Genomic DNA, 57126 nt, shown 5'->3' with positions numbered 1-57126 from the left:
ACCGTGGAACGCGTCGCCGCCGCTGCCGGCAGGCATGGACTCGATCTCTGACCAGCGGTGCCGTTCGGGTGAGTCGGCCCGGGTGACCGAGGACTTCACCCGTCCAACGGGCAACGTGCTGGACGCGGTCGACGTCGTGATCGCCGGCGTCACGGCACGGGTCACCCCTGTCGACGGCGCGGATGCCGCCGCATGACACCGCTCGGCCGTCCGTGCGGCCGATGTGCCGACGACGGCCGTTGCAGGTCGGTACTCCCCGACTGTGGCAGGTCGATACTTCCGGACGCCCGAGCCGATCCGCCCCCCGTGTGACAACGGCTGCCGGTCCCGTCGGCGTGACAACAGGCGGGCGCTGCTGGAACGGGCCGGGCCGTCGGGCCGCGTCGATCCCGTCGGGGTGTTGTACCGCACCTGAACCTGTTTCCGAACCTGAGTGGCTTCTGGCGAGCGAGCGGATCTAGAGTCTGGCCGTTGGGACTGCTCGTTTGATCTGCTTTGCCAACCATTGCAGCCGTCGTAAGAGCGCCCTCAAGCAGCGGGATACCGACCCCGACCTCGACAGCCTGTGCTTGAGCCGGTGCCCGAGCGGAAACGGACTCACCGGCACGGCTGACTGGATCAACAGGCAGGAGAGCCACATGGCCGCGTCACAGGCGCCCCTGACCCGGGACAGCCTGCGGGTAAAGATTGTCGTGCAGAAGGTGCGACTGGCCCGTACGGAATACCGTGTGATCCGGCCGGCCCGACCATTGAAGAACGGGGCGCTCTACAAGGCCCGCAGTTCGTACGACATGTATGTGGACCGAACGGACGGCAGGCGCATCGGCACCCTGTGGCTGCTCGCAGCGCGGTCGCCGCGATCGTTGGTCTACCTGCCGATGCGTACCACTCCGACCGCACCTGGTATCGGCTGGGAAGGCGAACAGCCACTCGACCTCGTACTGGCTCCCCGCACAGTGCAGTTGCGTCCTTCCCGCTGGAAGCGGATCCGGGAGCATCTCAACGTGGCGAATGCTCCGCGTGAGATACGCACCGCGAGTGTGCCGGAGCGAGACTTGCCGGACCTTGAGGCTGACGGGATGATTCCGGGCAACCCGAAGGAGGCCAGCGAGATCCTGCTCCGCCAGGACGTCTACGCCGAGACATTGCTGCTGACGGGCGGGGCCGTGGCCTTCCGGGAAGGCGCGAAGGAGATATTTGCTGTCGCAAAAGATGGACCGCCCCATGCTGCGACCAGGCATCACATTCCCGGCGCTTGCAACTACCACGTCTGCCGATGCATGTACGACTGGGACGAACTGAGTACGTACAACTGGGAACAACTGCACGTGGAGTTCTGCCCACCATGGGCAAGGTGACGACGGTCAGGCCACGGCTCTCCGCCGCCGCGCTGTCGATCTGGCGGACGGGCGATGCTCTCCTTGCCTCTGTTGAGGCGGCGGTCATGAGTGGGCCTTTTCAACCGGGACTCTGATTGAAGGCGCTCCACGCGCCTGACCTGTCCATATGCTGTAACACGGTCACCCGATCGGTGGGCAGTCTGAAAAGGCTCCCTACGTTGTCCTGCGGGAGGCGGTGAGCCCTTCGTATGGTTCACCCACCCAGGGGCACCGGGTGTGGTTCAAGAGGCTCTGCCACAGGTGGCTTGCACTGATTGGCCGCCCGGCGCTTCACTACGACTCGGCTGCCAATTAAGAATTGCGAATGATCGCTGAGTAGGGAATCGACAGCGAGGTCGTCCGTGGCAGGAACCAGCAGTACACCGCACGGAGGCACCACATGGTCATGATCTGGGCCGGCATCGATGCAGGCAAGACGCATCACCATGGCGTCGCGATCGACAAGGGCGGCCGCCGGCTGCTCTCGCGCCGCGTCGCCAACGACGAGCCCGAACTACTTGAACTACTCGCCGACGTCCAGGCCCTGGGCGACGAGGTGGCCTGGGGCATCGACCTGGCCGACGGCTGAGCTGCCCTGGCCATCACGGTCCTCCTCAACCACGAGCAACTCGTGCACTGCATCTCCGGCCGGGCCATCCACCGCGCCTCCGAGAGCTACCGCGGCGAGGGCAAAACCGACGCCGAGGACGCCGCCGTCATCGCCGACCAGGTCCGCGTCCGCCCCGACCTGCACCCCTTCCAACGGCGGTCCACCCCTGCGACCCAAGTAGTCCCGCACTCGGGGCACTCGGCCCGGCCCGCACCATCCAGTTCCGCAGCCACCCGCTTGCGCAACCGCAGGTCACGACGCCACTGCCTGGCACGACACGCCGTAGAACAGAACCTCGCTCGAGGCGGAGCACTCGGCCTCTGCCGGCTCCCACACCCCTCACACGCACGCTCCACGGCCTGCCTGGCGTCCTCGGACACCCAGCCTGCCTAGGGCACAAAGACACTCAAAAACCGGGATCGGAAAGAGGCTCTCAGCCGGCAGGCCCTCCGAGCCCGCTGATCCAGCCGCGGATCGCCTGTGCCGTCGTGGGTGCGTGTTCCTCGGTCATGGTCCAGTGGTCGCCGGGGACGTCCACAGTGGCGGACACCTGCGGCCAGGAGGACCGCCAGTCGCGGCTGTGCCTCTCGCGGCCGCCGTGCGTGCGCATCTCCGGCAGCTGCTCGGTGGCTCGGACCAGGAGCGTGGGTACGTCTGTCGGCTCGGGGCGCCAGCCGCGCAGCATCCGGGTGTAGGCCCCCAGCGCGGCCATCGACATGTCCTCCACCACCGCGTCGAACCCCTCCCCCATGGCCAGGGCCCCGCGGGCGGGCAGGGCCAGCAGCCATGGCTCGGCCTCCCGCTCGGGGGTCACGTGGTAAGTGTCGACGAGTACCAGGCCGGCAGGCGGGGTGCCGGTCGCCGCCAGCCGCGCCGCGACCGCATGCGCCGGGCAGCCGCCCATCGACCAGCCCAGCAGAACGGGCCGGCGACCCGCCAACCGCTCCCGCAAGGTGGCCGCGTGCAGGTCCACCAGCGTCTGCCAGTCGCGGGGCGGTGCGTCGCCCGAGGTGACCGCGGGGTGCCGCATCTCCAGGACGTCCCGTTCGCCGTCGAAGCGGCGCGCGAGCGCGGTGTACCAGGGTCTGGCCGGGGCCGGGGAGAAGCCGGGGAAACACACCAGTGGCGGCAGATCGGCCGCTCCTGTGGCCAGTTGGAGCGGTGGCAGAGCGTGCGCGGCCGCGTCCTCGGGGCCGAAGCCGGGGACGGCCAGCGAGGCGGTCACGAGCAGGTGCATCGCCGAGACGACGTCACCGGTCGCACAGACGCGGCGGTAGAGGGAGGCGAGGGTCTGGGGAGAGCGGGGCGGTGCGGGACGTGGTGCGGGTGTCTCGTGGTGGGGCAGCGCCTCGTGCAGTTCGGTGAGCAGGTGGTCCGAAAGCCGTTCGGCGGTGGGCAGGTCGAAGATGAGCGTGGCCGGGAGTTCCAGGCCGGTGAGCAGACTCAGCCGGTTGCGCAGCAGAACGGCGGTGAGGGAGTCGAGGCCCAGCTCCGTGAGGGCGCTGTCGGCGCCGACGGCGGTCGCGCCGGGATGGCCGAGCACGTCGGCGACCGCCTGCCGGACCAGCGAGAGCAGCGCGGGGGCGCGGTCGTCGGCGGGCAGCCGCGCCAGCCGCTCTCGCCACGCTCCCGGTGAGTCGTGCGTCTGCCGGGCGATGCCGTCCGTGGGCCCCCCGCCACCGAGGTCCCCGTCCGGGCCGGCTGCCGGGCCGGGCGGGGGCAGCAGTCCATGGAGCGGCGGCGGAACCGTCCGTCCCGCCGCATTGCCCCTCGGGTCCAGGGGCAGCGGTGCGAGGATCGGTTCGCCCGCCCCCGCGGCGGCGTCGAAGAGTGCCAGGCCCTCGGCAGGGGTGACGGCGCGCAGCACGCCGTCCCCCGTCCGGCCGGTACGGGCCGCCATCCCCTCGGCTCCCGCCCACGGCCCCCACACCAGGGAGAGCGCGGGCAGTCCCCGGGCGACGCGGTGCAGTGCGAGGGCGTCCAGGAACGCGTTCGCGGCGGCGTAGCCCGCCTGGCCGGGATTGCCGAGCAGGCCCGCCGCCGAGGAGAAGAGCACGAACTGCGAAAGTGACAGGTCCTTTGTCAGCTCGTGGAGGTGCCAGGCCGCGTCGGCCTTCGGACGCAGGACGGCCGCGAGCCGCTCGGGCGTCTGCGCCTCCAGCACGCCGTCGTCGAGGACACCCGCCGCATGCACCACGGCGGTCAGGTCCGCGGCGTGCCGGTCGATCACCTCGGCGAGTGCGGTCCGGTCCGCGGCGTCACAGGCGATGATGTCCACCCGGCCACCGGCGCGCGCGATCTCCTCCCGCAGCCGCCGCGCCCCAGGCGACTTCGGGCCGCTGCGACTGGTGAGTACCAGTCGGCGAACACCATGACGCTCTGTCAAATGGCGGGCCAGCAGCGCGCCGAGAGCCCCTGTCCCGCCGGTGATCAGCACGGTGCCGCCTGGTGCGAACAGGGCCGGGCCCGCAGGTGTGAGGGCCGGCAGTTCCAGCCGGGGCACCAGCACCTGGCCGGCGTGCACGGCGAGTTGGTGTTCAGCCGTGGCCAGGGCGGCGGGCAGCCGGTGCAGCGACTCGGGGCTACCGTCGACGTCGACGACGGTGACACGGCCGGGGTACTCCGACTGAGCGCTGCGCACGAGCCCCCAGACCGCGGCGGCGGGCAGGTCCGGGTCCGGACCGGTGGCACCGCGGGTCACCAGGATCAGCCGCGATCCCGGAGCCAGGGTGGGCAGCCGGTGGTGCAGCAGGTCAAGTGCACGCGTGACGAGGTTGCGAGCGTCGGCGGCCGGCGTGGTGGAGGGGGCCGGCGAGGTCAAGGAGACGAGGAGGGCGGGGGCGGGGGCTTCGACGGAGCCGGCAGGGGGTGCCCCGGCTCCCACGCAGCCGGACAGCGCGGCCGCCAGATCGAGGTCGTCCGGCGAGGTCACCGTGATGGCCGGGGTGGTCGAGTGCGTCGGCGCGGCGGCGGCCCAGCGCGGGCGGTACAACGGCTCCGGCTGTGCGCGTCCGAGGGCGCCGGGGGTGCCCGGAACCGTACGGGTGGTCAGCGCCTCCACCCGGAGCACCGGCCTGCCGGCCGGGTCGGCGAGGTCCGCGGCCGTGTCCTGCCCGGTGGGCCGCAGCCGGACCCGCAGCGCGGTGACGCCTGCCGCGTGGCGACTGACGCCCCGCCACACGAACGGCAGGCGGGTCGGAACGGCCGGTCCGTCGTCTCCCGGATCCGCGGGAACGAGCAGCGCGGCGTGCAGAGCGGCATCGAGCAGCGCGGGATGGACGCCGTACCGCTGTGCCTCGGCCGCCGCTGCGTCGGGGAGTCGTACATCGGCGAGGAGGTCGTCGCCGTGGCGCCACATGGCCCGCACGCAACGGAAGCCCGGGCCGTAGGCGTAGCCTGCGCCGACCAGCCGGTCGTAGGCACCCGTCAGGTCGATCGGCACCGCGCCCGGGGGCGGCCAGGACCCTTGCGGGCCGGGGCTCGGGACGGGGTCCGCGGACGCCGGACCCAGCCGGCCGGTCGCGTGGTGGGTCCATGCGCCGACCGGGCCGGAATCCGATGGGCGCGCGTGAATGTCGACGCTCCGGCGGCCGGACGGGTCCGGTTCGCCGAGCGCCACCTGCACGTCGACGCCTCGGCCGGAGCCGGGCAGTTCCAGCGGCAGCAACAGCGTCAGCTCCTCCAGGACCTCAAGGCCGCAGGTGGTGCCGGTGTGCAGCGCCATCTCGGCGAGGGCGGCGCCGGGGAGCAGGGGACGGCCGCCGACGGCATGGTCACGCAGCCAGGGCTGATCCGCCTCCGAGAGGCGGCCGGTGCACAGCAGGCGGCCCGTGTCCGGAAGGCTCGTCGTCCAGGTGAGCACCGGATGGCCGGAGGCGGGCCGGGCGGCGGGCCGCGTGGTGCCACGGGGCTCGGCCAGCCAGTGGCGTTGCCGCTGGAAAGGATAGGTGGGCAGGTCCACCCGCCGGGCAGGCGTGCCGGTGTGTCCGTGGTGTACGGCCGCCCAGTCGAGCGCCGTGCCGTGCACGTGGAGGCGGGCCAGTGCCGCCAGGAGCGTGTCGGGCTCCGGGTGGCCGGCCCGTACCGTCGGGGTGAACACCAGGTCCCCGGGCGCCTCGACCGTGGTGATCGCGGCCGAGGTGAGCTGTGTCCCGGGGCCCACCTCGGCGAACGCGGTCACCGCCGCCTCGCCCGCCAGGTGACGTACGACGTCCGCGAACCGCACCGTTTCGCGGGCGTGGCGCACCCAGTAGGCCGCCGAGCGCAGGTCGTCTCCCGTGGCCTGACGCCCGGTCAGTGCCGAGAGGATCGGGATGCTGGGCTCACGGTAGGTCACCTGGGTCGCGGCCCGGCCGAACTCCGCGAGCGCCGGTTCGACCAGCGGCGAGTGGAAGGCATGGGTGGTGCGCAGCCGTTCGGTGCGACGCCCACGGGCCTCGAAGCGCTCGGCCACCGCTGTCACCGCCTGTTCCGCCCCGGAGACGACGACCGAGCGGGGACCGTTCACCGCCGCGACCGCCACCGGCCCGGCCGCAGCCGGCAGTTCCGCGAGCGCCGCCGTCGCCTCCTTTTCGCCGGCCTCCAGGGACACCATCGCGCCGCCTGACGGGAGTTGCCGCATCAACCGCCCCCGGGCGGCGACCAGTTCGACGGCGCCCCGTGTGGACAGGATCCCGGCGGCATGCGCGGCGGCCAGTTCGCCGACGGAGTGGCCGGCCAGGAAGTCAGGGCGCAGGCCCCATGACGCGAGGAGCCGGAAGAGCGCGACCTCGAACGCGAAAAGGCCGGCCTGGGCGAGGTCGGTTCCGATCGGCGGGCCTGCGGCCGCTGTGCCGGGCCCGTCCCAGAGTGCTTCGCGCAGGGGTCGGTCGCCCACGCCGACGGAGTCGAACCGGGCGCACAGGGCGTCGAAGGTGTCGGCGAAGGCGGGGTACGCGGTGTGCAACTCCCGGCCCATGCCCGTCCATCCGGAGCCCTGACCGGTGAAGAGCAGTGCCAGCCGTGAGCCCGCCCGGACTGGGGCCGTCCCTTCGGCCGAGAGCCGGTCCAGTTCGTTCAGCAGGACGGACCGGTCCTGGACGGGCACCGCCGCCCGGTATCGGAGCGCGGCACGCGACGTAGCCGCAGTGAACGCCACGTCCCCGAGCGGCAGTTCGGGACGTTCGCGCAGGAATGCCGCCGTACGCCGTGCCTGGGCGCACAGCGCTTCCGGGCTCGCGCCGGACAGCAGGAGTGGCGGCTCGGGGGCAGGCCGGGCGCTGTCGCGGTCGGGACCCTCCGGCTCCGGATCCGCTTCCTCCAGGATCACATGGGCATTGGTCCCGCCTATACCGAAGGCGGAGACCGCGGCGCGACGGGGGCTCCCCGGAGCGGGGTGCCACTGCTGCTCCCGCGTGAGCAGCCGCACGGCGCCCGAGGACCAGTCGACGCCCGAGGTCGGCTCATCGGCGTGCAGCGTGCGCGGGAGCAGGCCGTGCCGCATGGCCAGCACCGTCTTGATGACGCCGGCCACGCCGGCCGCGGCCTGGGTGTGTCCGATGTTGGACTTCAGCGATCCCAGCCACAGCGGGCGGTCGGCCGGACGGTCGTGCCCGTAGGCGGCCAGCAGGGCCCTGGCTTCGATGGGGTCGCCGAGCGGGGTGCCGGTCCCGTGGGCCTCGACGGCGTCGATGTCGGCCGGGGTGAGTCCGGCGGCCGCCAGGGCGTCACCGATCACCCGCTCCTGGGCGGGGCCGCTGGGCGCGGTCAGGCCGTTGGACGCGCCGTCGCCGTTGACGGCGGAGCCGCGCAGCACGGCGAGCACCGGATGGCCGTTGCGCCGGGCGTCGGAAAGCCGCTCCAGCAGGACCAGACCGACGCCCTCGCCCCAGGCCGTTCCGTCGGCGGCGGCCGAGAAGGGCTTGCACCGTCCGTCGGGCGACAGGCCGCGCAGCCTGCTGAACGCGACGAACGGCACCGGGCTGGCCATGACCGTGGCTCCGCCGGCCACGGCCAGCGAGCACTGGCCCGAGCGCAGCGCCCGCGCCGCCGAGTCCATCGCCACGAGCGACGAGGAGCAGGCCGTGTCCACCGTCACGGCGGGGCCCTCCAGACCCAGGGTGTAGGCGATGCGCCCGGAGGCGACGCTGCCCGCCGAGCCGAGCGCGAGGTGGGCCTCGTACTCGTGGCCTCCCCGGTGCAACAGACGGCCCGCGTAGTCGCTGTGCATCACGCCGACGAAGACCCCGGTGTCGCTGCCGCGCAGGGTGCCGGGGGCGATGCCCGCCCGTTCCACCGTCTCCCAGGCGGTCTCGAGCAGCAGCCTCTGCTGTGGGTCGGTGGCCAGCGCCTCCCGGGGTGACATGCCGAAGAACGCCGCGTCGAAGTCGGCGGCCCGGCGCAGGAAGCCGCCGCGGCGGGTGATCGAGGTACCCGGCCGGTCGGGGTCGGAGTCGGAGTCGGAGTCGGAGTCGGAGTCGGAGTCGAACAGCGTGGCCAGATCCCAGCCCCGGTCGGCGGGGAAACCGGAGGTGGCGTCCGTGCCGTCGACGATCAGCTGCCACAGCTCCTCCGGCGAGGAGACGTCGTCCACGAGCCCCGGGTAGCGGCAGGCCATGGCGACGATGGCCACCGGTTCGTCGGGCCGCGGCGGGGCACCGTCGCCGCGTTTGCCGGTCCGGGCCTCGCGCGCCGCCGGGGACGGGGACCCCAGCAGCCCCTCGTGCAGGAACTCGGCGACCGCGTCCGGAGTCGGGCGTTCGAACACCAGGGTCGCGGGCAGCTCCAGGCCGGTCGTCGCCGCGAGCCGGTCCCGCAGCAGTACACCCTGCAGGGAACTGATCCCCAGATCGGTGAAGGCCCGGCTCGGCTCCGGGTCGATGTCCTCCTCGCCGTACAGCTCGGCCGTGGCATCGATGACGAGTCGAAGTACGGCCCGGCGCCGCTCGGAGGCGGGAAGCGCCAGCAGCCGGGCCCGCAGCTCGGCGGAGGCGGCACCCCGCCCGGTGACGAGCCCTTGGGCCAACTGAGCGGCAAGGGCGGCGCGTTGGATCTTTCCGGAGGACGTACGGGGCACCGAGTCGCTCAGCCGGATCTCGTCCGGCACCTTGAACGCGGACAACCGCTCCCGGCAGGCGGTCCGCAGCCGCGCCAGGTCGACTCCGTCCGGCCCGGGGACGACGAACGCCACCGGGACCTCCCCCAGCACGTCGTGCGGTCTGCCGACGACCGCCGCGTCCGCGACACCGGGACAGGCCAGGAGCACCTGCTCCACCTCGACCGGATTGACGTTCTGCCCGCCGCGGATGATCAGGTCGCCCACCCGGCCCGTGACCCGCAGCCCACCACCCGGCTCACGGCGCCCGAGGTCACCGGTGCGGTACCAACCGTCCCGGAGGACCTGCGCCGTGCTGTCGGGGCGGTTGTGGTATCCGATCATCAGGCCGGGGCCGCGAACCCAGATCTCGCCCTCGCCACCGTCCGCGGCGGTGTCCCCGGACATCGGGTCGGCCACCCGCACCTCGACTCCGGGCAGTGGCTGCGGCACGCGCTCCTGCGCCGGTACGTCGAGCCGGTCGACCGCCACCTTGCCGCAGGTCTCGGTCGAGCCGTAGCCGTCCAGCAGCGGAGCGCCCAGCAACCCCTCGACCGAGGACCGCAGTTCGTCAGGGCACGGCGCGCCGGCAGTGACGCACAGGCGCAGTCCGCCCGGTACCCGCGGGGCTTCTCGCAGCGTGCTCACCAGCAGGTGATAGGTGGCCGGCACCCCCGCGAGCATCGTGAACGGCTCCTGCAGCGGCTGTCGTTCGAGTGTCTCCACGACGTCCACGCCCCGGTCCAGGAGGTAGGCGCTCGCGCCCGTGGCGACCACCCCGAGGATGCACAGCGAGTACGCGTAGGTGTGGTGCATCGGCAGCGGCCACAGCAGCCGGTCCGTCTCGGACATGCCGAAGAGCGGCGCGTAGGCGGCTGCCGTCGACCACAGGACTGCCCTCTGGCTCGCCACCACGCCTTTTCGCTCTCCGGTGGTGCCGGAGGTGTAAAGAATCCAGGCCGGCTCGTCCAGGCCGAGATCGTCGCGCGGCGATCGGTCCGCATCGGTCCCGGCGAGTTCCTCGTACGACACCGCGCCCGCGGGTACTTCGGTCGGCAGCGTCTTCTCGCCCACGACCACCACCCGCAGCGAGGGCTGCCCGGCCGCAACCCGGGCCACCCGCTCCAGCAGTGACGCCTCGATCACGAGGGCGACCGCGCCACTGTCGCCGAGCACATGGGCCAACTCACCCTCGACCGCGCCTGGATCCAGCGGTACGCCAACCGCCCCCGCACGCAGGGCCGCCAGCGAACTCTCCACCATTTCCGCGCGGTTGGACAGGCAGAAGACCACCCGGTCCCCGCGGCGCACGCCGAGCCGTGCCAGATGCCCCGCGATCCGCGCGGTCCGCTGATCCAGCTGCCCCCAGGTCACGCTCCGACGCGCGTCCCGAAAGGCGGTTCTCTCCCCGGCGCGGGACGCATGCGCCCGGACGACCTCGGCCAACGGACGGACCAGTTCCGCGCGAACCCCCGCCATTCCCACCCCACTTGTGCGCCTGGCCCCCGACGCCAACCGACTATAGGGTCACGAACCGCCCGGGACCGCCCGCGCTTTCGGCGCGCCGGAGCGGGGGCCGGTCCTCCGGTTCGGGGCGGCGCCGTACGAAGACGCTTCCGACGGGCTTGCCGTCGCCGTCGACGACCGGGAGACGCCGAACCGGGTGCTCGCGCATCGTCGGGGCGACCCGTGTGCAATCAGCGGGCGCCCTGCGGGGTCAGCCGGAAGCAGTTGCCTGAACGGAGAGGTCGTTGTCGACCGTGTAGTAAGGGCGCAGGACGATGCCGCCCAGGCTCGCGGCCGGGTAGACGAAAGACCGCTTGCGGTCGGCCACGTCGTCCAGAAGTCTGGCGAGGCGGATCGGGGCCGCGCCGGAAGCGGGGTGGACGAAGAGGTCCCAGACGCAGTTTCCGCTCGCGGCTTCGACGGCCAGTTCCTCGTGGTCGACGGTGAAGGCGAAGCCCCTGCGGTCTGCGTCGGCCTGCGGCCGCACACTTCGTTCCCTGCCGTTGCTCCCCCGCACCCGTAGCCGGACGGCGGCACCCTCTGCGAACGAGGCACCGTGCAGGCGCGCTCTGACCGTCGTCGAACGGGCGCCGACTTCGATCCTGCCTGCCTCCGCGTGGACGGTGCGCAGCCAGGCCCGCACGGCGAGGAAACCCTCTTTGGTCACATACGGAATCCGCACCGCCACCGGGGACGTCCGGTCCCTGACATGTCCGTCGACGAGCGCACGCAAGTCCCGCAGTCCGGGCCGCAGCCGTTCCGGCTCCGCTTCGGGGTCTCGCAGCAGATAGGCGTCCCAGCGGCCTTCTTCGAGGGCGGGCAGCGGTTCGAGGACGGAGCGCAGGCAGCCCTCGTCGGCTGCTTCGAGGGCGATGCGATGTCCAGTCGTCTCGGGCTCCCCTTTCTTGGGCCTCAGCCGCAGCAGGAGCTGGGGGTGCGTAGCCGCTGGGGGCGAGGGGAGTTCGAAGGTGATGCGCCCGTCGGGGTCCGCGACGCAGTGCATGTGGAGTCCGGCGCTGCTTTCCGTCGTCATCGCTTCCCCCTGCGCACAGTGTTCAGCACGCGTCCGGTGGCGGCGTGTGCGATGTCGCGAGCCGCGAAGCCGTGGCTCACCAGGCTTCGGTGCCCGTCCCGAGGCACTGGGGCCCCTCCACGTCCGGCCGTTCTTGCGGCAACCGCCTCGCTCAGCAGGCGCTCCGCGTGTGCCACCACGGTCCGCGGGGCGAAGCGCCGGGCGTTCTTGACGGCCGCCTGCCCCATGGTCCGGCGCAGCTCGTCGTCACGGACGAGGTCCAGCAGGGCCGAGCCCAGCCGGTCCCGGTCCCCGACCGGTACCAGCCGGCCGTCCACCCCGGCTTCGATGATTTCGCCGGGGCCGTAGGGGCAGTCGGTGCTCACGACGGGCAGCCCGCAGCGCATGGCCTCGACGATCGTCATGCCGAACGGTTCGAAGGAGGACGTGGCCACGCCGATGGACCCCTTGACCCATTCCGCTTCCATGGGCGTGGCCGGGCCCATCAGGAAGGCGTTGTTGCTGAGCCCCAGTTGCTCGATGAGTGCCCGCAGCCCGTCCCGCTGCTCGCCCGCGCCGTAGATGCGCAGCTGCCAGTCGGGGTGCTCGGCGGCGACCTGCGCGAAGGCGTGGATGAGCAGGTCGTAGCGTTTCACCGGGACGAGCCGCCCGGCTGCGACGATGATCCTCGCGCGGCTGTCCGCGGGCGGCAGCACGGGGTCGGGCACGCTGTTCGGCAGGGCTTCGACGCGGACACCGGGCAGATGCATCTTGCGCCGGTAGGCGCGGGCATCGGCTTCCGTGACCGTGGTGAGCACGTCGAGGCGCCGATAGGCCCGACGCAGTGCGGTGCGCAGCCGTGCCGGATGGTTGTCCAGCGTGAGGTGTTCCTGCCCGACGCGCAGCACCCGCTCCGGGGCCTGGAGGGCGAGGTGCACATTGAGCCCCGGCCGGGTGCCGATCACCACGTCGGCGTCGGTCGTCTCCAGGCACTGGGCGATCCGCTCGTCCGTCAGCCGGCTGTACTGGTGGTAGCGGTACTCGGCGGAGGGAAACACCTTCGCCGGTGTCCGGTGCAGCTCGTGGTCCTTCTCCCGCCGCAGGTCGACCAGGTGCCGCAGCCTCACCCGTGGATCGGGAGTGAGGTGGGGGCGTTTGCGGTGCCGTAACACGGAGACGATCTCCACGTCGTGCCGCTCGGCCAGTGCCTGGGCCAGGTTGAACGTCGTGGTGATCGTCCCCCCGATTCCATAGGCGTTGTGGAGCAGGAAAGAGATCTTCATGCCGGTGCAGACTTCGGCACCTCCCGTGCAGTTGTGCGCCGTTACCACTTCGTGCCTCCGCGGGACCCGGCGGTCCGGCATGCGCAATGCCGACCGTCCGGTCAAAGCGGTACTTGACTCCACGGCAACTGGCGTGGGGATGGCGGCAGTTGAGACTCACACAAGACGTACGGCCTGATCCGCGCCAAGGGCGCACGCCCGGGCCCTGGGCCCTGCCCCATGGGCCAGGATCTCCGCCGTTCGCCAAGCGGTCGTCTCCCAGCGCAGGCGGGCTGCATAGTGGGCCGCCTGGACGCCGAGACGCAGTCGCAGTGCATGGTCGGCGAGCAGCCGTCCGATCGCATCGGCGAGCTGACCAGGGCCTACCAGCAGGCCTGTGACGCCGTGCAGCACAGCGTCACGGTGGCCCGGTATGTCCGTAACGACGGCAGGGATGCCGCACACCGCGGCCTCGCTGACGGTCAGCCCCCATCCCTCCGCCGACGAGGCACTGACCAGCAACCAGGCCTTGCGGTAACGCCGGACCAGCTCGGCCTGTCCCACATGTCCGAGGAAGGTGATCGGAGCCGGGTCACCGAAGTGATGGCTCGTCAGGGCTTTCAGCCGAGCGAGTTCCGGTCCGTCGCCGATCACATCGAGGCGCGCCGATGGGTGCCGCCGCACCACCTCGGCCATCGCCCGGATCACCAAGTCGATCCGCTTCGACTTCACCATCCGAGCGACCAGCACAACAGACGGGAATGCCGAACGGCCGTCCCCCGCACTGTCGGCCGAGGACGGTGCAGTGAAGAACGCACGGTCGACCCCGGGGGGAATCACACTGATCAACGATGCCGGCAGCCCCAGTCGCCTGACCAGGTCGTCCCTCGTGGATGCCCCCGGTGTGCAGATGTGCGCGCCCTGGTACAGCGCGGGGGCCAGCCGGGATTCGGCCAACCAGCCCAGTCCCCCGAGCAGCGGCCCGAAGTGCTCCTGCCACACGTGGCCATGCACATGATGCACCCAGGTCACGGTGGGCCCGGCCGCCCAGATCGGCGCCAGCCAGGGCACTCCGTTCCAGACCTCCACAACGCCCGTGCCCGGCCGCCTCATCTTCATCAGCTCCGCGAGCAGCCCCGGAAAGACGCTGTACCTGCCTCCCCGGCGGACCACCCGATATCCGTCCCGCACCACCCGGCGCGGATGACCAGGTGCTCTCGAGGTTCTCAATATCACCTCGACACCCGCATCGGCCCAGACTTTTGCCATGGCGCTGGTGTGGAATTCGGAGCCACCCGCGGCAACGTCCTGCACGTCACGCCACGCCAGTACCACAATTCTCCGGACAGCCGCTTCGGCAAGGCGTTTCCTCAGGCTCTCGGGACCGGTGATCCGGAGCGTTTCCTGATGCAAAATCGTCCCCCGTCCCCCTTCTGCCGACAGCGCCGCGCACAGCCCGGGCAAGGCAAGCCGATCCGGTCCGATTCCCGGCAACTGCCCACAGCTTGTGACATCTTGACAGGCAGTCGACCCCATGTCACCCTCAGTTCCACTCTCGGGGCCGACGGAGTAATCGGGGCCGCTGATGAAGTACCCGCGCACATCATCCACAACGGAGGCAAGCGTCCGGGAGATCGTCTCCCGCATCGACGGCTGGCTCACCCCGGCCCAGGCAGCAATTCTGGCAGAGCTGGCCGCACGAATTCCGGACGGTTCACACATCGTCGAGTTCGGATCATTCCTCGGGCGATCCACTCTTTCCCTCTTGTCAGGCGCCCCCGAAGTCACCAGCCTTTACGCCGTCGACCCCTTCGCCGGTGACGAAGTCGGTCCCAGGCCCGCAAAGTCCACGGGCGTCCGTATCGATTCCGAGGCGGTGCACCGCCAATTTCACAGGAACCTCGCCTTTGCCGACGCGGAGGGACGCGTGACGCATCTGCGGATGCGATCCGCCGGCACGCCGGCCGAAGTCCTCGCGACGGCGGGACTCTTCTTCGTGGACGGCTCGCACCGTTTCCGCGACGCCACAGCGGACCTACGACTCGTCTGCCGTCACCTGCGCCCCGGAGGGTGGCTCGCGATTCACGACGCGTTCTACTCGGTCGAGGTCACCCTGGCGATCATGATCGTTCTGGTCCGGCGCCCGGACTTCGTCTACCGGGGACGCAGTGGCAGCCTGGCTGTCTATCAGCGGACCGGCCCGGCTCCCGGCCGGGGTGTGCGGACGGGCGGCGCCAACCAGCTTGTCCAACTGGCCGAGCTCGTGACTCTCTGCGGGGTCTGCGTCCGGAAGTCCTGGCTGCTGATGACGACGGCCACCGGCCGGGTCAGCGACATCGGGGCGCGGTGGCCGCACTGAGCCGCGCGACGTGATGCGCGGGACACGACGCGGAGCGGTTCAGGCTCGGGAGATCTGGGGGGAAGCGTGCTGAGGCGAAGGCTGGCCGCCGCCGCGGCCAGAATCGGGGACCTACCGCTGTTCTGGTGGCCGTCCGCGCGCCGCCAGCGGATCCTCTCCCTGGCCGGCGCCACCCTCCTCGCCGGCGCAGCCGTCCTCTGCTACGAGGCGCTCGTGCGCGGCGACGCCAATGGGGTCTGCACCCGCCAGCCTGTGGCCTGCGGTCTGGTCACCAACCTGATGTCCAGCATCATCGTCGCTTTCCTGGTGTCTCTGCTGTGGATCGGTACGATCTCCCGCTGGGTCGTGCTGCGCCGGCATCTGCGCCAGATCCGTGAGAACCCGCGGCGGCTCACGGCGGAGATCGGTCCGGCCACGGGAACGGACGAGTTCATCGCGCCTCCCGGCCTGCTCGCCGTGCTCGAGACCGAGCTGAGATTCGGCCCGGCGGGCGTCCCGCTGGTCGTCACCGGAGCCGCCGGTTCGGGCAAGACGATGCTGCTCGGCCGGCTCGCCATGCATCTGGCCGGGCAAGGGCTCGTACCCGTGATGCTCTCGATGCGCGGCCGCCATCCCGGAGAAAACATCACGGCACTGGCCAGGACCGCATTCCTGCAACAGATCGACCGCTTCGTCACCCGGGAGAGCGACGGCGAGAAGATCTGGCGCAAGGCCAGGGAGCAGCGTCGCGTCGTCGTCCTGGTCGACTCGCTGGACGAGATGGGAAGCGAGGCCGGCTTCCTCGACGTGCGCGAACTGACCCGCGCCCTGCTGGACCGGGTCACGGGCGAGGACGTGGGACTGGTCCTGGCCGCACGGCCCGAGTCGCTGCCCGCCCTTCTGCCGGGGTACCGGTTCCCCATACCCGCGCTGCCGGTCACCGAGACGGTGACCCGGCTCGCCGAGTGGGGCATCCCCGGCCCGCTCGGCAGCGAACTCACCAGCCGGCTCGAACTCAACCATGTCCCCTTCTACGCGGCTCTGTGCCGCGAGCTGTCCCTCACCGAGCTGTCGGAGGTCGCCGACCTGACCGGCTCGGTGCCGGGCCGCCGGGTGGTTCTTCTGGACCGCGTGCTCACCCGGCGAACGGCCGGCAGCACGGCCCACCGGGACCTGATGCCCGTACTCGGCTCGATCGCCTGGACCCAGATCGGCTTCGGCCGCACCATGTGCGGCGTCGAGGAGTACCTGTCCGCCGGTGAGGGCCCGGGCCTGGGCCGTCCACCGCGGAACCGTGGCAAGCTGCTGACAGCCCTGCGTACCGCCCAGGACATCGGCCTGCTGCGCACGGGGCTGCACGGCGAACAGATCGCCTTCCGCCATCCGCTGGTGCTCAGCCACGTCGCCTCGTTGAGCGTGGCGGAAGGCCTGGACAGCGCCCGCGGACGCCGTTTCCTGTCCACGACGCTGGCGGAGACGGCCATGCGCGAGCCCGTCATGGCACTGGAGATGGCGCTCTCGCGTGAACCCTCCCTGCCCCGCGCCCGCCGGCTGATGGACATGGCCGAAGGGCTGCCGCCGACCGCACCCGTGCTCCGGAACCTCGCCGTCGTGAACATGCTCGCTTCGGTGGCCGCAGCGCTGTCGGACGCACCTCTGAAGCGCCGCTGTCTGCGCATGTACCGTCGGTGCTGGGCCGGCGCGCGGCCCGCCGACCGGGGCACGGCGGTGCCCTTCGTGGGTCTTCTCGATGTCCGGGGCAGCGGCGCGTTCCTGTGGTCGGTCTTGGATCTGGACGACCAGTACGTGGCACGCTGGGCGTGCGCGCAGCTGCTGGCCGAGCCCGACGTCGCCCGCTACGGGAGGCTGGCCGGCTTCGTGGACGGATTCATCAGCCGGATGCGGGCACCGGCCGGCCCATCGAGTGGGAGCGACATCGTGGAACGCGCGTTCTGGTTCATCCCGGCGCTCGCCGACGGTCTCGACGTCGGCCCTGCCAAGGACCGGGCCGCGGGCCACCTGTTGGAACTACGACGCTGCCTGGAGGAGATGACCGTACGGGACGCACCGGGCGCGCTGGGCGCCGAGTCGTCCCTCGCCCAGGGATACAAACTCGCGGCCTTCCGGGACCCTGAGCTGCCGCCCGACCCGGGTGCCTGCGAACTGCTGCGCACCGGCAGATTCTGGTACGCCAGGCTGGAGGCGGTCCAGGCCGTGGCGCGCCGCCTGCACCACAACCGCACCGATGCGCGGGCGCTCCGCGCCCTGCGGGACGCCCTCCGGGACAGCCACCCCTTCGTCCGGGCCATGGCGGCGCTGGGCCTGCGCTGTGCGGACGAACCGTGGTCAAGGCTCCTGTGGTACTCGGAGGAGAGCCTGAGCGGATCCACCGTGTCGTCACTGGCCCCTGAGACGCTGCAACTCCTCGGTGAAGTGACCCTCTGGCTGAACCACAACGAGAAGGCCGAGCAGAGCAAGCGCGATGCCAACAGCCTTCGCGCCAGCCTGCCGCTGTGCATGTCGAGCAGGTCGTACCGTCCACGACTCACCACCGGCGGGCCCTGCGGGCAGGAGTGCGGCTTCGGCCTGTGCCCGTACACCGCCGACGCGACCGGCCGTCACTCTCGGGACCTGCTCAACGAGGCCGTCTGCCGGTCGATCCGCCAGGCGGGCCTGCGTACCGGCACGCCATCCTGGTACAACTCATCCCGAAGGAAGGACTACACGGCGATATGGACAACGCTGGAGACCTTCTACCAGAGCCGGATGCGGTAGCGGCTCAGGACCGAGCGGGGCCGGAGGCCGGACGCTTCCACGGGATGCGGGTGGTCGTCACGGGAGCCGGTCACGGGATCGGTCTGGCGATCGCCCGCTCCTTCCTCCGGGAGGGAGCCCTCGTCTGCGCGGTCGACGTCTCGGAAGAGAACCTGGCCGCGCAACTGGGCGGCACGGAACGGGTGCAGCTCGTACGCGCGGACGTGGGCCGTGATCCGCGGGCACTGGCGGCTCGCCTGCTCTCGGGAGGCGACGTCGACATCGTCGTGAACAACGTCGGGGTACGGTCCGGGAAGTCCTTCTTGGCGATCGAGCCCGAAGACCTGCGCCGGACCTACGCCACCAACATCGAGGGACCCTGGTTCCTCACCCGGGACCTGGCCCGGCAATGGCTGGCGACCGGTCGGCGCGGATCCGTCGTCTTCGTGCTCTCCCTGCACGCGGAGGCGGTCCGTATGAACCCCGACTACAGCACGTCCAAGGCCGCGCTCGCCATGCTGGTCAAGGAACTGGCCGTCGAACTCGGTCCCCACGGCGTACGCGTGAACGCGGTCGCGCCCGGCGCCATCGACACGTGGTCCACGGCCAGCGAACGGTCCCGGGCGCATATCGAGCGCTCCAGCCGTCCCGTACCACTGGGCCGGCTCGGCACCGCGGACGACGTCGCGCACTGGGTTCTGGCCCTCAGCGACGAGCGGCTGGCGGCGTACACGACCGGTTCGGTCATCACGGTGGACGGCGGGCTGCGCCTGCACAACTGGTTGCACGACCTGTACACCGACGCGGAGGACGAGCGCGACACCACGGCTTTCTGAGAGCTGGACGCGGGGCCCGCCGGTGCGGGTCGACCGGCCGGGCCCCGTCATGTGACAGCGCCCCTGCCTAGGCCTCCCGGCCCACCGAGGTGAACGACATGTCCGAGTAGCGATCCCCCGCCACCTGGCCGGCGATCGGCTCCAGCAGTGCCAGTTCTTCGGCGGTCAGGACGATCCCGGTGGCCGCGGCGTTCTCGAGGAGGCGGCTCCGCTTGCGGGTTCCGGGGATCGGTACGACGGTCAGGCCGTGTGCCTGGGCCCGCTGCTGCACCCAGGCCAGGGCGATCTGCGCCGTGCTGACGCCATGGTCGGCGGCGATCTTGTGCAGGGGTGCCAGAAGAGCGGTGTTCGCCTTGGCGTTGTCGCCGGTGAAGCGCGGCTGATACTGGCGGAAGTCGCTGCCGGAGAGGTCCTTGCTCGCGTCGGTGAAGGAACCGGTCAGAAAACCCCGGCCGAGCGGCGAGTACGGCACGAAGGCGACCCCGAGCTCGGCGGCCGCGCCCACCGCGCTGTGCTCGACGTCCCGGCTGAAGACCGACCACTCCGACTGCAGGGCGGTGATCGGGTGCACGGCGTGTGCCTCGCGCAGTTCGGCACCGGTGACCTCGCTGAGGCCGAGGTGCTTGACCTTGCCTTCGCGCACCAGTTCGGCCATGGTGCCGACGGACTCGGCGAGCGGGACGGCGGGGTCGCGGCGGTGCATGTAGTAGAGGTCGATGACCTCGACGTTCAGGCGGCGCAGGCTCGCCTCGACGGCCTTCTTGATGTAGGCGGGATCGTTGCGGATGCCGCGGTAGCGCGGGTCGTCGGCGCGGCGCTCGATGCCGAACTTGGTGGCCAGGGTGATCTCGTCACGGTGCGCGGCGACGAACGGCGCGAGGAACTCCTCGTTGGCACCGGAACCGTACATGTCGGCGGTGTCGATGAGGGTGACACCCGCCTCGACGGTGGCTTCCAGGGTGTCTCGAGCCGCCGCGTCGTCCGTCTGTCCGTAGGCGTCGCTGATGCCCATGGCACCGAAGCCCTGAACGCCCACGAGGGGACCGCCGTCGCCCAGCTCGACCTTGCTGATCTTTTCCGTCATGCAGGTCACGTTAGAGGGTTCGAGTGCACTCGAAGCAAGTGCGATTCGAGCGGCGCCTCCCGGATCGGCGGAGCCGCCCACCCACGCTCAACCGCCGTCCTGCCGCAGCTCCTTGGCGATCTCGCCCAGCTTCTCCCGGTCGCCCTCCTCCACATAGGAGAACCGGGGGCAGAGCGTGTGCGGCGGGCTCGCCGGACTCAGGGTGCGCATCAGGGCGACGGCCATGTTCTTCAGTGCGTACATGCCGTGCACGGCGAGCGGCAGGGCGGGCTTGAGTTCCTCGACCTGCCGGCCCGCGATCCTGTACGCGACGTCCTTCTTCCTGCCCGAGAAGGCGAGGTAGAGGTCGTCGACGAGGCGGGTGTAGGCCAGGTCGAACTCGATCAGTGCCGCGCTCTCGGTGCCCCCCTCGGTGTCGCCGTTGCGCGGGACGTGCAGCGCCGGGTGTACGGCGCTGTAGTCGACGAGCACCATGGCGCCCATCGGCTCGTCGCCGGCCTTCTGGTCCGTCCGGAAGCGGCGGCCGTTCTGGAGCTCGCGGAAGCGGGCGTAGTGGGAGTACATCTGCCAGCCGTTGCGGAGCTTGTCCTTGTCCGTGACCGACTTGGCCGCCTCCTCGAGCTTCTCCGGGGGCAGGCCCTCCCCCTCGTCGATGATGGTCTGGATCGCCTGCTGCGCGGACTTGCGGTCCTTCACCTCGACCACGTGGCCGGCGCCGCCGTAGTACTGGGTGTCCGGCACCTGGTTGAGGTGCCGGAAGTCGGAGTCCTTGCAGACGGCCGGGTCCGTGAGTGCGGTGCGGACCGCCTCGTAGAACTCGCCGATGGTGCGGTAGACACAGGTGCCGAGCGGGATCTCGGCCGCCCTGGCCGCGCCGTGCAGCGGATGTTCGATGGCGACGAAGCTGTCGATGGCGTCCGGTGAGAGCGGGCGCAGCTGGAGGGTGCCGATGCCGGAGACCAGGGGGTTCGTCAGCGGGTAGGACGGGATCGGGTGGAGGTGCTTGCCCATGAACCTGACGGGCTCGACGCTCGGCGTCTGCCCGAGCGCGTTCAGGACGTTGGCCGCGAGCGTCATGTGGAGCATCTCCTCCATGACCACGCTGCGAATCGTCTGCGCCGTCTCGGTGTTGTGTCCGTCCTTGATGGAGTAGAGGGCGGTCAGGTAGACGGGGATGGTGCTCAGCTCCAGGCCCACGGCGAGCTGGAGAGCGGCCTTCAGGTCCTTGAGACCCGTGATCGGGGCCGGGGTCCGGTCGCTCACTTGCCTTCTCCCTTCGTCGGCTCCAGGTTCTCGGCGATCCTGTCGCCGGTGCGGATGGCGAGGGCGGTCATGGTGAGCGTCGGGTTGGAGGTGCCCAGCGTGGGCATGCTGCCGCAGCCGACGATGTAGAGGTTCTCCAGGTCGTGGCTCCTCTGGTAGCTGTCGACGACCGACTTGGCGGGGTCGTCGCCCATCCGGTGGGTGCCCACGACGTGCCCCGCGCCTCGCACCCAGTAGGTCTTGCCGTCGTACCGCACCTCGGCCGCGTCACCCGCTTCCCAGTGGGTGTAGTCGCCCGTCCGGTATTCCGGGCGCCTGACCTGGTCCTTCATGCCGAGCCGCGCGAACAGCTGCCTGCTCGCCTCCGCCGCCCAGGGCAGCGACGCCTTCACATAGTCCGAGAGGTCGTAGTGGATGACCGGGCGGGGCTTGCCGAGATGGTCGACGTACTTGTCGGGGTCGATCGTGACGCAGTTGCTGTCCTGGGGGTCCTGCTCCAGCTCCCAGGCGATCCTGAACTGGCGGGGCAGGATGTCCCCGAGCCTCTTGCGCAGTTCCTTGCCGTAGAGCTTCGCCCTGCCGTCCCGGCCGCCGCCGACCAGGTCGTGGACGGTGTCGTAGGGGGCGTTCTCCGGGAAGTTCCAGCCCCAGTTGCCGATCTCCACGCGGAACGCGGTGCGGTCGGCGCGGAAGGCGCCGTCCCGGAAGGCGGGGATGCCGGACGTGGAGCCGGGGCCCCGGAAGGCGCCTGCGGGGTCGGGGAGCAGGCCCCAGGTGAGCAGCAGCGGGTGGTCCATCAGGTTCTTGCCGACCTGCCCGCTGTTGTTGGCGGCGCCATCGGAGGCGAGCAGCAGAGTGGCGTTCTCGATGGCGTTCGCGGCGAGGACGTAGACGCCGGCGGTGACGCTCTTCTCCTGCCAACCGCCGTCCGCGTGGTACGTCTTGTAGGTGAGGCCGCCGACCTTCCCCTTCGTGCCCTTCTTCTGGTCGTGGTGCACCCGCATGACGACGGACTGGCTGCGCACGGCCACCCTGGCCCTGGAGTTCTCCCCTTCCTTCGGCGGCCGGTCGGGGTACTTCACGATCATCTCGTACAGCGTCTTCAGCGCGCTGTACTTGGCCTGTGCGGGACAGATCGGGATGCAGCTGGAGTTGCCCTCGCAGCGGGTCCCCTGGTCGGCGTTGCCGACGGCGCCGACGGGCTCGTAGTCCGGTGTGTTCGGAGTGGAGTTGCGCGCCACCGGGGTGTTGCTGATCCTGATCTCGAAGGTGGCGGCCGGGTGCTCCTGGTCGGGCAGCCTGACCTCCAGACCGTCGGCCACCTTGGCCAGGTGCCGATCGAGGTGGCTGGAAGGGATCTCCTCCATCGGGAAGATGTACTTCCCGTCCCGGGTCTTCTTGGGGTCGCTGGTAGCGAAGAACTGCTCGGGTCGGTCGACGTACCCGGGGGAGTACTGGTGCTCGACGTTCGCCGCGACCCCGATGATGTCCCATTCGGCGCGCTCGTAGTACGGCTTCATCCGCTCGTACCCGAGGTCCTTGGGCCAGTCGACGCCTCGCTTGTACGTCGTGTGCATCCGGAAGTCGTTGGGGAGCATCCGCAGACAGGTGCCCAGCCAGTGCAGGGTGGTGCCGCCGAGCGAGCGGGCGTAGTCGCTGCCGAAGGGCATCGGGCCCTTCTGTACGAAGTACCCCTTGTCACCGGGCGGCTTCGCGATGTCCAGCACGTCCGGCTGGGGCGCCGAACCGGTCGCCGGGTACGGCGAGTTGGGGACCTTGGCGAGTGCCTCGTGGTAGGCCTCCACGTAGGTCACGTACTTGTCGGCGCTCATCGCCGTGGCCCGGCCCGCCTCCAGGATGAGGATGCGGGGATGGTGGTTCTGCTTCGCGGCCTGGTCGATGACCGTCTTGGCCACGGTGGCCGCGGAGACACCGCCGCCGACGAGAACGATGTCGAAGTGCTCGGGGGTCTCGTCGTGCTCGTTGCTCATGGGCTCCTCGGCTCAGGAGATCGGGGGCAGGTACGGGGGCTCGGCCCAGGAGCCGAAGCCGGGCGGTTTGGCGCCCATCGGGTGCGCGCCGGCCGCGGCCCAGACCAGGCCCTCGCGGTAGCCCTGGGCGGAGACGACGTGCTCGACGTCGTCCGCCGTGGAGCCGTTGACATCGCGGTAGTCGCCGGACAGCGGGTACCAACTGCCCAGGTACCAGAGCTTGATGAGGCTGACGACGACCGGGGCGAAACGCGGAGCCTCGATGACCGCCCGTTCGAGGGCCGCGTGGCCGCCGCTCGCCAGCCGGTCCATGGCGAGCGACTCGGCGGCGACCTTGAACAGCTGCCCGGCCTCCCGCTCGCCGATGATCCGCAGCAGCGTGTCGTAGTACGTGTCGACCAGGCCTGTCCCGGCGAGTTCCGCCCGGTCGAAGCCCGTGAGGACGACGGAGAGGTCGGTGAAGATCTCTTTGGGTACGTTGAGCATGCGGGTGCTCCCGTGCGGGTGGGACAAGGGGTCGGACGAGCCCGGATCCCGGGGCCGTCATTGATCCTTCAGCCTGGAGCGGCACGGTCGCAACGGCGCAAAGCGCATGTATCCGGGGCATACCGAGGTGCGCCCCCCGGCGCACACCACACCCGTCCCACCGCGCGATCACACCCCGGCTCCCGCTGCCTCCTCGCGCGCCCCTCCCGTGCACTGTCGACCGCCGGCTGCACCGGCCCGCGTGGCCGTGTCCTCGTACCGCTGCCAGTCCTGGGACGTCAGGTCGAGGAGCCGCTCGATGTCCTCCGCGGCCGGCTGGGAACCGTGATCCCCCGTCACCTTGAGCGTGGAGACCGCGGTGATGCGGCCCAGCCGGAGGGCACGTGCCGTCGTCCGTCCCTGGAGCAGCCCCGGGAGGAAGCCCGCCGCGAAGGCGTCGCCCGCGCCGACGGGCTCGACCACGGTCGTCGGCAGTGCCGTGACCGCGCATACGCAGTCAACCACACCGCGCGGCCGATCTCCGGCGCCACCGTGGTCGCCCGGTGGTACGGCCTGGCCGGCCGCCAGGTCGCCCCCGAGCAACGCGCGACGGTCGACATCGCGGCCTCTGCCACCACGACCGCGCTCACCGCACACGAGAAGGACGGGCTGCCGGACCTCCACCTGCTCCGCCTGCGCCTTGCGGACGCGCAGGGCTCGCCGCTCTCGGAGAACACCTACTGGCGCCATCGCGATCCCGAAGCCATGCGGGCCCCGAACAGGCTTCGGCGGACGCGGGTTTCGATCGACGTCATCGAGGTGAACCGCCGTTCGGGCCGACCGCGCCACGAGCCGCACACGTGGCCAACCGGGGCTCGCAGTCGCGGCCATGCTCCGTCTGTCGCTCCTCGACGCCCGGTCCGGGCACCGTGTGCTGCCCGCGCTCTACAGCGACAACTGTCTGTGGCTGCTTCCCGGCGAGTCACGGACGATCACAACCTCCTGGCCCGCGGACGTGGTGGCCGCCCGGCCCAAGGTGCGAGGCGAGGGCTACCACGTGCCCGGGACCACGAGCCGGTGACAACGGAGCCAGTCGGGTGCGGACCGGGCCGGAACGTTCACACCACCTCGTTGACCAGCTCGATCGCCCTGCCCAAGGTGGCGAGCCGGTCGGCGAGCGTCTCCCCGGCCGGATAGAGCCGTACGGTGTCCACGCCCGCGTCGCGCCACACCGCCAGCCGGTCGCGCACCATGGCCTCGGTGCCGATCAGCGTCGTACCGAGCACCATCTCGTCGGTCACCAGGGCTGCCGCTCCGTCCCGGTCGCCGGCCTGCCAGCGTTCTCGCACCTCGGCGGCGACGTCGGCCCAGCCCTGCCGACTGTAGGCTCGGTTGTAGAAGTTCGTGGACGCCGACCCCATGCCGCCCAGGCTGAAGGCCAGTTCCTTCTTCCGTGAGGCCGTCATCGCCCCGAGCGCCTCTTCGTCGGGCGCGAACGCGACCTCGGCGCCCTGACAGACGTCCAGGGCGGAGCGGGACCGACCGCTGCGGGCCAGGCCCTCGTCGAGGTGGACGAAGTAGGCGCCGTCCGCGCCCTCGGGTACGAAGCTGGTGCCCAGCCAGCCGTCGGCGACCTCCCCCGTCAGCCGGAGCATGGCCGGGGACAACGCGGCGAGGTAGAGGGGGATCCGGTGCTCGGCCCGCATCGACAGCCGCATCGGGACCGCCTCGCCGCCCGGCAGCGGGACGGTGAACTCCGCTCCGGAGTAGGAGAGTTTTCCGCCCTCGAACAGTCGGTGGACGATTTCCACGGTCTCCCGCATGCGCCGCAGCGGCCGGGCGAACGAGACACCGTGCAGCCCTTCGACGACCTGTGGACCGGAGGCGCCCAGGCCCAGCAGGAAGCGCCCGCCGGACAGGTTGGAGAGCGTGATGGCGGTCTGCGCGACGGCCGCCGGGGTGCGCGTGCCGAGCTGCATGACGCCGGAACCCAGCAGCATCCGGTCGGTGAGCGCGGCGTAGTAGCCCAGCGCGGAGGGTGCGTCGGAGCCCCACGCCTCCGCGACCCAGCAGATGTCCAGGCCCAGCTTTTCTGCCTCGACGACGAAGTCCGCCTGCTGAGACCGGGTTTCGCCGCCCGAGGCCTCGACCGTGGTCGCCGTGCGCATCACGCCTCCGCCCGCTTCTTGATCTGTGCCAGGGTCGAGGTGATGCCTCGCTCGAACTCGCGCAGCCGCACGAACACGATCTTCTGCTCCTTGTCGGGCATCCGGTCGATCGCGACGGACAGCCCGGAACGTCCCGGGCCCAACTGCATCCACTCCGACAGTTCCGTGCCCCCGTCCTCGGACCGGAGCCGGAAGCGCCAGACCGCGGAGGGGGTGGCCGGATCCTCCACCGCCCAGGCGAGCACCGAGTCGGGTTCGCACTCGATCACCTGCGAGGTCGTCGTCCACTCGCCGAGCGCCTCGTGCCTGCTGCGGCCGAGGAACCTGGCGCCCACCGCGGGCCCGGCAGCGCCGTCGAGCCATTCGACCGACTGGAGTTCCTCGCTCATGCGCGGCATCAGGTCGATGTCGCTCACCAGGGCCCACACCCGGTCCGGCGGGGCGTCGATCCAGGTCCGCACCTCGATCGTGGGTTTGTCCGCGTAGCGCGCGCCTGTCCACTCCAAGTCCGCCAGCCTCCTCGCCATCAAAGGTGTGACCGCCTGACCTTCAGAGTTGCTTTATGAAACTCACCTGTCAAGGCATGCAGCGACGTTCGGCGTCGGCATCAGGCCGTGCCGAACCGGCGCTGCACATCCGGCCGGCGCTTGAGCCGTTCGGGATAGCCGGGACCCATCCGCATGGACGTGTCCTGGGACCGCAGGGGCTTCCGGCACATGGAGCACACCACTTCGGCCGTCGCGTCGTGGCCGCACGTGTGGTGGTGGAACACCACGGGAACGCCCTCCTCTCCGGCCAGCCACCGGTCGCCCCAACGGGACATCGCGGCCAGCACGGCGAACAGGTCGCGCCCCTTCTCCGTGAGTACATAGTCGTAGCGCGGTGGCTCGGCCTCGTAGGGGCGCTTCTCCAGCACCCCTTCGTCCACCAGGCGGCGCAGCCGGTCGGTCAGCGTGTTGCGCGCGATGCCCAGTTCCTGCTGGAACTCGTCGAAGCGGCTGATTCCGTAGAACGCCTCGCGTACGACGAGAGGCGTCCAGTGGTCTCCCAGCAGGTCGATGGCCCGCGCGATCGAGCACGGCCAACCGGTGAACGATGTCCGTTTCATGCTCTCCACGATAGCCAGTCTTACGAAAAAACCCAGCTGGTACTGCCCCGGCGAACCGGAGCGCGCGGCGAACAGCGGTCCGGTCGGCCGACTGCTCGCAACCGGTCCTCCCGCCGACTCGCTGGTGCGGTGATTGCCGGAGGCCGCGGTGACGGCCAGCATGGGCGTGTGGATCTGGTTCCGGGCTGGGTGTGGCAAGGGGGCCCGGTGCGCAGGGCGCTGGGTGTCGGTCTTGGTGTCGGTTTCTTCTTCGGCGCCTTCGTCGTCGTCGAGTCCGGCTCATGGGTGGGCGCCGCTGTCGTCGTCGTGGTGCTCACTCCGTTGTACGGCGTCCGGGGCGCCCGCCGGATGAGCAGGCTGTGGCCCGACGGCTCGCACCTGGAGCCCGCGGACCGGGCGCGGGTGGTACGGGCCGCCCGACGAGGTGAGGTCATCGGGGACGGCCGGCTGGCACCCGCGGTCGTCCGGTATGCCGAGGCGTTGCGCAGAGCCCGGGAGCAGGACCGGCTCCGGTGGTGGGTCCTGGTGCTCGTCGGCGCGGTGGCGGTGGCCCTGGCCGGGTACGACACCGTGGCCGGAGCAGCACGGGAGGCCCTGGTGTCGTGGCTGGTGGTCGTCCTGGTCGCGGCCGAGCTGGCTTGGTCGCCCAGGAGGCGGGACCGCCTGATGTCCCGGGTGGAGCGGGCGGAAGCAGCGGCCCGCGTGCTGCGGCGACGGGACACCCCGGGCGGTTGAGCGGGAAGCCGCCGGCGCCCTCGACCGACTACCGCCGCTCGACAGATCCACTGGCGCCCTCGAAGCCTGCCTCGTCAAGACGTGTCACATGATCGACGAGACAGGGTCTCCGCTCGGCACCCTGCTTCCGCCCACGCACACAAGGCCGCGATCCGGGCGCTGGGCCGGTACGCCGCACGATGACTGCCCGACACGGTCCGGCCGACAGGCAGGCACTTCACTCGGCAACGGCACACCGGATGATGCCCGCCCCCATCCGGTGATCAAGCCCTCCGGCCTCCGGAGCCAGCCCGGACGAGCCGGGCGCGGGCACCGTCACATCCCGGCGGTGGCCCTCCGCTGCGCCTGGTCGAACTCCTCCAGCGGGTCGCCACCGGCCCGCCAGGGCCACGCGGTGACCGTGACGCCGAGTGCCTCGAAGACCGGACGCGCTTCGCGGCGCCGGTCGGCGGCCATCAGCGCGTAGGCGAGAACATTGAGATCGGCAAGCGCCTTGGCGTGGCGCAGGAATCCCGGCTGCGCCCAGGTCTGGACGACGCGGTCGAGTGCGTCGGCGGCCATCGCGTGGGACCAGTGATTGCGCGCCACCAGCGCTTCGAATCCGCCCCGGTCGAGGACGGACTGGTACTGGAAGACCTGAGCGGTGAGTTCCGTCGCCGCGCACGGCGCGTTCGCGGGCATGCGTGCACGCAGGGCGTCCACGAACTCCAGGACCTGCATGCGCGAGCCCGATTCCTCCGGGGTGAGGTAGCCCAGCATGCTCAGGTAGGCCTCGCGGTTCCAGCGATCACGCACGAGCACCTCGTTCCAGACTCCGAACACCTGGGACTGCTCCCAGCGTTGGAGGCGTGCCACGCCGAGGAGGGCCACCCACGGAGTGGGGTCCTCCGGGGCGAGTTCGGCGGCGCGAAGACAGATGTCGGTGGCATCGGCCGTGTCGTCCGGGCGTCCCTGTGAACGGGCGCGGGCGAGCTGGGTCCAGGCGTTCAGCAGGAGCGCGCTCGCGTTGCGCGGTTCGCGCGCGGCCCACGACCTCGGCAGATGTGAATCGGTCAGGTAGTCCGCCAGGACGCCGATGCGGTGGGTGCGGCGGTCCCAGTCACCCGGCTCCTGGTCCAGGAGCCGTGACATCTGCGCCACGCACAGGTCCGTCGTCGCGATCGTTCCGGTCCTCGTGGTGGCCAGGAGAGACTTCAGCAGCCTGCCCAGGTCATGGTCGTCGAGTTCCGGGGCAAGGCGTGCCCGTTTGCGGCGACTTGAAAGAAATGCCATGCCGGGAGGCTAGAGGCACTCAGGGATCACACAAGGTTTACGCCGAGATCGTTATGATTTACACCTCTTACCTGGGGTTACCTGTCGTACGGAGCAGCGGTGGGCCGGACACGCCCAGCACACCCGGCAGCGGCAGCGACAATGGCAATGGCTCGCCTCGCGGAGAACGGAGTACAGGCATGCACAGTGGCATGTTCGAGGTCGACCAGGCCGAGCTGTACTACGAGATCCGCGGTAGCGGACCGGCGTTGCTGCTCATCAGCGGGGCCGGCGGAGATGCCGGGTACTACAGCGCGATCGCCGGCGAACTCGCCGACGCGTTCACGGTGATCACCTACGACCGGCGAGGCAACTCCCGCAGCACGGGGCGGTCCGGGACACCGATGCGGCTGGCGCAGCAGGCGGCCGACGCCCGCAGGCTCCTCCAGGGCCTGGCCGACGGCCGAGCGCTGGTCTTCGGCAACAGCGGAGGCGCGATCATCGGGCTCGCGCTGGCGGCGTCGTACCCCGAGGTGGTGTCGGGTCTGATCGCGCACGAGCCGCCCGCGGTGAACGTCCTGCCCGACGACGATCCGGCCCGCGGGTTCTTCGCGGAGGTGGCCGCGTGCTACGCCGAGGGCGGCGGAGGGGCGGCGGGCCGCCGATTCGCACGGACGGTGCGAGGCGAGGGGACGTATCGCTGGCCCGACGATCTCTGGCGGCGCTTTCTCACCAACCAGGATCATCTCTTCGGCTCCGAGTGGCCGGGCTTCGCCGCCTTCCGGCCGGACGAGGCCGCTCTGAGAGCCGCGCCCTTTCCCCTCGTGCTGGGCGCCGGTGCGGAGGACCGTGGCGCGTACTACGCCCGGCCCTCGGTGGAGATCGCGCGCCGGATCGGGGTGCCGTGGGCCGAATTTCCCGGCATCCACATGGAGTTCCTGCGAAACCCGGTGGCGTTCGCGGCGGCACTGCGGGCGCTGGCGACCCTGATGCACACCGGCGGCAGCAGGGTGCCCGGGATGTGGGAGGGCTCCGCCCGGGCCAGGTAGGCCGCGTTCCACCCGGCCGGGCAACGGCGACGGCTGGTTCCGCCTCCTGAGCAGGAACAGCGGCAAGGTCCCCGGCGTCGACGGAATGTCCAACGCGAACAGCGCCCAGGTGGTTCAGTTCACGGACAACGGCATCGACGACCACTTGTGGCGGCTGCTGTAGCCGCACAGGCGTCCTCGCGAGGTGGGGGTTCCGTCGTGCCGCCGGCCGGCGGAACCCCCGTACGGAGTCAGGTGGTCAGCCGGTCAGGCGGTGTGCAGGGTCAACCCGTACCGGTTGAGGATCTCGTTGACCGGCTGGAACCAGGTCTCGCCGCCGCCGGTGCAGTCGCCCCAGCCGCCGGAGGTGACACCCTGTGCCTGGTCGCCGCTGATGAAGGAGCCTCCGGAGTCGCCCGGTTCCGCGCAGACGCTGGTCTTCGTCAGCTCATGCACCGAGCCCTGGCTGTAGTTGACCGTCTCGTTGAGGGCCAGCACCGTGCCGCAGTGCCAGTGCGAGGTCGATCCCGAGCGGCAGATGGAGGAGCCGGGGGGCGCCACGGCCGAGCCCCGTACGAGCTGGTCGGACACCGTGCCCCAGCCGAGTACGACCGGAACCGTCCACCAGCCGCTGCCCACGCTGACCCAGGCGTAGTCGTTGTCCGGGAACGACGAACCCTGGAAATTGCCGACGTAGGAGCCGTCCCAGCCGTAGACGGCGGCGAACGGCTGCCCGCAGTGCCCGGCGGTGACGAACCCGCCGTACACCGAGAAGCCGATGGAACAGCGGACGTTGCCCGTGTAGTAGGGGTCGCCGCCGACCGTGCCCGCCGCGAGGGTGCCCGGCGCCTTCGCGACCGTCCCGACGGTGACGGGGCCCGCCTGACGTGCGCGGGCCAGGAACCGTTGGACATCGTTGTCGGCGAGCTTGTGGCGGACCACGTCGACGACGATGGAGCCGGCCGCCGGATCGACGTGCCAGCTGCTCACGCCCGAGGGCGCGGACAGCCGGTCGATGCGCGCCTTGGCCGCGTCGAGCTGCCGTGCGCTGTGCCGGACGGTGCGGATCGTGGCACCCGCTGCCCGAAGTTCCTTGCGCGTGCCGGCGGAGGCGCCTGGGGTGACGGCCACGGTCAGCCGCCCGCTCTTCACGTCGAACCAGGAACCGCCGTACGCGTCCCCGGCGACCTTGCGTGCCTTCGGGTCGAGCTTCGTGGCCGTCCGCTCGGCCTTGAGGCGCTCTTCGGCCTGGGCCTTGGTCAGGCCGAAGTCGTGCCGCATCGCGGACAGCAGTCCGTCGGAGGCGGGCGCGGGCGCCGTGGGGGCGGCGGAGTCGCTCGCCGATGCGGGGAGCGTACCGGCGGCGGTCAAGCCGCCGAGCATCAACAGGGCGGCCAGGCCGGTGTGCATGAGTCTCTTGCGTCTCATGGGGGTTGCCCTTCGTCGTTCCAGCTGGGTGGGGGTGGAACAGCCGATGACTGAGAGCGCTCTCATCCGTGCGGGGCAGAGCCTAGCCGTCACAGCAAGTCAGGTCCATGCCAATCGAGTCCTCAATTGCCTGTCCCCGCACACGAGTCGGTGGGCACGCCGAGGAGCCCGGGCGGACACCCGTCCAGGCGGTCCCCTTTCGCGAGGAGTCCGGGCACGGCGGAGCCGGTGGGTTTCCCGACCGCCGGCACGTGCCCGACGGACCCCGACATCAGGCGTGTGCGTTCCTGCCCGAGCGTCGCGAGGTGCACCAGGGCCCGCTCGGCCGCCGCCGCGTCCGCCGGCGGCTCACTCCACCGGCAGCGAGTCCGGCAGGCCCAGCGCCGCGGACACCTGGCGCCAGACGGAGGAGAGCGCCGTGTCCAGGGTGACCGTCGGATCACGCAGCATGAGCCGGATGCCGTAGCCGTCACTCAGGGACAGGACGAGCGTGCTCAGGTCGTCCACATCGGTCGGCTCGAACTCGCCGGAGGCGATACCGCGCCGTACCGCTCCGGCCACCCAGCCGTGCAGCTGCGCGTACAGGTCCACGGCGAAGGCCCGCGTGGTCTCGTCGCGCAGGGCCCGGGCCCAGAGTTCCTGCCACAGCCGCCAGTCCTGCTGCAGTTCCGGATCGGTCGGCAGCAGGCTGCGCAGGATGCGGGCCAGGATGACCGCCGCCGACGCCGTCTCCGCGTCGCGTTCGAGGTCGACGGCGGTGTTGGCGAACGAGTGGGTCATCGCCTCGGTGAACAGCTTCTCGCGCGTGTCGAAGTGGTAGTGCAGCAGCGCCGTGGACACACCGGCCCGCTCGGCGACCATGCGCATACGGATCTTCTCGAAGCCGATCTCGGCGATGACTTCGCACGCCGCGGTCAGGATGCGCTCGCGCGTGTCTGCCGTGCGCACCTTCGTGGACACCCTGCGGCTCCCCTCGTTCGGTGATCGTACGCGGTGACCATTTTCCCTCACTGCGGCCTCGCCGGTGTCGCCGCCTCACCCTGCGGCTGTTCTTCGTACACATGGAAGCCTCGTCCGGACTTCCGCCCCAGCAGACCGGCCTCCACCATCCGGGACAGCAGGGGTGGCGGTGAGTATTGCGCTTCGCGGAACTCGGCGTACAGCGATTCGGCGATGGCGCGGGTGGTGTCCAGGCCGATCAGGTCCGTCAGGGCCAGCGGGCCGAGCGGGTGTGCGCAGCCGAGAACCATCCCGCGGTCGATGTCCTCGGCCGTCGCGCTGCCCGACTCCACCATGCGGACGGCGGCCAGCAGGTAGGGGACCAGAAGCGCGTTGACGATGAAGCCGGCCTTGTCCCGGGTCCGGACGACCTCCTTGCCGAGGGCCCCGGTCACGAACGCCTCCGCCCGTGCCTCGGTGGTGGGCGAGGTCAGCAGCGACGGCACCAGTTCCACGAGCCGCAGGACCGGGACGGGGTTGAAGAAGTGCACGCCGACGACGCGATCGGGGCGGGTGGTCGCGGTGGCGAGCCGGATGACCGGGATGGAGGAGGTGTTGGTCGCCAGGATGGTGTGGTCGCCGGTGATCACGGAGTCGAGGCGGGTGAAGACGTCGAGTTTGAGGCCCTCGTCCTCCGGCACCGCCTCGATCACCAGGTCGTGGTCGTGCAGCGCCTCGATCCGGTCGACCACGGTGATCATGGCCGAGGCTGTCTCGCGTCGTTCGGCGTCGAGCCTGCCGTGCACCACGGCCCGGTCGAGCGAGCGGGTGATGCGCCGCAGGCCCGCACGGGCCGCCTCCGCGTCGCGCTCCACGACCGTCACCGGCACGCCGGCGCGGGCGCAGACCTCGGCGATGCCGGCGCCCATCAGGCCGCAGCCGACGACCCCGACGCGCTCGATGTCGGTCATCCCTCTTCCTCTCCGATGTGTGGCGATCTGTGCCGAAGCCGCCCGGTGCCTGGCCGGACGGGGTGGTCCCACGGGCCGGGGCGCGTGGCGGCCCCGGCCCTGGGACGCGTCATGCGACGGGCAGATCGAGGACCCCCGTGCCGCGCCTGATCAGCTCGTTGGCGATGATCAGCCGCTGGATCTCGGAGGTGCCCTCCCAGATCCGGTCCACGCGCAGCTCGCGGTAGAGCCGCTCGACTGCGTACGCACGGTCGTAGCCGCGGCCGCCGTGGATCTGCAGACAGCGGTCGATCACGCGGCCCGAGGCCTCGCTCGCCGAGAGCTTGGCGATCGCGGCCTTGGCGTGCAGCGTCTTGCGGTCCTCGGCCGAGGCCTGGTCGATCTCCCAGGCGACCTGGTGGGTGTAGGCGCGGTTGACCGCGATGTCGACGGCGCAGTCGGCGAGCATCCCCTGGATCAGCTGGTACGACGCGATGGGGGCGCCGAACTGCTCGCGCTCCACCGCCCAGTCACGGGACAGCTCAAGAGCCCGCTCGGCGGCGCCGGTGGTGCGTGCCGCGATCATCAGCCGCTCCTCGGTGAACCAGGAGCGCGTGATGTCGTACCCCTCGCCGATGCCACCGAGTACGGCGTCGTCGCCCACCTGCACGTCGGTGAAGGTGAACTCGGGGTGCTCGTAGACGAAGGTGTGCATGAAGCGCGGGACCCGCGTCATCTCTATGCCCGGCGTGTCCTTGTCGACGAGGAACAACGTCGGTGCGCGGTCCGGGCCCGCAGCGGCGAGCACGATCATGAAGTCGGCGTGGTCGCCGACCGTCACGAACCACTTCTCGCCGTCGAGCACCCAGCCGCGCTCGTTCTTCGTGGCCGTGGTGGCCAGGTTCTGCGGGTCCGAGCCCGCGCCCGGCTCGGTGACGGCGTAGCAGTCGCGCCGCTCGCCCTTGATGACCGGGACCAGGAAGCGCTCGCGCTGCTCGGGGGTGCAGAAGCGGAGCGCGTTGGCGGGGCGCCACACCATGTCCCACAGGGCGCCGGTGAGGCGTCCCAGTTCCTCCTGCACGGTGGCCTGCTCGGCGATGGTGAGTCCGGCGCCGCCCCATTCGGCCGGCATGTTGACGGCCTGGAGCCCCGCGTCCAGGACGGCGTCGCGGATCTTGGCGTGAGCGCTCGCGGGCAGACCGTTCTCCTCCTCGCACTGGATCTCGTAGGCGGCGATGAAGTCGGTGAGGGCGCGCGCGTCGGCCTTGAGCTGCGCCTGGCGCGGGGTGAGGCGGAAGTCCATGGAAGTCCTCGCTGTGCGGTGTTCGGGGGTGGACGGTTTCAGTGCGTGGGCAGGGCCAGGGCGCGGGTGCCGCGCTTGATCAGCTCGTTGGCGATGATCAGGCGCTGGATCTCGGAGGTGCCCTCCCAGATCCGGTCGACGCGCAGCTCGCGGTACATGCGCTCGACGGGGTAGGTGCGGTCGTAACCACGGCCGCCGAAGATCTGCAGACAGCGGTCGGCGACGCGGCCTGCGGCCTCGCTGGCGGCGAGCTTGGCGGTGGAGGCCTTGGCGTGCAGCGTCTTGCGGTCGGTGTGCGGCTGGTCGGCCTCCCAGGCGACCTGGTGGGTGTAGGCGCGGTTGACCGCGATGTCGACGGCGCAGTCGGCGAGCATCCCCTGGATCAGCTGGTACGAGGCGATCGGGGCGCCGAACTGTTCGCGCTCCAGCGCCCAGTCACGGGCGAGCTGCAGGGCGCGCTCGGCCGCGCCGACGGTGCGCGCCGCGATCATCAGGCGCTCGTCGGTGAACCACTCCTTGGTCAGCTCGTACCCGTTGCCGACGCCGCCCAGGACGTCCTCGTCGGCCACGAAGACATCAGTGAAGGTGAACTCGGGGTGCCCGTTGACCGCGGAGTGCATGAAGTGCGGCACACGGGTCATCTCGACCCCCGGCGCGGCCTTGTCCACGAAGAACAGCGTGGGCAGCAGCTCGGGGCCGGCGTCCGCCTGGACCAGCAGGAAGTCGGCGATGTCGCCGCAGGTGACGAACCACTTCTCCCCATTGAGCAGCCATCCGCCGTCGGTCCGGGTGGCCGTGGAGGTGCCGGAGGACGGGTCTGAGCCGGCGCCCGGCTCGGTGACGGCGAACGCGTCGAACCTCTCCCCGCGGATGACGGGCATCAGGTACTTCTCGCGTTGCCGCTCGTCGCCGTGGGCGAGGACATTGGCGGGTCGCCAGGGGATGTCCCAGAGGCAGTTGGTGACCTTGCCGAACTCCTCCTCCACGATGACCTGGTCGAGCAGGCTGAGTCCGGCGCCGCCCCACTCGGCGGGCATGTTGATGGCGTAGACGCCGGCGTCCATGGCGGCCCGGGTCAGCTCGGTGACGAGCTGCTGCGGCAGGGGGCCGCCGGCCTGCTCGGACTGGTCCTCGTAACGCATGAGCAGGCGTGCGTAGTCGGCGGCGCGGCGCTTGAGGTCGGCCTGCTCGGGGGTGTAGCGCATGTCCATGGGGGCCTCTTCGGTCGGCGGGACGGCGTGCGGGGCGCGGGTGGGTCGGTACAGGCGGGGCGGGTGGGTCGGTACAGGCAGGGCGGGGTGTTTCGATAGGGACGAGGCAGGTGGGTCCGTGAGCCGGGGCGGGTGAACCAGGTCGGGTGACCGGCGGGCGGCCCTGCTCGGGCGGGGCCGGTCAGGCGAGTACGGCTCGGGAGTCGAGGGCGAGGACACCGCGGGGGCCGACGAGCAGGGGATTGACCTCGATCTCGGCGATCTCCGGGTGGGCGGCGGCGAACGCCGTGATCGTCTCGACGGCGGCCGCTGCGGCGGCGACGTCGACGGGCGGGCGGCCGCGCACCCCGTCGAGCAGGGCGGCGGTGCGCAGCCCGCGCAGGAGGTGCAGGGCGTGGTCCGCGGGGACGGGAGCCAGAGTGAAGGCGACGTCGTGCAGCGCCTCGGCCAGCACTCCGCCCAGGCCCACCATCGCGACCGGGCCGAAGCGCGGGTCGCGGTTGACCCCGACGATCAGTTCGATGCCGTCGGTCAGGTCCGCCATGGCCTCCACCGAGTAGGAGGAGGCGCCGAGCCGGTCGTGCATGTCCCGGAAGGCGGCGAGCAGTTCGTCGGGTCCGGCGAGTCCCAGTGCCACTCCGCCCGCGTCCGACTTGTGCAGCAGGTGGAGGGCCTTGAGGACATAGGGTCCGGTGAACTCCTCGGCCGCGGCGAGCAGTTCAGTCTCGTCGTGGATCTCGCGTGCGGCAGGGAAGGCCAGCCCGGCCGCTTCGAGTGCTCGGCGGGTCTCCATATAGCCGCTTTCGCGCAGCGGGGATGCGACCGGGGGAAGCGGTGTGACGCCTGCGCGCCGTGCGCCGGGTGCCGTCGCCGCGAGGGCGCGTGCGGCGTCCTCGGTGGCGGAGAAGACCGGGATGCCGGCCGCTGCGAGGGTTCGGCAGCTCGGTGACTCGGGATACATGGACTGCACCACGATCGGTTTCGCGGTGGCCCGGTGCCGGGTGGCGATGAGGCGCGCCGCCTCCTGTTCCCCGTTCGCGAGCACCGTGCCTCCTCCGCCGAGCCCGCCGGCGGCGGCCGCATAGCCACCGAAGTAGCCGGTCATCAGAACGGCGTCGACCTCCTCGGCGGCAAGCAGGGCGTCGACGGTCTCCGCGTACGAGCCGGGGTCCTGCTCACCCATCCCGGCGAGGTCCACCGGGTTGGCGACGGCCGACTGCTCCCACAGGGTGTCCCGCAGCTGCTGCCGCGTCGGTTCCCGCAGCTCGGGCACGGTCAGGCCGGTCGCCTCGACGGCGTCGGCGGCGACGACGCCGTGGCCGCCGCCGTCCGTGAGCACGGCGACCCGCTGCCCAGAAGCCCGGCGTGCGCCGTTCAACGCGGCCAGGACGACGGTGAGTTCGCGGGGCGTGGCGACGAGTTGCACACCGGCGTCGCGGCAGGCCGCGGTCACCACGTCGGCCGAGGTGGTCAGCGCACCGGTGTGCGACTGGGCGCTGCGCGCGGAGGCGTCGCCGCGTCCGGCCGTGAGCAGCACGACGGGCTTCCCGGCGTCGGCGGCCGCCTCGGCGAAGGCACGTCCGTCGGCGAAGTCCTCCGCGTAGACCGCGACGGCCTGGGTGCCCTCGTGCCGGGCGCAGTCGGCGAGCAGGTCGACGAGGGTGACGTCGGCCTGGTTGCCGAGCGAGACGAACCGGGAGAAGCCGAGGCCGTGCGGCGCGAAGCGCAGCTGGAGTTCCAGCGCGAGGTTGCCGCTCTGGCTGAGCAGCGCGATGCCACCGGGTGTGAAGGTGTCGGAGGCGAGGAAGAGGTCGGTGGTGTTGTCGGCGATCCCCAGACAGTTGGGCCCGACCATCACAGCACCGGCGGCACGTACGCGTTCCGCGACGGCCTGCTGGCGGCTCCGGCCCGCGTCGCCGGTCTCGGCGAAGCCGGCCGTGATCGCGACGATCGCCCGGGCCCCGCACCGCAGGGCCTCGTCGACGGCGTCCTCGAAGCCCGCGGCAGGCACCGAGACCACGGCCAGGTCGACGGGCTCGCCGATCGCGCTCAGGCTGGGGGCGGCATAACGGCCGAGCACCGTGCCGCCGCGCCGGTTGACCAGGTGGACTGGGCGGCGGCCGTTCGCGCGGACGGCCTGCGCGGCGATGGCGTGGCCGTACTTGGCGGGGTCGTCGCTGGCTCCGACGACGGCGACGGAGATGGGGTCGAAGAGGGCCGACAGATCACGTCCCATCTCACTTCACCATCCGCAGCGCGGAGTTGGGGCAGGCGGCGACGGCGGCAGCGGCGGCGTCCTCGCCGTCCGCGGGAACCTCGCTCTCACGCACCTGCGCGTAGCCCCACTCGTCGAGGTCGACCAGCTCGGGCGCGGGTTCCTGGCAAAGGCCGTAGCCCTGGCAGCGGGTGGAGTCCATCAGGAGTTTCATGTGCGGTCCTTTCGGTGCGCCGGGTTGGGGCGGCTTGGTGGGGTGCGGGGACGGGGCCTGCGTGCGGGTCAGGGCATCGGCACCCGGAACCGGCGTCCGTCCTCGGGTGCCGGGTCCGCGCACGCGGGGCAGGCGGAGCCGCGGTGGGCGTCGACGCGGTCGGGGAAGTGGGCGAGGAGGGTGGCGACGATGCGGGCGGCGGCGTCGAGCAGGCCGCAGGCCCCGCGGCCGGGCAGCTGCCGTGACCAGCGGTGCAGCTGGTCGGTCGTGTCGTGGTTCGCCGTGCCGCGTGCGACGGAGGTGAGGGTTCCGGCGAGCGCCCCGGTGCCGGAGACGCAGACCCCGCACTGCCGGGCGCTCTGCGCCGCGAGATAGGCGGTGGCTTCGCCGGCCACGGCGACCGGGCAGTCCTCCGGATGCAGGAAGTACAGGGCTCCGCAGCCGAGGGCTCCGCCGGCCGCGGTCAGGCTCTCGTGGTCGAGCGGAAGGTCCGTCCAGCCCGCGCCGTGCAGGCCGCCGAACAGGCCGCCCATGAGGACCGCCTCCGCTCTGCCGTGCCCGCACAGGTCGGCGAGGACTTTCAGGTGCGTGCCGACGGGCACCTCGACCAGCGCGGCCGCGCCACGGGCACCCGCGAGGGTCAGCAGATGGGCGCCGGCGACATCGTCCGCGGCCTCGGGACGCGAGTGCGTCAGCGCGACACGCGCCAGCGTCTCCACATTGGCGACGAGGGTGGGCGCGCCGCCGACACCGCTCTCGAAGGGGCGTGGGGGTTTCGCCGTCGGCAGGGCCGGGCCGCCGTCGATGCGTCGTACGACCGCGGTCTCCTCCCCCGCGACGTACGCGTGCTCGGTCCTGACGACGTCGATGTGCAGCTCGGGGGGACGCTCGGCGAGCGCCCGTCGTACGGCACGCTCGGCGCGAGCGTCGGAGAGGTACACGCAGCCGCGTTCGGCTCCTGTCATGGCCGCGGCCAGCCGGAGACCGTCCAGGACCATGTGCGGTCGGTGCCGCAGCAGCCAGCGGTCCTTCACGGAGCCGGGCTCGCCCTCCTCGCCGTTGGCGACGACGACGGGCGGGCCCGGTGCGTCGCGGACGGCACGGATCTTGACGGCGGCGGGGAAACCGGCCCCGCCGCGGCCGCGCAGCCCCGCGGCGGCGATCCGGTCGAGCAACCGGTCGGGCGCGGGCAGCGGAGCGTAGCCGCCTTCGGCCAGGTATCGGGCGAGGTCCTCGCTGCCACCGGACAGCCAGGCGCCGGACAGCAGCGGGGCGAGGAGGCCGGGCCGTCCTTCGGGGAGGAGGGAGATGACGCCGGTCATGCGGTGCTCCTGAGTTCGGAGTGACCTGTGTGACGGGAGTGGCCGGAGGGATCGGTGCCGTGGCTGGCCCGCAGCCGGGCCAATGCCCCTTCCAGATCCCGCCGCTGCATGGCCGTGCGTGCATAGCCGGTACCTGGCAGGCCGATCAGCATGCGGTGGTGATCGAGGACGACCTCGCCGGCCACCAGCGCTGCCTGCGGGTCGTCGGTCGCTGATCCCTCGGCGGCCTCGACGACCAGGTCGGTGACCTCGCCGAGGTAGCGCAGCCAGCCGCGTTGCGTGCCGCGCAGCACCAGCCGCTCGACGCGGTGCCGCTCGGCGGCGACGAGGGCCGCGGGCGGGCGGTTGTCCGCCGGGGTCCGCAGGGCGGCCACCGCTGCGGGCAGTTCCTGTTCGGGCTCCGGCGTGAGGCCGAGCCATACGAGACTTCGGCGAGCGCTCATGCGTGCCTCCGGGGTCGCACCGTTTCCGGGTGGTCCGGAGACGGGGTGGCGCGGCGATGGCCTGGACGGGTCGCTCCGGCGCCTGTGAGGAGAGGGGCGGGAGCTGTACGGGGTGCCCGGCCGGGGCCGTGCACGGGCGTGGACGGAGGGTGTCCGGACCGGTGCGAGCGCACGGCCGGATCGGTGCGAGCGCACGGCGGGAGCCGTGCGTCGCCCGGGGACCGGGGCATCCGGATCCGGACGCCCGGTGCGGCGCGGACGGTGTCCGCGGGCTGGGCGGGGTGCGCCTGGGCGGCCGTCTGAGGGCCCGGGCCATCCGCCTGCCCCGACACTAACTAACTAATTAGTCAGCCCACAAGTCTTGACTTGGTCCCGCTGTCGCCTCACTCTGACTAACCAATTAGTCAGCTGGATCCCGGCAGGCCCGGAAGCCGCACCTGCCGCTCGATCCGGGCACAGCCTCACCGCCCATCGCCGCCGCCGCGGCGCGGAGGAGGACTCCATGCATCCCTCGACAACCCGGGCAGCAGCCGCTTCCCCTGCCCCGCCGGGGCCGCTCCCCGAGCATCCCGGGGAAGCCCTGTCCGCGCGTTACTACACCGATCCGGCCATCGCCGAGGCCGAGACCGAACGCATCTTCACCAAGTCCTGGCAGCTCGTCTGCCATGAATCCGACCTCCCCGGACCCGGCGCCCGGCTGGCCGCCACCGCCGCCGGCCGGGAAGTGCTGGTCGTCCGTACCGAGGACGGCGGGCTGGCCGCCCACCTCAACGTCTGCAGGCACCGCGGAACGCGCCTGGTCACGGCCCCCGAGCCGGACGGCAAGGCGATCCGCTGCCCGTACCACGGCTGGACCTACAAGCTCGACGGACGCCTCGTCGGCGCTCCCGAGGCGCGCCGGATCCCCTGCCTGGACAAGCCCCGTCTCGGACTGCACCCGGTCAACGTGGAGTCCTTCCTGGGCTTCGTCTTCGTCAATCTCGACCTGGAGGCGACTCCGCTCGCCAAGAGCTGCGCCGGGCTCGCCGAGGCCGTGGGCCGCTATGCCGACCCCGGCCTGGTGCCCGTGGGCAAGCACCGCATCCACGACCTGGCCGGCGGCGAGGAGCAGAACGCCAACTGGAAGGTGATCGTCGACAACTATCTGGAGGGCTACCACGTCCCCGTGGCGCACCCCGCCCTGATGCGTCTGCTCGACTACCAGGCGTACACGGTGGACGTGCAGGAGAACTACGTCCTCTTCGAATCACCGCTGCGCGACAAGCCCTCATCGAACTGGACCGAGCGGCTCTACCAGCGGCTGGCGACCCCTATGCCGGGACTGACCGAGGCCGACCGGCGGGTATGGCGCTACGCCGTGATCTATCCGAACACGCTCATCGACTTCTACCCTGACCACGTGCTCGCGTGGACCGCCCTGCCCACCGCCCAGGACCGGGCGGCGATTCCTGGCGGCTTCTACACCCGGCACGGGGAGAGCGTCCGGACCAAGCTGGCCCGGCGACTGAACATCCACATCGGCTGGGTCACCAACGACGAGGACGCCGAGCTGGTGGAGCGCGTGCAGACCGGCCTCAGGACGCCGGGGTTCGAGCCGGGTCCGCTGTCCCAGCGCGAGGTCGCGGTCGGCTGGTTCGCCCGCCGGGTCCGGGACGACCTGGAGGGCCTCGAGCCGAGCGGAGACGGCCGGTGACGCGCCGCCGCGCGGCGGCCGTGCCGCACCCGTGCACCGCCGTACGCCTCCCGTCGGGCTTATCCCGCACCCGCTGACGCACGCACGCACCCTCCCCAGACCGGTCTTCCCTACGGAGTCAGGGCCTCCGTGAGCCGACCAGCCGGTCCCGCCCTGGAGTTGTGCCGTTCCTCGACGGAGAGGACGCTTCATGTCCCCCGAGGTACCACCACCGACCCGACGCGCCGTGCTGCGGGCAGGCGCCTTCGGCCTGCTGGGCGCCGCGGTCGGCGGCTGCGGGTTCATGCCCGCGAAAACGCCCGACGCCAAGCAGCTCGCCCCGGTCCGGGCGCGCGTCGACGGCGATCTCGTCTACTTCAACTGGGCCGACTTCGTCGACCCGTCCGTGTTCAAGGGTTTCGAGAAGGAGTACGGCGTCAAGGTCATCCAGTCGAACTTCGACTCGATGGAAGGCATGGTCGCCAAGCTCAACGCCGGCAACCGCTACGACATCATCTTCCCCACCGCCAAATGGGCCCAGCGCCTGGTCCGCGGCGGCCGGCTGCGCCGTCTCGACCACTCCCAGCTCCCCCACTCGCACGCCGTGTTCGGCGCGTACGACTACTTTGCCGACCCCTGGTACGACCCCGGCTCCGCACACACCGTGCCCTTCACCGCGTACAAGACCGGCATCGGCTGGCGGCGCGACCGGATCGGCGAGCTGACCGGATCCTGGAAGGACCTGTGGAACGACAGGGCCAGGGGCAAGGTCTTCCTGCTGGACGACCGCGACGAGGTCCTGGGCATGGGCGCCCTCGAACTCGGGCTGGGCGTCAGCACCGGGGACACCGGTGACCTCGACCGCATCACCTCCCTGCTCGGCACACTTCGCCCGCGGCTGCGCGGCTTCTCCAGCGACAGCTACAACAACCTCCTCAACGGCAACGCGGTCATGACACAGGCGTGGAGCGGTGACATGGCCGCCATGCTCAACCAGGCCAAGGACCCCTCCGTGTTCGGCTTCGAAGCCCCCAAGGAGGGCACGCCGATCAACTCGGACTGTTACGCCATCCCCTGGAACGCCCCCCACCCCGGCACCGCGATGCTGTTCATCGATTACATGCTCCGGCCGGAGAACGTGAAGAAGAACATCGAGTACATCGGCTACCCGATGCCGGTGGCCGGCTCCGAGAAGATCTACGCCGAGCTGGTCAAGCCGTTCCCCGAGTGCCTGGTCACCGAGGACGACCTGAAGGCGGACCTGTTCTTCCGCAACGGCAGCCGCGCGGCGGAGGACGCCCGCGACACCGCCTGGACCCACGTGAAGGCGGGCTGACCCATGGCACTGCTCCGCCACTCCTCACGCACCCGCCGACGCGGCCGGGACGCCACCGGCACCCGCATGTGGACCTGGCTCATGCTGCCCGGCACCCTGTGGATGACCGGCTTCCTGATCGCCTCACTGGTGCTCGTCGCCGTCCTCGCGGTCGGCACCACCGACGACCTCGGCAACCCGCGCTTCGGCTTCGACCTGTCCGGCGTGCGCGCCCTCGCCGACCCCGCCTACTCCGAGGTCCTGGCCCGCTCCCTCGGCTACGCGCTGCTGACCTGCCTGATCTGTCTGCTGATCGCGTACCCGGTGGCGTACACCATCGCCCTGCACGGCGGGCGGTACAAGCACGCGCTGATCGCCGCGATCGTGGTGCCGTTCTTCGCCAACTACCTGGTCCGTATGTACGGCTGGTCGGTGGTCCTCTCCGACGACGGACCCGTACTGCGCGCCCTGCGCGCCGTCGGACTGGCCGACGGCAACACGAAGATCCTCAACACCGGCGTCGGCGTGGTCGCGGGACTCGTCTACGGATTCGTCGTCTTCATGATCATCCCGCTGTACGCGGCCCTGGAACGGCTGGACGTCTCCCTCATCGAGGCCGGCCGCGACCTGTACGGCGGCCCGGTCCGCACGTTCTTCTTCGTCACCCTGCCCGCCACCCGGCAGGGCGCGGCGGCCGGACTCGTCCTGGTCTTCCTGCCCGCCATGGGCGACTTCGTCAGCGCACAGCTCATGGGAGGTCCGGACCAGATCATGATCGGCAATCTCATCCAGGACAAGTTCTTCCAGGGCCAGAACTGGCCGCTGGGCTCCGCGCTCACCATGCTGCTGATGCTGGTCCTGCTGATCGGGATGTTCGGCTATCTACGGCGCACCCGCAAGGACGAGGCGGAGGCCCGCCGATGACCCTCCTCAAACAGCCCGCCGCCACCTCCCCGGCCCGTCCGGCCGCCCGGACCCGCACCCGGCGCGGACGCACCGACCGCAAGCCCCGCATCCTGATCAGCGTCACCGCGCTCTTCTTCGCACTGCTCTATCTGCCCATCGCCGTCGTAGCCCTTTTCTCCTTCAATTCGAAGAAGTCCCTGACCGTCTTCGGCGGGTTCAGCCTGCGCTGGTACCGCGCCTTCGTCCACGACGACGTCCTGATCGCCTCCCTGGGCACCAGCCTGCGGATCTCGCTGGTGGCGATGGCCGGTTCGGTCCTCCTCGGGGTGGCGCTCGCGCTCGGCCTGGTCCGTTGCCGCACCCGGCTCGGCTCACTGGCCGGCCTGATCATGCTGGTGCCGCTGATCACGCCGGAGATCGTCACCGGCGTGGCATCGATGCTGCTGTTCAAGGGCCTGGGCGTGGCCCTGTCCACCGCCACGGTGATGCTCTCCGAGATCACCTTCTCGATCTCCTACGTGACGGTGATCCTCCGCTCCCGGGTCGCCGCGCTGAACCCGGAGGTGGAGGAGGCCGCGATGGACCTGGGCGCCACCCGCTGGCAGGCGGTCCGCCTGGTGACCCTGCCGGCCCTGCTGCCCGCCGTGCTCGCCTCCGCCGTACTGATCTTCGCGCTCGTCTTCGACGACTTCGTCCTCGCCTACTTCACCACCGGCGTCGACCCCCAGCCGCTGTCGGTACGGATCTACTCGGCCATCCGCTTCGGGGTGCAGCCCACCATCAACGCGGTCGGCACGCTGATGCTCGCGGGATCCATTGCCCTGATCGCCCTGGCCCTGTTCATCCCGCGCCTCTTCGGCCGCCGCGGCGGCCTCGACCTCCTCTCCGGAGAGTGATCCCCATGGACGCGACCCCCGCCGTCCGGCTCGACGGTGTCTCCAAGCAGTTCGCGGACTCCTACGCCGTCGACCACCTCGACCTCGACATCGAGGCCGGCCACTTCTTCTCCCTGCTCGGCCCCTCCGGCTGCGGCAAGACCACCTCGCTGCGGATGATCGGCGGGTTCAGCGACCCCACCGAGGGATCGGTGCTGCTCGCCGGCGAGGACGTGACCGCGCTGCCGCCGAACAAGCGCAACGTCAACACCGTCTTCCAGAGCTACGCCCTGTTCGACCACCTGAGCGTCGCCGACAACGTGGCCTTCGGCCTCAAGCGCAAAGGCGTCGCCAAGACCGAGATCCGGCAGCGCGTCGGCGAGCTGCTGGAGCTGGTCCAGCTCGCCGGACTCGCCGACCGGGGGCCCCGTACCCTCTCCGGCGGCCAGCGCCAGCGCGTCGCGCTCGCCCGCGCGCTCGTCAACCGTCCGGCGGTACTGCTCCTCGACGAGCCGCTGGCCGCCCTCGACCTGAAACTGCGCCGGCAGATGCAGGTGGAGCTGAAGCAGATCCAGCGCGAGGTCGGCATCACCTTCGTCTTCGTCACCCACGACCAGGACGAGGCGCTGACCATGTCCGACCGGATCGCCGTGATGAACGAGGGGCGCATCGAGCAGTGCGGCACCCCCGAGGACATCTACGAACACCCCGCCACCCGCTTCGTCGCCTCCTTCATGGGCACGTCCAACCTGATGACCGGCACCTACCGGGGCGGCGAAGTCGCCCTGGAGAAGGGTCCCGCCCTGCGCGTCGGCCCCCGTTCCGACATCGCGGACGGCACCGCCGTCAGCGTGTCCGTGCGCCCCGAGAAGATCTGGCTGTCGGACTTCGAACCGGGGATGTCGATGCTGCGCGGCGTGATCCGCGAAACCGTCTACAGCGGCCCGACCACGACCTATCTGATCGAACTCGCCCCGGGTGTCACGCTGTCGGTGCTGGAGCAGAACACGGCCCGCGCCCGCATGGAGGACCGCTGGAGCGGCGGCGAGACGGTGGAGTTCGGCTGGCGGCCCGAGCACTGCCTGGTCCTGGCCTGACCCTCGAACCTGCCTGTACCGACGAAAGCGAAGCTGATGCATCACGATGTGATCGTGCTCGGCGCGGGTCTTGCCGGGCTCGCCGCCGCCCGGGACCTGGCCGCCGCCGGCACCGACGTGCTCGTCCTGGAGGCCCGGGACCGCGTCGGCGGCCGGGTCGAGCAGACCCGGACACCCGATGGCCGTATCGTCCAGCTGGGCGGCGAAGTGGTCGGCCACGGCCACACCGCCTACCTCCGACTCGCCAAGGAACTGGGCCTGGACCTGGTCCCCAGCTATGTCGAGGAGCCCGGCCGCATCACCCGTGCCACGCCGGAGGGCCGCTCGGCCGGCGATCCGCCGCACTGGTTCGGCCCCGGGGACGCGGTGCTGCACGAGCGGCTCGGTGCGGAGTTCACCGCCCTGGCCGCCACCGTGGATCCCGACGACCCCTGGTCGCATCCGGACGCGACCGTCCTGGACCGGCTGTCCGTGGCCGACTGGCTGCGCTCCCGGCATGCGACGCCGGCCGTGGTGCGCCTGTGGGACATCGGCCAACTCGCCCTGGCGGGCGGCTCCTACGAGCGGATCTCGCTGCTGGCCGCCCTGCGCAAGATCGCGGCGGTCCCCGGTTCGGGCAGGGGCGACTACGACTACGACGACTGGGAGGGCCTGCGGCTGGCGGACGGATCGGCGACGCTCGCCGAGGTCCTCGGCCGCGAACTGGGTCACCGTATCCGGCTCGGCTCGCCCGTCGCCGCCCTGGACGTACGCCCCGGCCACTGCTCCGTCCGCCTCGTCACCGGCGAAGTCCTCACCGCCGCCGCCGTGGTGAGCGCCCTGCCCGTGGGACCGCTGCGGGAGGTCGCCGTCACCGGTGTGAGCGAGGCCCGGCTCGCTTCTCTGCACCGCCAGCGCCAGGCGACGGCCGCGAAGTTCGCCGCCGTGTACGACCGTCCGTTCTGGCGGGACGACGACCTGAACGGCCTGTCCGAGGCCGAGGGCGTGCTGGGCAGCACCTGGCCGCAGAGCGAGGGCATCCTGTCGGCGCTGATCCCGCCCGAGCGCTATGGCGTCCTGCTCGGCACCCCGCCTCAGCTGCGCACCCCCGAACTGCTCGCCGAGATGGCCGGCATGTTCGGCGACGAGGCACTCCGGCCGACCGCCTGCCACCTGCGGCTGTGGGGAACCGACCCGTGGACCCGGGGCTATGTCACCCAGTGGCCGCCCGGCGAGGTCATGGCCGTAGGCCCGCTGCACGGCACGCACGAACCACCGTTCTACGTCTGCGGCTCGGACCAGTGGGTCGCCGGATACATGGAGGGCGCCGTCCGCACCGGGCGCAGCGCCGCCGAGGAGGCGCTGCGCCGTGGCTGACACCGCCCAGTTGACGACCGTCCTGAACCACATCGGCGGCAAGGACGTGCCGGCCGCCTCCCTCGCCACCCTGCCACTGATCGATCCGGCCACCGGAGACCAGCACGGGACGGCGCCGCTGTCCGGCCCCGAGGACGTGGACGCGGCCTGCCGGGCCGCCGAGGAGGCCTTCCACGGCTGGTCGGTGACGACTCCGGCGCACCGGCAGGCCGCGCTGCTGCGGATCGCCGACGCCCTGGAGCGGGAGGCGGACGCGGTGGCGGGCGCCGAGGTGACCGACACGGGAAAGCCGCGCGCCCTGTTCCTGGCGGACGAACTGCCCGCGATCGTGGACGTGTTGCGGTACTTCGCCGGCGCCGCCCGCAATCTGCCGGGCGCCGCCGCGGCCGAGTACACCCCGGGCCGCACCTCCGTTCTGCGCCGCGAACCGGTCGGCGTCTGCGCCCAGATCACCCCATGGAACTACCCGCTGATGATGGCCGTCTGGAAGATCGCTCCCGCGCTCGCCGCCGGCAACACCGTCGTCCTGAAACCGTCCGACACCACACCCTCCTCCACCACCCTCCTCGCCCGGCTGGCCGCCGAGCACCTGCCCCCCGGTGTGCTCGACGTCGTGTGCGGCGACCGCGACACCGGGCGCCTGCTCGTCGCCCACCCACATGTCCGGCTCGTGGCCGTCACCGGCAGTGTCCGCGCCGGACAGGAGATCGCCGCCGCGGCGGCGGCCGACCTCAAGCGGCTGCATCTGGAACTGGGCGGCAACGCACCGGTTCTGGTCCACGAGGACGCCGATCTCGACGAAGCGGTCGAGCAGTTGTCGTCGCTCGCCTTCTACAACGCCGGGCAGGACTGTACGGCGGCCACCAGGATCCTGGTGCACGAGCGGATCCACGACGCCTTCCTGGACGCCTTCGCACGCCGGGCCGCCCAGCGCGTGCCCGGTGCCCCGGACGACGAGCACGCCGACTTCGGCCCGCTGGCCAGTGCCAACCAACTCGCCTCCGTAAGCGGCCTGTTGGCTCGCCTGCCGGCTCATGCCGAGGTCGTCACGGGCGGCACGGCCCTCGCCGGGCCCGGCTACTTCCATCCGGCCACGGTGGTGGCCGGCGCCCGGCAGGAGGACGAGATCGTACGAAGCGAGGTGTTCGGCCCGGTCGTCACCGTCCAGCCGTTCAGCGAGGAGGCCGAGGCCTTCCGGCTGGCGAACGGCGTTCCGCAGGGGCTGGCCGCGAGCGTCTGGACCCGCGACCACGACCGGGCCATGCGTGCGAGCCGGGCGCTGCACACCGGCATCGTCTGGGTCAACACCCATGGCACGACAGTCTCGGAGATGCCGCACGGCGGAGTGCGTCACTCCGGCTACGGCAGCGATCTGTCCCTCACCGGCCTACTCGACTACACACAGGTCAAGCACGTCATGTTGTGAGGGGAAAGAGGGCACGCCGTTCCGCCTCAGTCATCCACAGGAGGCATCAGAAGTACCAGTGGACTGTGGCTGGATCGGACATCTGACAGGTGTTCGAACCCCGCGATACTCAGGGCTGGGCAATCCGCCCCAATCCCCGCCTTCGGAGGCCACTGATGCCCCAGACCAGTGTTCACACCGCCGCAGTGCTCGAAGCCTGGCTGTCGGGCGCCGAGAGCGCCCACGGCCAGCAGAACCCCGCCGGGCCGCTCTACGTCGGCGGCGCCGCCGCCGAGGCCGCGCTCACCGACCCGAGTGACTCCCTGTACGGCTTCTGTTCGAGCCCGAGCGGGTCGCACGGCAGCTGGTGCTGCTGATCGTTCAAGGAGCCTTCGGGTCCCGTGCGGGGAACTGCGCGCCGCGCCTGCGCCGCTCGCGGTTCCCCGCACCACCCGTCGGCGGCTCCCGGCAGGCGCGGAACGTGCGGCAGAACAGGGAGGGTGGAGGGTGAGCGGATCGGCACCGGACAGCCGGGACGAGGCGGAGTGGTTCGCCCGGCCCGTACGAAGCATCGCCCGTCCATGGCGACAGGACCTGGCCCGGCGCCTCGCGGCCGTGACCGCCCTCGGCCGGGAAGAGCGGGACGTGCTGCTGGAGGCGGGCCACACCGCTCTGCTCAGGTCGCTGCACGCGAAACTCTCCCGCCTGTTCCTGCTCGAACTGCACGCACTGCGCATGGCAGGGGGCGCCGGTGCGGACACCGGGCAGGCGGCGGACACGAGAACGTGGGCAGCGTTCGTCGAACAGGCCGGCGAGGAGGGCTATCTCGACAAACTCGCCGGCCGGTACCCGGGTGTCGGCTCCCGGATCGCCGCGGTGGCGAGGATGTCGGTGGCGGCCACGGCCGGTTGCGCGGAACGCCTCGCCGCGGACCGAGAACTGCTGCGTCCGCTGCTCGGACAATCCGCGGGACGGGTACGTGCCGTGGAATTCGGGGCGGGCGACAGCCACCGGGGCGGCCTGACGGTCAGCCGGGTCGATCTCGCCGGCGGGAGCGTCATGTACAAGCCCCGGCCGTCCGAGGCCGACGTGGCTCTGGGCGCGCTCCTCGACGAACTGTTCTCGGACTTCCCCGGTGCACCGGCGCCGGACGAACGGATCCGGGTGCCGCGGACACTGGCCCGCGACGGCTACGGCTGGGCCGAGTTCGTCCACCACCGGTACTGCGCGGACGACGTGGAACTCGCCTCGTTCTACCGCAACGTGGGGCACTGGCTGGCCGTCCTCCGCTTCACCGGCGGCACCGACATGCACGCCGAGAACATGATCGCCGCCGGTGTGGTGCCGGTGATCGTGGATGCCGAGACGCTCTTCGACTCCCCCGCACCCTTCCCGCCCAGCGGCCGGGGCGACGCGGTGGACGTGGCGGCGGCGGCCATCCGCCGCACGGTGCTGCGCACCGGCCTGCTGCCCGTGCGGGGCACCGGATTCGCGCTCGGTGGAGTGGACATCTCCGGGGTGGGGGCACTGCCCGGCCAGCAGCCGCTGATCCCGAGCCCGGTGATCGCGGACGGCGGTACCGCGGCCGCCCGCTTCCAGGTGGACCTGGTGGCGATGCCGAGCGCGGGCAACCACCCGAGCCCCACCCCGGTGCTGAGCACGTACTGGGACCGGATCCTGGCCGGCTTCCGCGAGCTGACCGCGCACCTGCGCCGGCCCGGCGTCGACCCGTACCGGCTGCTGTGCCGCTTCGAGGGCGCCCGGGCCCGGCGGATCCTGCGACCGACCCAGGCGTACGTCGACATCGGCCGGATGCTGTGGCACCCGGCGTCGTTGCACGACGAGGCAGCGGCACTGGAGCGCGCCCGGGACATCCTGCGACGCAACGCGGACGTGCTGCCCGGTGCGCCGACGGACCCCACGGCCATCGACGGCGAGATCGCGGACCTCCTGGTCGGTGACGTACCGATGTTCGGCTTCACCGTGGACGCGGCTGCCGTACGCAAGACGGTCGAGGACTGGCGCACCGCCGACTTCACGCTGGAGGAGTCGGTGATCCAGGACGCGCTGGTGGGCGCGTACCTGAACGAGCGCTCGCTGCCGGCCCGGGTGCAGGCCGCCGCCCGCGACCCGCACGCCCGTGACCGGGAGCGGCGCCGGCGCGATCTGGCCGCGCGGATGGTGCGACGGCTGTGCGACGGCGCGGTGCGCGGCGAGGACGGTACGGTCACCTGGATCAGCCCCGTCTTCACCCCCGCGGGATGGTCCATCAGGGTGCTGCCCGCCGACCTCTACACCGGGCAGGGCGGGGTGGTGCTGACGCTCGCGGAGTACGCGGCCGAGGCGGGGGCCGGGCGGGCGGACGAGGTGCCCGGCGTCGCCGAGGCCTTCGACGGCGCGCTGCGTGTGCTGATGAGCACCGAGGACCGCACGCCGACGCCGTCACCCGGGGCGTTCAGCGGCGCCGCGTCGCAGGTGTGGACCTGGCTCGCCTTGCACCGGGTGCTCGGTGAGCGCCGGCTGCTGGAGCGGGCCGCCGAGCGGGCGGTGCTGCTCGAGGGCGGGCTGGTCGAGGACGACGTCGAGGTGGATCTCCTCAACGGCGCGGCCGGCGGGATCGTCCCGCTGCTCCACCTGGCCACGGCGACCGGACAGGACCGCTGGCTCGCCGCCGCCGCGCACATGGGCCGCCGGCTGGCCGGGCTGGCCACGGTCGACGCCGACGGCGCACGCTGGACGACCCGGCTCAACCCGGAGGGCATCGGCGGGTTCGCCCATGGCGCCACCGGCATCGGCTGGGCGTTGGCCCGGCTCGCCCTGAGCGACGCGGGTTCCGCGGCCGAACGGCGCGGCTGGATGAATCTCGCCGAGCGGGCCTTCGCCTACCAGGAGTCCCTCTGGGAACCGGATCACGGCAACTGGCGCGACGTCCGTATCGGCGCCGAGGAGGACTTCTTCACCAGTTGGTGTCACGGCAGCGCGGGCATCGGGATCGGCATGCTCGACCTCCACCGGCGCATGGGCGATCCGGCTCACCTCGACATGTCCCGGCGTGCCGCACACGCCTGTGCCGCCGAGGGCTTCGGGTGGAGCCACACGCTGTGCCACGGCGACCTCGGCCTCTGGCAGTTCCTCACAGCCATGAACCTCGGCGACCCCTGCGACCTGGACGGTGAGATCCTCACCGGTCTCGAACAACGCGGCCCGGTGGGCGGGCTGGCCCGCGAGGCCTTCTCCCCCAGCCTCATGTCGGGCCTGTCAGGAGTCGTCCACACCCTTCTGCGCATGCACCCGTCGGCCTCCTTGCCCGATCCCCTCCTCCTCGACTGACCGGGGAGGAGGGGTGGGTGCGCGTCAGCCGTCGTAGGGCATGACCTTGAGAACCTTGCCCTGCGGGTCCGCCTGGAGATACCCGGTCTGGCCGTAGGCGTTGCTGAGGTAGACGGACATCCCGGCAGGACTGTCGAACACGTCGTCCGGCAGGTTCAGCACCAGGTAGCGGGTGTCCGCGTCGTCGACCTTCAGCTTGCGCCTGCCTTCGGCCATCAGGGACGGGACCTTGTCCCAGTCGAAGCCGTCCAGGCTGACGGACGTCGTCCCGCTCCTCAGCGTCCCCTTGATGATGCCCTTCTGCACACTCTGGCCCGGACGATAGGTGTACGAGTCGTACTTGGTGTCACTGCCCTTCACCATCAGGTCGGCGGAGACGTACTCGGGATACACCGTGAGTGATGCGAACCGGGTCCGGCCGGTCTCTTTCTTGAAGGCGTTGATCGCGGTGCGGATGCCGGCCGGCGTCAACAGGTCCTTCGTCGTGCTGGTCTGCCCCTTCGGCGAAGGAGCGACGTCCCTGGCCGTCGAGCCGACGGCCGATGGCGACTTGGCGGCGGAGCTGCCGGACGGGGAGGACCCCGAGGACTCGGTCGTGGGTGAGTCCCCGTCCGGCAGCAGCGTCCAGACGAGAACCCCGGCGAGCGCCACTCCGGCGACGGGCAGGCCCATCAGCGCCCAGCGCCGTCCGCGGTCCGGGCGCACGGGCACGGTGAGGGACCCGGGACGCGCGTCCTGCGGGCCCGGGGACATCGTCGGCGCGGCAGGCGGGGCGTACGGCCCCGGTGCCATCGAAGGCGCGGGACCGAAGCCCGTCGGTGCGGATGCGGGGTGGGGAGGCTGCGGCGCGGGCGCCGACGGGAACGCGTAGGAGGTGGGCGTCTCCGCCTCGCGCGCGGCGGTGTCCAGCATCCGCTCCAGCTCCTGGGCATCGGGCCGTGCCGCAGGATCCCGGACGAGGACCCGTGTCAGGACGTCCCACAGCGGACCGGCGTTGACCGGGGGCGGGATCTCGTCACTGAGGACGGCGGCAAGCGTCGCCAGTGTGGTGCCGCGGCGCAGCGGGTGTTGGCCCTCCACGGCCGTGTAGAGCATCATCGCCAGCGACCACAGGTCCGACGCGGGACCGCCGTCCTTGCCGGAGACGCGTTCCGGCGCCATGTAGTCGGGTGTCCCGATGACGGACCCCGTGGCCGTGAGGGAGGTCGACTCCCGGATCGCGGCGATGCCGAAGTCGGTGAGCACCGGACGGCCGTCGGGACGCAGGAGCACATTGGCCGGTTTCACGTCGCGGTGCTGGATCCCGGCCTCGTGCGCGGCGCGCAGTGCGGCCAGCACCTCGCGCCCGAGGCGCGCCGCTTCGCCCGGGTTCATCGGTCCGCGCGCGAGGCGGCCGGCCAGGGAGCCGCCCGTGACGAGTTCCATGACGATCCAGGGGTAGCTTCCCGGACCGCCGTCGACCACATGATGGATCGTCACCACATTGGGGTGATCGACACGGGCCAGCGCACGCGCTTCCCGCAGGACCCGCTCCCGCAGCGTCCGGGCGGCATCGGGGTCGTACTCGGCGAGATCAGGATCGGGCGGCCGGACCTCCTTGACCGCCACGCTCCGATGCAGCACGAGGTCCTTCGCACGCCAGACCATGCCCATACCGCCGCCGCCGAGCCGTGCCTCCAGCTCGAACCGCCCGTCGACAACCCGTCTACCGCTGTTGTCGCTGTCCGCTCCACTCATGCGCGGGAGCTTAGTTGCCGCCACCGGCCGCAGACGGGCGCCCCCCGTCCTTCCCGGCCCCTCCGGCCGGTCGGCGATCTTCATGGGCATGCTCGTGTGAGCCCTTTATGCGCCCCTGTCCGTGCGACGACAATGCGCCATGCCCTGGGCGGGTGGCCGGTTCGTGCCTCCCGTCGCCGCAACTCCCCAGGAAGGCAGGTCGGCTGCGATGCTGTTGCGACTTCCCACCTCCGTGTCCGAGGCGCAGGAGTGCCTGGCCGAGGAAGCCGTGCCGATCGGCGGCGCCACACTGGTGTGGGCGGACTGGCAGCGGGACGGGTTCCCGGAACGGGCGATGTCGCTGCGCAATCTCCCGGAGGCCAATGTCATCGGGAGTGGGACGCTGGGCGCCGCCGTGGTGCTGAACCGGATCGACCGCCGGGTACCGGACGTCATACGCATGGCCGCCGCCACGGTCGGGACGGGCGCCGTACGCCGGACGGCCACGGTCGGCGGCAATCTGGTGGGCAGCACGCTGCGCTGCCTGCTGCCGGCGGCTCTCGTCCTGGGCGCCCGTGCCTCCGTGCTGGGGCCCGACGGCGTGCACGACACCGACCTGGCGGAGGTGGTGGCCAAGCGCCCGCTCCTCCTCGGCATCCACTGGCGTGAGCCCGTCGCCACCGCCTATCGCAAGCTGTCCGCCGAGGCGGGCGGACCCCCGCCGCTCGTGGTCGCCGCGGCTGTGCACGCCGACGGCGCCGGCCGGCTCCGTCTCCAGGTCGCCGTGCGCGACGGATACGACGTGATCAGCGACGGCACCCCGTGCGACACCGGCGGCGAAGACGCGCTGCGCGCTCTGCGGCGGACGGCACTGGGTGATCTCCCGGCCGCGGCATGGGTGATCATCGGCCATCAGGCCACAGAGCTACTGAGTCCTTTCGGCGTTCAGTGACGACGTCGTCCGCTCGGCAGACCGGGCGGCAGCCCCTGGTGCGAGCAGCAGCAGGGCGTCGACCAGGTCCTCGGCGGGGCTGCCGGTGGCCAGGCGCCGCAGTTGCAGGCCCATCACCAGGGCGACCGTGGTGGCCGCGAGGCGTTCCGCGTCCGGTACGCCCAGAGCGGTGAGGATCTGGGTGGCAAGCCGGTCGTAGGCCCTGAACGCCTCCGCCGCCGCCTCCCTCAGCCGCTCGTCGCGCCCGGCGTGGATGTACAGCTCGAAGGGCGCGAGATGGGCGCTGTCGAGCGCTGTGCCACACGCGACCTGGCCGGCCAGGGACGCCGCGTCCTCGAGGTCGATGCCCTCGGTCTGGCACTGGTCGGCCAGTTCGGTGAAGTGCCGGGCTTCCGCGCGTACGAAGTACAGCAGGCTCTCCCGCAACAGGTCGTGCTGGGTCTCGAAGTGGTAGGTGACCGAGCCGAGCGACACTCCGGCTTCCTTGGCGATCCGCCTGTTGGTGACGGCCGCGACCCCGCCCTCGCCGATGATCTGCAGGACGGCGGTGATGATGCGCTGGCGCGTCGTGGCGGCGGGGGCGGCGGCGTTCGGCATGCCACTCATTGTTCCATCCGAGTTCGGGTGGACAGTCCTTCCCGCCCTCTCTATTGTTCGTTCGAACGAACAGAACTGGAGGGTAGTCGTGCACATTGCCGGAGCAACTGTTCTGCTGACCGGAGTCACGGGTGGCATCGGCGGGGCGCTCGCCGCCGAGATGTCCGCTCGCGGCGCGAAGCTCGTTCTCACCGGCCGGCGGCGCGACGCCCTGGAGCCGCTCGCCGATCGCTACGGTGCGCGAACGATCCTGGCCGATCTCGCGGACGCCGACGATGTGCAGCGCCTGGCCGGGGAGGCCGCCGGTACGGACCTTCTCATCGCCAACGCGGCACTGCCGTCCAGTGGCGACGTGCTCGACTACACGCCGGAGCAGATCGACCGGGCGCTCGCGGTGAACCTGCGCGCGCCCGCGATGCTCGCTCGGCTGCTAGCTCCCGCCATGGTGGCCGCCGGGCGCGGGCACATCTGCTTCGTCGGATCGCTGTCGGGGATGGCGGCCACCAAGTCGTCGTCCATGTACACCGCGACGAAGTTCGGGCTGCGCGGCTTCTCGCTGGCCTTTCGCCAGGACCTGCACGGCACGGGCGTGGGTGTCTCGATCGTCCAGCCAGGCTTCGTACGTGAGCTGGGCATGTTCGCGAACACCGGTTCGCCGACGCCCGGCGGCGTACGCACCATTGCCCCGGAGCGGGTCGTCAAGGGCGTCACGCGGGCGATCGAGCGCGACGTCGCCGAGGTCAACGTGGCGCCGCTGGAACTGAAGTTCCTCACCAAGATCGCGTCTCAGTTCCCGGGCTTCTCGGAGCGCGTGCAACGGCTGGCGGGGGCGGAGCGGACCATGGACTCGATCGTGGCGTCGCAGCGGTCGAGCCGGTGAGCCGGTGCGGGCGCCGCCTCCCGGAGGGCGCCCTCACGTGACCGGCGTGACCGACGAGCGTGCGCAGGTTCTTGACGCCCCGGTAGCGGTCGTTGTCGCAGTAGATGGTCGTGTTCCACTGGTCGTGGGAGGGCATGATGCCCAGGGTCGGCGTGCCCTCGGCGGGGACGACGTCGGGGAGCGGGGCGGCGGAGAACTCGGCGCGTCCCGTCGGGGTGAGGTCGACCGGTTCGCGAGCGGGCTGTCCGATGCGGAAGCCGAGCGGCAGGCGTACGCGGCGGTTGCAGTCCTCGAAACCGTCGAGCGCCTGGGCCATGGTGTCGCGGATACGGTCGTGTTCCGAAGCGGGTTCTCACTCACCGCGGTGAGGCCGGGAGGTCGTCCAGAAAAGTGACGGTCGGTACGTGGAACAGGCACCCGGTGACCGCCGTCGAGAAGTCGAGAATGCGGTCGTGCGCTGCTTCACGATCGCCGAGGAACATGTGCCTCAGCATCTGTTCGGTCACGTCCGGAGTACGGGCGTAGCCGATGAAATAGGTGCCGAACTCGCTCTCCCCCAGGGTGCCGAACGGCATGTTCTCGCGCACGATCTTGCGCTCGTCGCCCTCCTCGTCGGTGACGGTGTTGAGCGCCACGTGGGAGTCGGCGGGCTTGACGTCGTCGGCGAGTTCGACGTTGGCGAGCTTCGTCCGGCCGATGACTCTCTCCTGCTCCTCCGCCGACAGGGCGTTCCACGCCGTCATGTCGTGCAGGTACTTCTGCACCACCACATAGCTGCCGCCTCGGAAGCCCGGGTCCTCGTCGCCGATGAACACCGCGTCCGCCGCGGAGCGACCGTCGGGATTCTCGCTGCCGTCCACGAACCCGAGCAGGTCACGCTCGTCGAAGTACTTGAAGGCATGAACCTCGTCCACCACCGTGACCGCGTCGCGCAGCCGGTCCGTGATCAGCCGCGACAGTTCGAAACACAGGTCCATGTGGCGGGCCCGCACGTGGAAGAGGACGTCTCCCGGAGTGGCCGGGGCCCGGTGGCGTTCGCCGTTCAGTTCCACGAACGGGTGCAGATCGCGTGGTCGCGGTCCGCTGAACAGCCGGTCCCAGGCCGCCGATCCGATGCCGGCGACACAGCTGAGCTGTT

Annotated in this window: 44 protein-coding genes and 6 pseudogenes (2 of these 50 only partly in view); 23 read left to right on the top strand and 27 right to left on the bottom strand. The window is 71.2% G+C overall.

The genetic code is table 11. The annotated features are described in order from the left end of the window. The 4 genes and pseudogenes from ACIRU3_RS19670 to ACIRU3_RS19655 all read left to right on the top strand — a co-directional run. Nucleotides 1-51: the 3' end of an HD domain-containing protein gene (locus ACIRU3_RS19670; RefSeq protein WP_404057771.1), read on the top strand. It extends 483 nt beyond the left edge of the window; only the last 51 of its 534 coding nucleotides appear in the window; its start codon lies off the left edge, out of view; it ends in the stop codon at nt 49-51. Then, entirely contained in the window at nt 35-196 is a 162-nt protein-coding gene (locus tag ACIRU3_RS19665) for a hypothetical protein (RefSeq protein WP_404057769.1), read from the top strand. The genes ACIRU3_RS19670 and ACIRU3_RS19665 overlap by 17 nt, the downstream gene beginning before the upstream one ends. Nucleotides 197-638: 442 nt before the next feature. Next, nucleotides 639-1358, top strand: a complete 720-nt coding sequence (locus tag ACIRU3_RS19660) for a hypothetical protein (protein ID WP_404057767.1) — start codon at nt 639-641, stop codon at nt 1356-1358. A 421-nt stretch (nt 1359-1779) separates the two neighbouring features. Next, nucleotides 1780-2169, top strand: a pseudogene (locus tag ACIRU3_RS19655) (IS110 family transposase); the annotation flags it as partial. Between the two features lie 253 nt (nt 2170-2422). Here the strand turns inward: ACIRU3_RS19655 and ACIRU3_RS19650 are convergent. The 5 genes and pseudogenes from ACIRU3_RS19650 to ACIRU3_RS19630 all read right to left on the bottom strand — a co-directional run bounded on the left by ACIRU3_RS19650 (nt 2423) and on the right by ACIRU3_RS19630 (nt 14488). Continuing rightward, nucleotides 2423-10540 carry a type I polyketide synthase gene (locus tag ACIRU3_RS19650; protein ID WP_404057765.1) on the bottom strand — a complete coding sequence of 2706 codons (8118 nt, stop codon included), beginning with the start codon at nt 10538-10540 and terminating at the stop codon, nt 2423-2425. Between the two features lie 40 nt (nt 10541-10580). After that, nucleotides 10581-10739: pseudogene (locus ACIRU3_RS19645) on the bottom strand (CBS domain-containing protein); the annotation flags it as partial. Nucleotides 10740-10778: 39 nt separating this feature from the next. After that, on the bottom strand, nt 10779-11600 hold the full coding sequence (locus tag ACIRU3_RS19640; protein ID WP_404057764.1) for a transferase: 822 nt from the start codon (nt 11598-11600) through the stop codon (nt 10779-10781). Further along, nucleotides 11597-12862, bottom strand: a complete 1266-nt coding sequence (locus tag ACIRU3_RS19635) for a glycosyltransferase family 4 protein (RefSeq protein ID WP_404057762.1) — start codon at nt 12860-12862, stop codon at nt 11597-11599. Before ACIRU3_RS19635 ends, ACIRU3_RS19640 begins: the two co-directional genes overlap by 4 nt. A gap of 156 nt (nt 12863-13018) precedes the next feature. Continuing rightward, nucleotides 13019-14488, bottom strand: coding sequence for a glycosyltransferase family 4 protein (locus ACIRU3_RS19630; protein ID WP_404057760.1), 1470 nt, complete (start codon nt 14486-14488; stop codon nt 13019-13021). Between ACIRU3_RS19630 and ACIRU3_RS19625 the strand changes: the two genes are divergently transcribed. The 3 genes from ACIRU3_RS19625 to ACIRU3_RS19615 all read left to right on the top strand — a co-directional run bounded on the left by ACIRU3_RS19625 (nt 14427) and on the right by ACIRU3_RS19615 (nt 18769). Beyond that, nucleotides 14427-15200 carry a class I SAM-dependent methyltransferase gene (locus ACIRU3_RS19625; protein WP_404057758.1) on the top strand — a complete coding sequence of 258 codons (774 nt, stop codon included), beginning with the start codon at nt 14427-14429 and terminating at the stop codon, nt 15198-15200. The two genes, ACIRU3_RS19630 and ACIRU3_RS19625, sit on opposite strands and share 62 nt — an antisense overlap. A gap of 66 nt (nt 15201-15266) precedes the next feature. Continuing rightward, the gene (locus ACIRU3_RS19620; RefSeq protein ID WP_404057756.1) at nt 15267-17954 is read left to right on the top strand and encodes an NACHT domain-containing protein; all 2688 of its coding nucleotides are present in this window, start codon (nt 15267-15269) and stop codon (nt 17952-17954) included. Between the two features lie 44 nt (nt 17955-17998). Beyond that, nucleotides 17999-18769 carry an SDR family NAD(P)-dependent oxidoreductase gene (locus tag ACIRU3_RS19615; protein WP_404057754.1) on the top strand — a complete coding sequence of 257 codons (771 nt, stop codon included), beginning with the start codon at nt 17999-18001 and terminating at the stop codon, nt 18767-18769. Nucleotides 18770-18836: 67 nt separating this feature from the next. Here the strand turns inward: ACIRU3_RS19615 and ACIRU3_RS19610 are convergent, their stop codons facing one another. From ACIRU3_RS19610 to ACIRU3_RS19590, 5 genes and pseudogenes are all read right to left on the bottom strand, one after another. Continuing rightward, nucleotides 18837-19853 (bottom strand): aldo/keto reductase, encoded by a 1017-nt coding sequence (locus tag ACIRU3_RS19610; protein WP_404057752.1) that lies wholly within the window; start codon nt 19851-19853, stop codon nt 18837-18839. Nucleotides 19854-19940: 87 nt separating this feature from the next. Continuing rightward, the gene (locus tag ACIRU3_RS19605; protein ID WP_404057750.1) at nt 19941-21116 is read right to left on the bottom strand and encodes a ferritin-like protein; all 1176 of its coding nucleotides are present in this window, start codon (nt 21114-21116) and stop codon (nt 19941-19943) included. Next, the gene (locus ACIRU3_RS19600; protein ID WP_404057748.1) at nt 21113-23107 is read right to left on the bottom strand and encodes a GMC oxidoreductase; all 1995 of its coding nucleotides are present in this window, start codon (nt 23105-23107) and stop codon (nt 21113-21115) included. Before ACIRU3_RS19600 ends, ACIRU3_RS19605 begins: the two co-directional genes overlap by 4 nt. A 12-nt stretch (nt 23108-23119) precedes the next feature. Next, nucleotides 23120-23593 (bottom strand): hypothetical protein, encoded by a 474-nt coding sequence (locus ACIRU3_RS19595; RefSeq protein WP_404057746.1) that lies wholly within the window; start codon nt 23591-23593, stop codon nt 23120-23122. A 168-nt stretch (nt 23594-23761) separates the two neighbouring features. Then, nucleotides 23762-24085 (bottom strand): annotated as a pseudogene (locus ACIRU3_RS19590) (PfkB family carbohydrate kinase); the annotation flags it as partial. Between the two features lie 39 nt (nt 24086-24124). On the opposite strand from ACIRU3_RS19590, the pseudogene ACIRU3_RS19585 reads away from it, so the two are divergent. Both ACIRU3_RS19585 and ACIRU3_RS19580 read left to right on the top strand, forming a co-directional pair. After that, nucleotides 24125-24256, top strand: a pseudogene (locus tag ACIRU3_RS19585) (hypothetical protein); the annotation flags it as partial. Nucleotides 24257-24461: 205 nt separating this feature from the next. After that, nucleotides 24462-24653 (top strand): glycoside hydrolase family 2 protein, encoded by a 192-nt coding sequence (locus tag ACIRU3_RS19580; protein ID WP_404057744.1) that lies wholly within the window; start codon nt 24462-24464, stop codon nt 24651-24653. A 37-nt stretch (nt 24654-24690) separates the two neighbouring features. Here the strand turns inward: ACIRU3_RS19580 and ACIRU3_RS19575 are convergent, their stop codons facing one another. The 3 genes from ACIRU3_RS19575 to ACIRU3_RS19565 form a co-directional block, all read right to left on the bottom strand. Next, nucleotides 24691-25740 carry an LLM class flavin-dependent oxidoreductase gene (locus ACIRU3_RS19575; RefSeq protein ID WP_404057742.1) on the bottom strand — a complete coding sequence of 350 codons (1050 nt, stop codon included), beginning with the start codon at nt 25738-25740 and terminating at the stop codon, nt 24691-24693. Next, a complete protein-coding gene (locus ACIRU3_RS19570; RefSeq protein WP_404057740.1) occupies nt 25740-26246 on the bottom strand; it encodes an SRPBCC family protein in 507 nt (168 codons plus the stop codon). The genes ACIRU3_RS19575 and ACIRU3_RS19570 overlap by 1 nt, the downstream gene beginning before the upstream one ends. A 101-nt stretch (nt 26247-26347) precedes the next feature. Then, nucleotides 26348-26848 (bottom strand): winged helix-turn-helix transcriptional regulator, encoded by a 501-nt coding sequence (locus ACIRU3_RS19565; RefSeq protein ID WP_404057738.1) that lies wholly within the window; start codon nt 26846-26848, stop codon nt 26348-26350. Nucleotides 26849-27016: 168 nt separating this feature from the next. Here ACIRU3_RS19565 and ACIRU3_RS19560 point away from each other — a divergent pair, with 168 nt between their 5' ends. Further along, a complete protein-coding gene (locus tag ACIRU3_RS19560; RefSeq protein WP_404057736.1) occupies nt 27017-27583 on the top strand; it encodes a hypothetical protein in 567 nt (188 codons plus the stop codon). 315 nt (nt 27584-27898) lie between these two features. Here ACIRU3_RS19560 and ACIRU3_RS19555 read toward each other — a convergent pair whose 3' ends face one another. Beyond that, complete coding sequence (locus ACIRU3_RS19555; RefSeq protein WP_404057734.1) at nt 27899-28855, bottom strand: hypothetical protein; 957 nt, start codon at nt 28853-28855, stop codon at nt 27899-27901. A 179-nt stretch (nt 28856-29034) separates the two neighbouring features. Here ACIRU3_RS19555 and ACIRU3_RS19550 point away from each other — a divergent pair, with 179 nt between their 5' ends. Together ACIRU3_RS19550 and ACIRU3_RS19545 are read left to right on the top strand one after the other, a co-directional pair. Next, complete coding sequence (locus ACIRU3_RS19550; RefSeq protein WP_404057732.1) at nt 29035-29883, top strand: alpha/beta fold hydrolase; 849 nt, start codon at nt 29035-29037, stop codon at nt 29881-29883. A gap of 22 nt (nt 29884-29905) precedes the next feature. Further along, nucleotides 29906-30046: pseudogene (locus ACIRU3_RS19545) on the top strand (RICIN domain-containing protein); the annotation flags it as partial. 83 nt (nt 30047-30129) lie between these two features. Here the strand turns inward: ACIRU3_RS19545 and ACIRU3_RS19540 are convergent. The 9 genes from ACIRU3_RS19540 to ACIRU3_RS19500 form a co-directional block, all read right to left on the bottom strand. Further along, complete coding sequence (locus tag ACIRU3_RS19540; protein WP_404057730.1) at nt 30130-31290, bottom strand: S1 family peptidase; 1161 nt, start codon at nt 31288-31290, stop codon at nt 30130-30132. A 348-nt stretch (nt 31291-31638) separates the two neighbouring features. Further along, a complete protein-coding gene (locus ACIRU3_RS19535; protein WP_404057728.1) occupies nt 31639-32250 on the bottom strand; it encodes a TetR/AcrR family transcriptional regulator in 612 nt (203 codons plus the stop codon). Nucleotides 32251-32297: 47 nt separating this feature from the next. Beyond that, nucleotides 32298-33200 carry a 3-hydroxybutyryl-CoA dehydrogenase gene (locus ACIRU3_RS19530; protein WP_404057726.1) on the bottom strand — a complete coding sequence of 301 codons (903 nt, stop codon included), beginning with the start codon at nt 33198-33200 and terminating at the stop codon, nt 32298-32300. Nucleotides 33201-33309: 109 nt separating this feature from the next. Continuing rightward, entirely contained in the window at nt 33310-34482 is a 1173-nt protein-coding gene (locus ACIRU3_RS19525; protein WP_404057724.1) for an acyl-CoA dehydrogenase family protein, read from the bottom strand. Between the two features lie 38 nt (nt 34483-34520). Further along, nucleotides 34521-35693 carry an acyl-CoA dehydrogenase family protein gene (locus ACIRU3_RS19520; protein ID WP_404057722.1) on the bottom strand — a complete coding sequence of 391 codons (1173 nt, stop codon included), beginning with the start codon at nt 35691-35693 and terminating at the stop codon, nt 34521-34523. A gap of 181 nt (nt 35694-35874) precedes the next feature. Continuing rightward, a complete protein-coding gene (locus ACIRU3_RS19515; protein ID WP_404057720.1) occupies nt 35875-37929 on the bottom strand; it encodes an acetate--CoA ligase family protein in 2055 nt (684 codons plus the stop codon). A 1-nt stretch (nt 37930) separates the two neighbouring features. Next, the gene (locus tag ACIRU3_RS19510; RefSeq protein WP_404057718.1) at nt 37931-38122 is read right to left on the bottom strand and encodes a ferredoxin; all 192 of its coding nucleotides are present in this window, start codon (nt 38120-38122) and stop codon (nt 37931-37933) included. Between the two features lie 68 nt (nt 38123-38190). Beyond that, complete coding sequence (locus ACIRU3_RS19505; RefSeq protein WP_404057716.1) at nt 38191-39444, bottom strand: NADH-ubiquinone oxidoreductase-F iron-sulfur binding region domain-containing protein; 1254 nt, start codon at nt 39442-39444, stop codon at nt 38191-38193. After that, complete coding sequence (locus ACIRU3_RS19500; RefSeq protein ID WP_404057714.1) at nt 39441-39887, bottom strand: hypothetical protein; 447 nt, start codon at nt 39885-39887, stop codon at nt 39441-39443. The genes ACIRU3_RS19505 and ACIRU3_RS19500 overlap by 4 nt, the downstream gene beginning before the upstream one ends. Nucleotides 39888-40389: 502 nt before the next feature. Here ACIRU3_RS19500 and ACIRU3_RS19495 point away from each other — a divergent pair. The 9 genes from ACIRU3_RS19495 (at nt 40390) to ACIRU3_RS19455 (ending at nt 51843) form a co-directional block, all read left to right on the top strand. Next, nucleotides 40390-41580 (top strand): aromatic ring-hydroxylating dioxygenase subunit alpha, encoded by a 1191-nt coding sequence (locus ACIRU3_RS19495; protein WP_404057712.1) that lies wholly within the window; start codon nt 40390-40392, stop codon nt 41578-41580. 190 nt (nt 41581-41770) lie between these two features. Continuing rightward, nucleotides 41771-42895 (top strand): spermidine/putrescine ABC transporter substrate-binding protein, encoded by a 1125-nt coding sequence (locus tag ACIRU3_RS19490; protein ID WP_404057710.1) that lies wholly within the window; start codon nt 41771-41773, stop codon nt 42893-42895. 3 nt (nt 42896-42898) lie between these two features. Beyond that, nucleotides 42899-43798: an ABC transporter permease gene (locus ACIRU3_RS19485; RefSeq protein ID WP_404057708.1), complete on the top strand. Its 900-nt coding sequence runs from the start codon at nt 42899-42901 to the stop codon at nt 43796-43798. Next, nucleotides 43795-44676, top strand: a complete 882-nt coding sequence (locus tag ACIRU3_RS19480) for an ABC transporter permease (RefSeq protein WP_404057706.1) — start codon at nt 43795-43797, stop codon at nt 44674-44676. The genes ACIRU3_RS19485 and ACIRU3_RS19480 overlap by 4 nt, the downstream gene beginning before the upstream one ends. Before the next feature lie 5 nt (nt 44677-44681). Next, nucleotides 44682-45752, top strand: coding sequence for an ABC transporter ATP-binding protein (locus ACIRU3_RS19475; protein ID WP_404057704.1), 1071 nt, complete (start codon nt 44682-44684; stop codon nt 45750-45752). Between the two features lie 36 nt (nt 45753-45788). Continuing rightward, on the top strand, nt 45789-47108 hold the full coding sequence (locus tag ACIRU3_RS19470; RefSeq protein ID WP_404057702.1) for a flavin monoamine oxidase family protein: 1320 nt from the start codon (nt 45789-45791) through the stop codon (nt 47106-47108). Beyond that, a complete protein-coding gene (locus ACIRU3_RS19465) occupies nt 47101-48534 on the top strand; it encodes an aminobutyraldehyde dehydrogenase (RefSeq protein ID WP_404057700.1) in 1434 nt (477 codons plus the stop codon). The genes ACIRU3_RS19470 and ACIRU3_RS19465 overlap by 8 nt, the downstream gene beginning before the upstream one ends. 155 nt (nt 48535-48689) lie before the next feature. Further along, entirely contained in the window at nt 48690-48890 is a 201-nt protein-coding gene (locus ACIRU3_RS19460; protein ID WP_404057698.1) for a DUF6229 family protein, read from the top strand. A 130-nt stretch (nt 48891-49020) separates the two neighbouring features. Further along, a complete protein-coding gene (locus tag ACIRU3_RS19455) occupies nt 49021-51843 on the top strand; it encodes a type 2 lanthipeptide synthetase LanM family protein (RefSeq protein WP_404057696.1) in 2823 nt (940 codons plus the stop codon). A 24-nt stretch (nt 51844-51867) separates the two neighbouring features. On the opposite strand, the gene ACIRU3_RS19450 is transcribed toward ACIRU3_RS19455, so the two are convergent. Continuing rightward, nucleotides 51868-53580 (bottom strand): serine/threonine-protein kinase, encoded by a 1713-nt coding sequence (locus ACIRU3_RS19450; RefSeq protein ID WP_404057694.1) that lies wholly within the window; start codon nt 53578-53580, stop codon nt 51868-51870. Between the two features lie 208 nt (nt 53581-53788). Here ACIRU3_RS19450 and ACIRU3_RS19445 point away from each other — a divergent pair, with 208 nt between their 5' ends. Then, nucleotides 53789-54511 carry an FAD binding domain-containing protein gene (locus ACIRU3_RS19445; protein ID WP_404057692.1) on the top strand — a complete coding sequence of 241 codons (723 nt, stop codon included), beginning with the start codon at nt 53789-53791 and terminating at the stop codon, nt 54509-54511. On the opposite strand, the gene ACIRU3_RS19440 is transcribed toward ACIRU3_RS19445, so the two are convergent. Beyond that, nucleotides 54485-55108 carry a TetR/AcrR family transcriptional regulator gene (locus ACIRU3_RS19440; protein ID WP_404057690.1) on the bottom strand — a complete coding sequence of 208 codons (624 nt, stop codon included), beginning with the start codon at nt 55106-55108 and terminating at the stop codon, nt 54485-54487. The two genes, ACIRU3_RS19445 and ACIRU3_RS19440, sit on opposite strands and share 27 nt — an antisense overlap. An 88-nt stretch (nt 55109-55196) precedes the next feature. Between ACIRU3_RS19440 and ACIRU3_RS19435 the strand changes: the two genes are divergently transcribed. Further along, nucleotides 55197-55988, top strand: coding sequence for an SDR family NAD(P)-dependent oxidoreductase (locus ACIRU3_RS19435; RefSeq protein ID WP_404057914.1), 792 nt, complete (start codon nt 55197-55199; stop codon nt 55986-55988). Nucleotides 55989-56040: 52 nt separating this feature from the next. Here ACIRU3_RS19435 and ACIRU3_RS19430 read toward each other — a convergent pair. Continuing rightward, a pseudogene (locus ACIRU3_RS19430) lies at nt 56041-56328 on the bottom strand (formate dehydrogenase); the annotation flags it as partial. Between the two features lie 16 nt (nt 56329-56344). Continuing rightward, on the bottom strand, nt 56345-57126 hold the 3' portion of the coding sequence (locus ACIRU3_RS19425; protein WP_404057688.1) for a Dyp-type peroxidase. Its footprint extends 151 nt past the window's final position; only the last 782 of its 933 coding nucleotides appear in the window; its start codon lies off the right edge, out of view — the gene reads right to left on this strand; its stop codon occupies nt 56345-56347.

The sequence above is a fragment of the Streptomyces sp. NPDC101151 genome (assembly GCF_044768335.1).
Lineage (GTDB): Bacteria > Actinomycetota > Actinomycetes > Streptomycetales > Streptomycetaceae > Streptomyces.
The sequence above is the reverse complement of the archived record's forward strand: the minus strand, read 5'-3'. Positions and strand labels throughout refer to the sequence as shown.

Bases quoted from the DNA above. Each gene is read 5' to 3' on its own strand.
- ACIRU3_RS19530 (WP_404057726.1), bottom strand. From the start codon at position 33,200: ATGACCGACATCGAGCGCGTCGGGGTCGTCGGCTGCGGCCTGATGGGC.
- ACIRU3_RS19650 (WP_404057765.1), bottom strand. From the start codon at position 10,540: ATGGCGGGGGTTCGCGCGGAACTGGTCCGTCCGTTGGCCGAGGTCGTC.
- ACIRU3_RS19440 (WP_404057690.1), bottom strand. From the start codon at position 55,108: ATGCCGAACGCCGCCGCCCCCGCCGCCACGACGCGCCAGCGCATCATC.
- ACIRU3_RS19495 (WP_404057712.1), top strand. From the start codon at position 40,390: ATGCATCCCTCGACAACCCGGGCAGCAGCCGCTTCCCCTGCCCCGCCG.
- ACIRU3_RS19565 (WP_404057738.1), bottom strand. From the start codon at position 26,848: ATGAAACGGACATCGTTCACCGGTTGGCCGTGCTCGATCGCGCGGGCC.
- ACIRU3_RS19595 (WP_404057746.1), bottom strand. From the start codon at position 23,593: ATGCTCAACGTACCCAAAGAGATCTTCACCGACCTCTCCGTCGTCCTC.
- ACIRU3_RS19555 (WP_404057734.1), bottom strand. From the start codon at position 28,855: ATGGCATTTCTTTCAAGTCGCCGCAAACGGGCACGCCTTGCCCCGGAA.
- ACIRU3_RS19450 (WP_404057694.1), bottom strand. From the start codon at position 53,580: ATGAGTGGAGCGGACAGCGACAACAGCGGTAGACGGGTTGTCGACGGG.
- ACIRU3_RS19660 (WP_404057767.1), top strand. From the start codon at position 639: ATGGCCGCGTCACAGGCGCCCCTGACCCGGGACAGCCTGCGGGTAAAG.
- ACIRU3_RS19515 (WP_404057720.1), bottom strand. From the start codon at position 37,929: ATGGGACGTGATCTGTCGGCCCTCTTCGACCCCATCTCCGTCGCCGTC.
- ACIRU3_RS19615 (WP_404057754.1), top strand. From the start codon at position 17,999: ATGCGGGTGGTCGTCACGGGAGCCGGTCACGGGATCGGTCTGGCGATC.
- ACIRU3_RS19500 (WP_404057714.1), bottom strand. From the start codon at position 39,887: ATGAGCGCTCGCCGAAGTCTCGTATGGCTCGGCCTCACGCCGGAGCCC.
- ACIRU3_RS19460 (WP_404057698.1), top strand. From the start codon at position 48,690: ATGCCCCAGACCAGTGTTCACACCGCCGCAGTGCTCGAAGCCTGGCTG.
- ACIRU3_RS19600 (WP_404057748.1), bottom strand. From the start codon at position 23,107: ATGAGCAACGAGCACGACGAGACCCCCGAGCACTTCGACATCGTTCTC.
- ACIRU3_RS19475 (WP_404057704.1), top strand. From the start codon at position 44,682: ATGGACGCGACCCCCGCCGTCCGGCTCGACGGTGTCTCCAAGCAGTTC.
- ACIRU3_RS19485 (WP_404057708.1), top strand. From the start codon at position 42,899: ATGGCACTGCTCCGCCACTCCTCACGCACCCGCCGACGCGGCCGGGAC.
- ACIRU3_RS19575 (WP_404057742.1), bottom strand. From the start codon at position 25,740: ATGCGCACGGCGACCACGGTCGAGGCCTCGGGCGGCGAAACCCGGTCT.
- ACIRU3_RS19635 (WP_404057762.1), bottom strand. From the start codon at position 12,862: ATGAAGATCTCTTTCCTGCTCCACAACGCCTATGGAATCGGGGGGACG.
- ACIRU3_RS19490 (WP_404057710.1), top strand. From the start codon at position 41,771: ATGTCCCCCGAGGTACCACCACCGACCCGACGCGCCGTGCTGCGGGCA.
- ACIRU3_RS19665 (WP_404057769.1), top strand. From the start codon at position 35: ATGGACTCGATCTCTGACCAGCGGTGCCGTTCGGGTGAGTCGGCCCGG.
- ACIRU3_RS19480 (WP_404057706.1), top strand. From the start codon at position 43,795: ATGACCCTCCTCAAACAGCCCGCCGCCACCTCCCCGGCCCGTCCGGCC.
- ACIRU3_RS19610 (WP_404057752.1), bottom strand. From the start codon at position 19,853: ATGACGGAAAAGATCAGCAAGGTCGAGCTGGGCGACGGCGGTCCCCTC.
- ACIRU3_RS19510 (WP_404057718.1), bottom strand. From the start codon at position 38,122: ATGAAACTCCTGATGGACTCCACCCGCTGCCAGGGCTACGGCCTTTGC.
- ACIRU3_RS19640 (WP_404057764.1), bottom strand. From the start codon at position 11,600: ATGACGACGGAAAGCAGCGCCGGACTCCACATGCACTGCGTCGCGGAC.
- ACIRU3_RS19525 (WP_404057724.1), bottom strand. From the start codon at position 34,482: ATGGACTTCCGCCTCACCCCGCGCCAGGCGCAGCTCAAGGCCGACGCG.
- ACIRU3_RS19470 (WP_404057702.1), top strand. From the start codon at position 45,789: ATGCATCACGATGTGATCGTGCTCGGCGCGGGTCTTGCCGGGCTCGCC.
- ACIRU3_RS19550 (WP_404057732.1), top strand. From the start codon at position 29,035: ATGCACAGTGGCATGTTCGAGGTCGACCAGGCCGAGCTGTACTACGAG.
- ACIRU3_RS19540 (WP_404057730.1), bottom strand. From the start codon at position 31,290: ATGAGACGCAAGAGACTCATGCACACCGGCCTGGCCGCCCTGTTGATG.
- ACIRU3_RS19625 (WP_404057758.1), top strand. From the start codon at position 14,427: ATGAAGTACCCGCGCACATCATCCACAACGGAGGCAAGCGTCCGGGAG.
- ACIRU3_RS19580 (WP_404057744.1), top strand. From the start codon at position 24,462: ATGCTCCGTCTGTCGCTCCTCGACGCCCGGTCCGGGCACCGTGTGCTG.
- ACIRU3_RS19630 (WP_404057760.1), bottom strand. From the start codon at position 14,488: ATGCGGGAGACGATCTCCCGGACGCTTGCCTCCGTTGTGGATGATGTG.
- ACIRU3_RS19505 (WP_404057716.1), bottom strand. From the start codon at position 39,444: ATGACCGGCGTCATCTCCCTCCTCCCCGAAGGACGGCCCGGCCTCCTC.
- ACIRU3_RS19445 (WP_404057692.1), top strand. From the start codon at position 53,789: ATGCTGTTGCGACTTCCCACCTCCGTGTCCGAGGCGCAGGAGTGCCTG.
- ACIRU3_RS19520 (WP_404057722.1), bottom strand. From the start codon at position 35,693: ATGGACATGCGCTACACCCCCGAGCAGGCCGACCTCAAGCGCCGCGCC.